Source organism: Inquilinus limosus, from assembly GCF_002195995.1.
Lineage (GTDB): Bacteria > Pseudomonadota > Alphaproteobacteria > DSM-16000 > Inquilinaceae > Inquilinus > Inquilinus limosus_C.
This window is the reverse complement of the sequence record NZ_NHON01000051.1, coordinates 1-45,705: the sequence shown is the minus strand read 5'-3', so window position 1 is coordinate 45,705 and position 45,705 is coordinate 1. Positions and strand designations below refer to the sequence as shown.

The following is a 45,705-nucleotide window of genomic DNA, read 5'->3' as shown; positions in this document are numbered from 1 at the left end:
CCCACGGCTGTCCGGTTTAGTTTCAGGCCCATTGGAGCATCAATTGGTCTGGATTGGAGAGAGGGATAGGGTCGGGCAGGAGCAGGCGGTCGATGCGCCTGCGCTGCATGAGGTTGGCGCGGACCAGGCGAGCGAAGGCGAGCGGTGATTTGACCGAGCTTTGCGCCGCCTGAGCCAGGCGGAGCAGCAGGAAAGCGATCAGGGCGACGGCGATGTGGATGCGCACGGCATTCTCCGAGCGCCCGACGAAGCGGGTGATCTTGAGGGCCTGCTTGACCCATCGGAAGAACAGCTCGATGGCCCAGCGGCGCTTGTAGAGATCGGCGATCTCCTGGGCCGGCGCGTCGAGGTCGTTGGACAGGATGCGCAGCAGCTTGCCGGTGTCGATGCGCAGGCGGATCTCGCGCACGGCATCGGCCATGGGGTTGCGGCGGCTGCCGGCCTGGCGGGCGGGGAGGAAGCCGATGCGGTCGGACAGGATGGAGCTGCCTTCCGGCACCGGCAGTTCTTCGATCCGCGTGAGCGTCGTGTGGGTCTTGAAGCGGGTGACGATGCGGCAGCCTGCGGCATCGAGTTCGGCCCACCAGCGATAGTCGTAGTAGCCGAGGTCGAAGACGTAGGTGGCGCCGGCTTCGATCGGCATCGCCTGGGCGGCGGTGATGTCGTTGACCTTGGCCGGGGTGATGGAGAGATAGACCGGGCAGTCGGCGTCCGGATCGTAGATCACATGAGCCTTCACTCCGCACACGCCGGCACTGAAGCGGGCCCAGCCGCTCAAGGTGCTCAGCCGCAGGCTGGTTGAGTCGATGAGATAGGTGGTGCCGTCGAGCTCGCGCCGGAGCCCGCGATGCGCCTGGTCGATCAGCAGGCCGAGCAGCCCGGTGAACACTTCGGGGGGCCGTATCGCATTGGCATCCGACAACGTCGAGCGCGCCACCGCTCCGGCGCCCAGGTGGTATAGCCGCGCCGCATGGCTCTGCAACGTATCGACGATCTCGCGCAGGCCCTGTGCCCCGGACAGCTGGCCGTACACCAGCGCGATCAGCTGTGTCTTGCTCGGCAAGCTCCGCACCCGAAAATCGGCGCCATGCTGCTCGACCAAATCCTCGAAGCCGCCCCACGGAACGTGCTTCAGAAGATCGTGGAACACGCTATTCTTGTGCTGCATGGCGTTGCCTTCTGCTGTCCCGAAACGTTGCCAGACGTTCGAGATCCAGCTGAATCAACGCCATGCGCCTTGTCCACAAAAACTCAACCGGACACTCGTGGGTCAAGCCCGAGGATNAGATCGTGGAACACGCTATTCTTGTGCTGCATGGCGTTGCCTTCTGCTGTCCCGAAACGTTGCCAGACGTTCGAGATCCAGCTGAATCAACGCCATGCGCCTTGTCCACAAAAACTCAACCGGACACTCGTGGGTCAAGCCCGAGGATCCAGGAGCTTTCAAGAGCCGCTCTCGGTGGCCCCTGGATTGCCGGGTCAAGCCCGGCAACGACAATTAGGGGAAGTGCACACAGGGAGTATCTATCCCGGCGCTATCCCGCCGGGTCGAGTTGTCGGCGCTGGCCGTGTTCGGCGAGGTGTCGGCGACCCCGGCCGAGATCCTGCGCTGGCGGCCGGGCGACACGATCCCGCTGCCGGCCGGCGACGCCGACCGCGCCCGGCTGGTGGCCGGCGGCCGCATCCTCGGCCACGGCACCATCGGCCACAGCCGCGGCGCCCGCGCCCTGAGGATCGAGCCGCCGGACCACCCGGCGCCGCTGGCCGGCCTCGAAGGCGGGGAGCGCTGATGCGCGCCGGGCGCCTCGCCGCGATCGTTGCCGTTGCCGCGGCTCTGGCCGTTCCGCTCGCGGCGGCGCGGGGTCAGGATGCATCGCCCCCGCCGGCTCCGGCGCCTGCGGCCGAGCCGGTCCCGTCCGAGCTGCTGGCGGCGATCGACGCCGAGCGCGGCGAGCTGGAGGCGCGCCGCGCCAGGCTGGACGAGCGCGAGGCGCTGCTGGCCGTGGCCGAGGCCCGGGTCCGGCACGAGGTCGACCGGCTGGCGGTGCTGAAACGCGAGATCGAGGGCCAGCTGGCGCAGCAATCGGGGCTGCTGGAGGCCGACCTGAAGCGGATGGGCGCGACCTATGCGGCGATGCGCGCCCGCGACGCCGCCCGGATCATGGACGAGATGGAGCCGGCCACGGTGGTCGCCATCTTCGACCGGATGCCGGAGCGGCGCTCGGCCCCGATCCTCGGCGCCATGACGCCGCTGAAGGCGCAGGAGGTGACGCGGATGATCCTGGAGCGCCACCAGGTGCCGCCGTCCTAGGGTCAGGATCGATGCACCGCGGCAGACGTCGTTGTTTCCGGGCAAACGGCATCGCCGGGCTCCCTGTCAAGGCGCCACGCGGGAATTCTCACGATCTGAAATAGTCGCCGACGGCCGGAGGCTCTCCCATGCCGGCGCGGCTGGGCGCTTGACATGGCGGAAGCCCTCCCCGAGTTTCAGAAGACGCTGAAATCGATGTGTCGAGAGAGGTTCGTTCTGCGTCAGTCCCGCCTCCATAGCGGCCTCGCGCAGGTCTTCCTGGTGCTGTTCGCGCTCGCGATCCTGGCGCCGACCTTCGATGTGCCGCTCACCGGCATGGAAGCTGAGGCGTATGTCTCGGCGCCTGACGATCCGCAGGGCGACGCGACGGTCCCCGTCGGCACCACGCTCAGCGTAGCCGAAGACCTCGAGGAAGAGCCGGACCAGGACGAAGTCAGCGTCCTCGCCGTTGCGTGGCTCCACTGCTCCTCGGATGCCGGTCATCAGGCGGCCGACGGCTGGCTTCCCTCCTTCCCTCGGCCCTTCGCGCAGTCCTGCACGGGACCTCCAACCCTCTGAAGCGACGATGGCCGGGCGCCTCAGGGCGCCGCGCCGACCCGGACGCGATCCCCCCGCGCCCCTGCGGCCATCAAGAGCCGCGCTGGCCGGGGCGTCGCGAATGCCGCCCATGCGGCACGCCTTCGGAAGGGGTTTCCATGGAAAGTCTCGGCCCCGAGCTTCTCAAGCTCGTGCAGATCATCTGGATCAACATCATTCTGTCCGGCGACAATGCCGTCGTCATCGCCATGGCCTGCCGCGGCCTGCCACCGGACAAGCAGCGTCCCGGCATGGTGCTGGGCGCGCTGGTCGCGGTCGGGCTGCGCATCGCCTTCACGGTCGTCATCGCGGCACTTCTGTCGACGCCGTTCCTGAAGATCGTCGGCGGCTGCCTGCTGCTGTGGATCTCGGTCAAGCTGGTGCTCGGCGAGGACGAGGACAGCGGCGGCGCGGTGCAGCAGACCGCGCGGCTCTGGCACGCGATCCGCACCGTCGCGATCGCCGATGCGGTGATGAGCCTCGACAACGTCCTGGCCATCGCCGCCGTGGCGAAGGATTCCACCACGCTGCTCATCCTCGGCCTCGTCATCTCGGTGCCGCTCATCGTCGCCGGCTCGGCAATCATCATGGCGCTGCTCGGCCGCCTGCCGATCCTGGTCTGGGCCGGGGCCGCGCTGCTCGGCTGGGTCGCCGGCGACATGCTGGTGTCCGACCCGTGGCTGCTCAGGACCTTCGGCGAAGGGCTCATCCATCGCATCGAGCTCCCCGCCGCCGCGATCGGCACGGTCTTCGTGGTGGCGCTCGGCTATGTCCTCAGCCGTCGCGCCGCCGCCAGGGAGAAAGACCGGGAACAGGAAGCCTGAGCATGCAGGCCCGCCAGGTGTTGCATGCCGGTCCGGCACGGCCTTAGCTGGCCGCATCGTCGCCCGATGAGGCGGCCCCGAGGGCGCAGGCCATGGACCAGAAGGATCATCCCGGACGGATCGTCGTCCTCAACGGCGCGCCGCGTTCCGGCAAGTCGAGCATCGCCGCGGCGATCCAGGGCTGGGACGACGGCCCCTGGATGAATCTCGGCGTCGACGTCCATGCCCGGCACGTGACCCCGCCGCGCCTCCAGCCCGGCATCGGGCTGCGGCCCGGCGGCGAGCGGCCGGAGCTCGAGCCCTGGGTGCCGGTGTTCTATGCCGCGCTCTACGAATCGATCGCCGCGCACAGCCGCCTGGGGCTGAACGTGGTGGCCGATCTCGGCCATCACGACGCCCATTCCGCCCCGACGGGCGTCCTGCACGACTGCGCCCGGCGCCTGGCCGGCCTGCCGGCGCTGCTGGTCGGGGTGCGCTGCCCGATCGACGAGATCATGCGCCGCCGCCGGGCCGGGCAGGAGGGGCGGGAGGGTGAATACGCGGTCGCTTCGGCCGATGAGCCGGTGCCGGAGCCGGTGCTGCGCTGGCAGCGCGAGGTGCATCGGCCCGGGATCTACGACCTCGAGCTCGACACCTCGGCGCTGGGCCCGGAGGAGTGCGCCGCCGCCATCCGCCGGCGCCTGGACGACCCGGCTCGATTCTCGGCCTTCCAGCGGCTGGTGAGGCAGGGCTGAGCTGTGCCCGCGCGAGTGGCAGCCATAGGAGGTTCAGAATAAGCGCGTGGCCGTCGCCGCCCGCGCCCGGCAGCTGCTGGCGGTGCATGAGGGCATGGCGGAGATGATCCGCATCGGCGCCTATGCCGCCGGCTCCGACCCCGATGTCGACGCCGCGATCCGCGTGCTGCCGGCGCTGGAGCGGTTCCTGGCCCAGGATCGGCAGCAGCGGACCCCGGCCGGGGAGGGAGCAGCGCTGCTGGAGCATGTGCTGGGCGCCGACGGCGTCGGGACGCCGCCGGCGTAGCGCAGCGCGTCAGAGCGCGAAATCGCCGGCAGCCAGGGCGATGCTGCCGGTCAGGGTGATGTGGAAGTCGGAGGTGCCGTCGCCATTGACGTCGCCGGCGATGGTGGTGACGCCGGCATTGATCGCGTAGCGCAGCTCGCCGGCATGGTGGGTGTACAGGCCGGTGCCGATGAAGGTGAAGGCCTGGTTGCCGGCCACGCCGGTGTTGGCATCGATGCCGGACAGGTCGATGCGGTCGCCCTGGGCATGGCTGAAATCGGTGATGCGGTCGGCATTGGCGCCGACCACGCTGTCGCCGATCGTGGCGTAGACGAAGCGGTCGGCCCCGGCGCCGCCCGTCAGCGTGTCCTTGCCGCCGGCCCCGGTGAGCATGTCGTTGCCGTTCCAGCCCTGCAGGGTGTTGGCGCCGGCATTGCCGGTGAGGCTGTCGTTGCCCTGGCTGCCGGAGAGGGTCTCGATCCCGGTCAGCGTGTCGCCCTGGGCGTCGCCGCCGCTGCCGGCGCCGGTGGCGAGGTTGACCGACACGCCCGCCGTCCCGGTGAAGTAGCTGGCGGTGTCGGTGCCGGCGCCACCGTCGAGCCGGTCGGCCCCGGCGCCGCCGCGAAGCACATCGTTGCCGTCGCCGCCGCTGAGGGCATTGGCCGCGGCCGAACCGGTGAGGGTGTCGTTGTAGAGCGAGCCGTCGATGTTCTCGACATCGGCGCCGATGGTATCGCCCTGGGCGTCGCCGCCCGTGCCGGTGCCGCCAAGGGTCACGGTCACGCCGCCATTGCTGTAGGTATAGTCGGCGGTGTCGATGCCGGCGCCGCCGCTCAGGCTGTCCGCCCCGGACCACCCCACGAGCACGTCATTCCCGTCGCCGCCCTGAAGGACGTCGTCACCGTAATGGCCATCGAGACGGTCGTTGCCGGCCAGCCCGGCCAGGCGATCGTCGCCATTGCCGCCCCGCAGATCGTTGGCGGCGGCGGATCCGGTCAGCACGTCGTTGAAGGCCGATCCGATGATGTTCTCGACGTCGGCGGCGACGGTGTCGCCCTGGGCGTAGCCGCCGGTGCCCGTGCCGCCGATCGCCACCGTCACCGCGGCCGGGCCGGAACTGTAGTCGATGGTGTCGAGACCGGCCCCGCCGGACAGGCTGTCGGCGCCGGCATAGCCGACCAGCAGGTCGTCGCCGTCGCCCCCACGCAGCGTGTCGTTGCCGTTGAAGCCCTTGAGGGTGTCGTCGCCGCCGCCGCCCGAGAGCGTGTCGTCGCCGTCGTCGCCGTCGAGCTCGTTGTCGCCGGCCGAGCCGGTGAGGATGTCGTTGAACCGCGACCCGTTCAGGGCCTCGACATCGGCGCCGATGGTGTCGCCCTGGGCGTCGCCGCCGCTGCCGGCGGCCCCGCCGATCGTCGCGGTCACGCCCGCGGCGCTGTCGACATAGCTGACCCGGTCGATGCCGTCGCCACCGGCCAGGCTGTCCGCCCCGGCGCCGCCGAAAAGCCAGTCATTGCCGCCGCCGCCGTGGATGATGTCGCCGCCGCCGAGGCCCCAGATCCAGTTGTCGCCGGCCGAGCCGGTCAGGGAATCATTGTGGGCCGAGCCCTCGATGTATTCGATGTCCGCGGCGATCACGTCGCCCTGCGCGTCGCCGCCCGTGGCCGTGCCGCCGAGCGTGACGGTCACCCCGGCTGTGCTGTCGAAGTAGCTGACTCCGTCAATGCCGTTGCCTCCGCGGAGAGTGTCGGCCCCGGCCTCGCCGATGAGCCAGTCGTCGCCGTCGCCTCCGCTCAGCACGTCGTTGCCGCCGGCGCCGTAGAGCGAATTGGCGCCGCCGTTCCCGGTCAGGGCATCGGCCAGATCCGAACCCTGCAGGCTCTCGACATCGGCGGCGATGGTGTCGCCGGTGGCATAGCCGCCCGAGACGGATCCGCCGAGGGTGACGGTGACGCCGTCGCCGCTGGTGATGTAGCTGGCACCGTCCTTGCCGGCGCCGCCATTCAAGGTATCGGCGCCCTGGCCGCTGATCAGCCAGTCGTCACCGTCCCCGCCATAGAGGACGTCGTCACCGGCCTCACCCCAGAGATAGTCGTTGCCGCCCAGGCCGTGGAGCACGTCGTTGCCGGCGAAGCCCTTGAGCGTGTTGGCCGCAGCGGAGCCGGTGAAGGTGTCGTCCCAGGCGGTGCCGGTGATGTTCTCGATATCGGCGCCGATGATGTCGCCCTGGGCATCGCCGCCGGAGCCGGTGCCGCCGATCGTGGCGGTGACGCCGTAGCTCTGCCAGAAGCGGTAATAGGCGATGGTGTCGATGCCGTCGCCGCCATGGAAGGTGTCGGCGCCCTGGCCGCCATTCAGGATATCGTCGCCGGCCCCGCCGTTGAGGGTGTCGTTGCCGTCATTGCCGGACAGGTAGTTGTTCGTGGCCGAGCCGGTCAGGGTGTCGTCATAGACCGTGCCGCCGATATTCTCGACATCGTCGCCGATCAGGTCGCCCGCGGCGTCGGCGAACAGGCCGCGGCCGCCGATGGTCACCCAGACCCCGCCGCCGCTGTAGAAATAGTCGACGGTGTCGATGCCGGCGCCGCCGTAGAGATTGTCCTGACCCGCCGCACCGGTCAGCGTGTCGTCGCCGTCGCCGCCATAGAGGGTGTCGTTCCCCGTGCCGCCGTGCAGCGTGTCGTTGAGGGCATCCCCGTGCAGCACATCGGCGCCGGGCCCACCGATGATGTCATCGGAGCCGTCGCCGCCGAACAGCTGGTCGTCGCCGTTGCCGCCATTGATGGTGTCGACCCCGGCCTCGCCGTAGAGCTGGTCGTTGCCGTCATCGCCGAAGATGTCGTCATTGCCGGGCGAGCCGTGGATGATGTCGTCGCCGGGCGTGCCGTTGTAGTCGGTCATGCTGTGTCCCCTTTCCTGTCGCGGCGGACCGCGAGGCGCCGGGGCAGGGCGGTGACTCCTTCTCCGCCGGCTGCAGCCGTTTCGCGCATCGCGGGTGGTGACGCTGGAGGGCAGCGTCGGCCCGAATGCAGCGGAAACGAGGGCGGCTTTGTGTCAGGGCTGGGGAGGTCGGCGGACTTTTTTCCGGTCAGCCGCGGCCGGTGTCGCGCTGGCGCAGGACGAGGCCGAGGATGGCCAGCTCGGCCGCTTCCGCCTGCTCGTCGGCCAGGCGGGCCTTGCGCTCCCGCTCCCGCGCCGCGGCGTCGACGGTCTCGAACTTCTCCGCCTCGCGATGGTGCAGCAGGATGCGCCGGCGCAGCACCTCCAACTCCGCCTGCAGGGCCAGCCGCTCCACCGTCCGGGCGGCCCGGCGGGCGCGCAGCCCGGCCAGGTAGGCCGGCATCTGCCGCAGCCCGTGCTGGTCGGCGACGGTGAACTGCCGGCCGCTCTCGGCGATGTCGTCGCGGTCCTGCCGGTCGAGCTCGGCCAGCAGCCGCTCGACCGCGCCGGCGGCACGCAGGACATCGTCGAGGCGCTGCCGTTCGCGCCGGGCGAGAAGTTGGGCGACAGCCATGACGTCCGATCGGCTCCAAACATCGGGATCCTGCCGTCGCGATGCTTAAATTCGCGTTTCGGCCGGTGCATGATGCCTCCGCACCGGAACCCTGTCTGGCGGCAAACGTTGGCGGGAACAAGGCGCAGCCTCGACGCTCTTCCGACCCGGATTCGTGCCGGGCCGCCCCCGCAACAGGCCTCGTGCGAAGGCCGATCCGGACCCGGAGTGGAGATCATGGCCCAGAAGCTCTGCGACATCTGCCAGGAGCGGCCCGCCACCGTGCGCGTCACGGTGCTGCAGAACGGCCAGCGCCGGCAGCTCGATGTCTGCGACTACCACTACCAGCAGCTCGCCCGCCACCAGCGCTACGTCTCGCCGCTGGAGGCGCTGGTCCGCGGTTCCGGGCTGGAGGACATGTTCAGCCAGGCCGTGCCGTCCTCCGGATCGCCGCGCCGCGGCCCGCCGGGGTCGGAACGCACGGCCCTGAACCTGCAGAGCCATTTCAGCGAGCAGGCGAAGGAGCTGCTGCAGCGCGCCGCCGAGAAGGCGGTGCAGTTCGGCAAGCGCGAGGTCGATACCGAGCACCTGCTGTACGAGCTGGCGGAGAGCGAGGTGATCCAGGCGATCCTGCGGCGCTTCAAGATCTCGCCGGAGGAGCTGCGCAGCTATATCGACCAGAATGCCAATCGCGGCACCGAGGAGGCGGGGCAGCGCACCGAGATCGGCGTGTCGCCCCGCATGAAGGCGGCGCTGGACCAGGCGTTCCTGATCTCGCGCCAGCTCGGCCATTCCTATGTCGGGCCGGAACACATGCTGCTCGGCCTCGCCCAGGTGCCGGAGAGCTTCGCCGGCAACCTGCTGCGGAAATACGGGCTGACGCCCCAGGCGCTGCGGCAGCAGACCGTGCGCACCGTCGGCACCGGGGCGGAGGAGGGGCGGGTCGAAGGGCCGTCGAACACGCCGCAGCTGGACAAGTACAGCCGCGACCTGACGGCGCTGGCGCGCGAGGGCAAGCTCGACCCCGTGATCGGCCGGTCGAAGGAGGTCGAGACCACGATCGAGATCCTGGCCCGGCGCAAGAAGAACAACCCGGTGCTGATCGGCGAGCCCGGCGTCGGCAAGACCGCGATCGTCGAGGGGCTGGCGCAGCGCATCGTCAACAACGAGGTGCCGGACACGCTGCGCGGCAAGCGGCTGGTCGAGCTCAGCGTCAACAGCCTGGTCGCCGGCTCCAAGTTCCGCGGCGAGTTCGAGGAGCGGGTCAAGCAGGTGATGGACGAGATCGCCGAGCACCGCGACGACCTGCTGCTGTTCATCGACGAGGTCCACACCATCGTCGGCGCCGGGCAGGGCGGCGGTGAGGGCGGGCTGGACGTCGCCAACACCTTCAAGCCGGCGATGGCGCGCGGCGAGTTGAACCTGATCGGCGCCACCACGCTGAACGAGTACCAGAAGCATATCGAGAAGGATGCGGCGCTGGAGCGGCGCTTCCAGCCGGTCTTCGTCGCCGAGCCGACGGTGGAGCAGACGGTCAACATCCTGCGCGGCCTGCGCGACCGGCTGGAGGGCCACCACAAGGTGACGATCCAGGACCAGGCCTTCCTCGCCGCGGCGGAGCTGTCGGACCGCTACATCTCGGGCCGCTTCCTGCCGGACAAGGCGATCGACCTGATCGACCAGGCGGCAGCCCGGGTGCACCTCTCGATCACCTCGCGCCCGGCCGACATCCAGGAGCTGGAATCGGAGGTGGCACAGCTGAAGCGCGAGCACGCCTACGCCAGCTCGCGCAAGCGCTTCGACCGGGCCAAGGCCTTCGAGGAGCAGGTCGCCGAGAAGGAGAAGGCGCTGTCGGACCTGACCGACGCGTGGAAGCACCGCATCGGGTCGAGCACCGCCGAGGTCACGGTCGAGCATATCGCCGAGATCGTGTCGAAGCTGACCGGCATCCCGGTCACCGAGCTGACCGCCGAGGAGAAGGCCAAGCTGCTGCAGATGGAGGAGCGGCTGCACCGCCGGGTGATCGGGCAGGAGGAGGCGATCCAGGCGGTCAGCGACGCCGTCCGCCTGTCGCGCGCCGGGCTGCAGCGCGGCCAGCGGCCGATCGCCAACTTCCTGTTCCTGGGCCCGACCGGCGTCGGCAAGACCGAGCTGGCCAAGGCCCTGGCCGAGGTGGTGTTCGGCGACGAGGACGCCATCATCCGCGTCGACATGAGCGAGTATATGGAGCGCCACGCCGTGTCGCGGCTGATCGGCGCCCCGCCCGGCTATGTCGGCTATGACGAGGGCGGGCAGCTGACCGAGCGGGTGCGCCGGCGGCCCTACAGCGTGATCCTGCTCGACGAGATCGAGAAGGCCCATCCGGACGTCTACAACGTGCTGCTGCAGGTGTTCGACGACGGCCGCCTGACCGACGGCAAGGGCCGGGTGGTCGATTTCAGCAACACGCTGATCATCGCCACGTCGAACCTCGCCTCCGACATCATCATGGGGCGGCAGGCCCGGATCGGCTTCAACGCCACCGGCAGCGGCGTCCAGGGCGACGTCATGGGCGTGCTGCGCCAGCATTTCCGGCCGGAGTTCCTGAACCGGATCGACGAGATCATCATCTTCCACGCGCTGACCAACGATCAGATCAAGCAGATCGTCCGGCTGCAGCTGGACGGCGTGATCACCACGGCGCGCGGGCAGGACATCGACCTGGTGGCGGATGAGACGCTGGTCGACCTGCTGGCCGCCGAGGGCTACCAGCCGGACTACGGCGCCCGCGAGCTGCGGCGCCAGATCCGGCAGCTGGTCGAGACCCGGCTGGCCAAGGGCATGCTGAAGGGCGAGGTGAAGGAGGGCGACCGCGTCGTCTTCCGCGCCGACAACGGCGAGGTGACCTGCACGGTCGGGCCCAAGCCGGCGGCCAAGGCGGAGAAGCCGGCGAAGGCCGCGAAGCCCGCCGCCAAGCCCAAGCGGGCGAAGGCGCAGCCGGCCGGCAACGGCAAGGCCGCGCCGGCGAAGCGGGCGGCCCCGGCGAAGCGCGCCGCCCCGGCGAAGGGCAAGGCGGCCGACGGCACCGGCAAGGGCCCGGCCAAGGGCGGCCGGTCACCGCGCGCCAGGGGCTAGGGTCTCGGCCTATCAACTCTTCGCCGTCATTGCGAGGAGGCGAAGCCGACGAAGCAATCCATGCCTCCGCTCTTGCGGATCGATGGATTGCTTCGCTGCGCTCGCAATGACGGTGTGGGGAGGCTGAGGCCGAAAACGAGGCATCTGCCTGTCTTTTCATCAGGCGCGGGGCGGGCAACGCACCGCACCCGCGCCTGACTCAACCGACGCATGCGTGCGGCCGGCCCTCGATCGCAACTTCCCGCTGGCACTCGGCCCCCGACCCGCCGATAACAGCGGCTCGATTTGGTCCGAGGGTTGGATACATGATCGCGCGCATCATCGCCGTGGAGCCATTCGACATCGTCGTGTTCGGCGCGACGGGAGACCTGTCCCAGCGCAAGCTGCTGCCGGCGCTCTACGAGCGCGACAAGGCCGGGCAGGTCCCGCCGGGTGCGAGGATCATCGGCACGTCGCGGCGGCCGATGTCGGATGCCGAGTTCCGCGACTTCGCCCGCAAGGCGATCCTGCAGCATGTGCCGTCGGCGGAGCAGAGCGGCACGGTTCTGGACGACTTCCTGGCCCGGCTGTCCTACGTCCCCGTCGATGTCGCGGCCAGCAAGGGCTGGGACGGGCTGGGCGAGGCGCTGGGCGACGATGCCGGGCGCATCCGCATCTTCTATCTCGCCACCTCGCCCGACCTGTTCGGCGAGATCTGCGACCAGCTCGGCGCGCACGGCCTGGTGACCGAGCGGGCCCGCGTCGTGGTCGAGAAGCCGATCGGCAAGGATCTGGACTCGGCCCGGGCCCTGAACGACGCCATCGGCCGCGTCTTCCCCGAGGAGTCGATCTACCGTATCGACCATTACCTCGGGAAGGAGACGGTGCAGAACCTGATGGCGCTGCGCTTCGCCAACGCCCTGTTCGAGCCGCTGTGGAACTCCTCCCATATCGACCATGTCCAGATCACCGTGGCCGAGAGCCTCGGGGTCGAGGGCCGCGCCGGCTACTATGACGGCGCCGGCGCGCTGCGCGACATGGTGCAGAACCACATCCTGCAGCTGCTCTGCCTCGTCGCCATGGAGCCGCCGACCTCGATGGAGGCCGCGGCGCTGAGCGACGAGAAGCTGAAGGTGCTGAAGGCGCTGAAGCCGATCACCGACGGCATGGTGAACACCACGACCGTGCGCGGCCAGTATCGCGCCGGCGCCTCGGCCGGCGGCGCCGTGCCGGGCTATCTCGAAGAGCTGGGCGACAACACCAGCCACACCGAGACCTTCGTCGCGCTGAAGGCGCAGATCGACAACTGGCGCTGGGCCAACGTCCCGTTCTACCTGCGCACCGGCAAGCGGCTGGCGGCGCGGATGTCGGAGATCGTGGTCACCTTCCGCGCCATCCCGCATTCGGTGTTCGACGAATCGGCCGGCGTGATCTCGCAGAACCACCTGGTGATCCGGCTGCAGCCCGACGAGGGCGTGAAGCTGTGGCTGATGATCAAGGATCCGGGGCCGGGCGGCATGCGGCTGCAGCATGTGCCGCTCGACATGAGCTTCGCCAAGGCCTTCAACGTCCGCAACCCGGACGCCTATGAGCGGCTGGTGATGGATGTCGTGCGCGGCAACCAGAGCCTGTTCATGCGCCGCGACGTGGTCGAGCAGGCCTGGACCTGGGTCGACCCGATCATCGAGGCCTGGAAGGCCTCGAAGGAGCCGCCGAAGCCCTACACCGCCGGCACCTGGGGCCCGTCCGCCGCGATCGCCCTGATCGAGCGCGACGGCCGCACCTGGCACGAGGACGAGGACTGAGCCATGCCGATCGCGCGTCACGACTTCCCGACCAAGGAGGCGCTCGCCGATGCCCTCGCCGGGCATGTCGCCGACGCGCTGACGGCGCGGCTCTCGCGCTCCGACCGGGCCGCGCTCGCCGTCTCCGGCGGGCGCACCCCGACCCGGTTCTTCGAGGCGCTGTCGCAGAAGCCGGTGGAGTGGTCGCGGGTCGACGTCACCCTGGTGGATGAGCGCTGGGTGGGCGAGGACTCCGACCGTTCCAACGCCGCCCTGGTCCGGCAGCACCTGCTGCAGGGCCCGGCCGCGGCCGCGCATTTCGTGCCGCTGCACATCGACGTGCCGACGCCCGAGGACGGGATGGCGCAGGTGACGGCGCGCATCGCCGCCCTGGCCCAGCCCTTCGCCGTGGCGATCCTGGGCATGGGCGATGACGGCCACACCGCCTCCTTCTTCCCCGGCGGCGACCGGCTGGCGCAGGCGCTGGACCCGGCCTCGGGGCAGCTCTTGGAGACCATGCGGGCGCCGGCGGCAGGCGAGCCGCGCATCACCCTGACGCTGCCGGTCTTGCTGGCGGCCGACACTCTGTGCCTTCATATCGAGGGGGCCGGGAAGCAGCGCGTGCTGGAGGCGGCCCTGGTCAGCGGCCCGGCGGAGGCGATGCCGATCCGCGCCGTGCTGACCCGCCGCCCGGTCGAGATCTTCTGGTGCCCGTGACGCGCGCGTCTGACGCACAGTGTCCAGGGTTAACAAGAAACTTCAAATAAGTTCGATAACGTATTGATCATGATGCATGATCGGGTCGGAGGATGCTGTCTGGCCCGGTCGGGGCGAGACAGTGAGCCAAGGAGCCAGCCCGATGGTGCAAGCCCGCATTGCCGAGGTGACCGAGCGGATCGCGCGGCGCAGCCATGACGCCCGGTCCGCCTATCTCGACCGCATCGCCAAGGCGGCGGAGCAGGGGCCGGCCCGCCGGCGCCTGGGCTGCGCCAACTTCGCCCATGGCTTCGCCGCCTGCGGCATCGACAAGGGCGCGCTGCGCGAGGGCGAGGGGCCGAACCTGGCCATCGTCACCTCCTACAACGACATGCTGTCGGCGCATCAGCCCTTCGAGCGCTATCCCGACCTGATCCGCCAGGCGGCGCGGGCTGTCGGCGGCACCGCCCAGGTGGCCGGCGGCGTGCCGGCGATGTGCGACGGCGTCACCCAGGGCGAGGCGGGGATGGAGCTGTCGCTGTTCTCGCGCGACGTCATCGCCCTCTCCACCGCGGTCGCCCTGTCGCACCAGATGTTCGACGCCGCCGTGTTCCTCGGCGTCTGCGACAAGATCGTGCCGGGGCTGGTGATCGGCGCCTTGTCCTTCGGCCACCTGCCGGCGGTGTTCATCCCGGCCGGGCCGATGCCGTCGGGCCTGCCGAATGACGAGAAGGCCAAGGCCCGGCAGCTCTATGCCGAGGGCAAGGTCGGCCGCGACGCGCTCTTGGAGGCCGAGGCCAAATCCTATCACGGGCCGGGCACCTGCACCTTCTATGGCACCGCCAACACCAACCAGATGCTGATGGAGGTGATGGGCCTGCACCTGCCGGGCTCCTCCTTCGTCAACCCGAACACGCCGCTGCGCGACGCGCTGACGCTGGAGGCGGCGAAGCGGGCGCTGGCGATTACCGCGCTGGGCAACGAATTCATGCCGGTCGGCCGGCTGATGGATGAGCGGGCGGTGGTCAACGGCGTGGTGGCGCTGCACGCCACCGGCGGGTCGACCAACCACACCATGCACCTGATCGCCATGGCCGCAGCCGCCGGCATCACCCTGACCTGGGACGATTTCTCCGACCTGGCCGAGGCCGTGCCGCTGCTGTGCCGCGTCTACCCGAACGGCAAGGCGGATGTGAACCATTTCCACGCCGCGGGCGGCACCGGCTACCTGATCCGCGAGCTGCTGGGCGCCGGGCTGCTGCATGGCGACGTCGCCACCATCTGGGGCGGCGGGCTGGACCGCTACCTGGTCGAGCCCGGCCTGGACGACAAGGGCGAGGTCGCGTGGCGCGATGCGGCCACGGCCAGCGGCGACACCGCGGTGCTGCGCGGCGCGGCCGAGCCGTTCCAGGCCACCGGCGGGCTACGGGTGCTGGACGGCGATCTGGGCCGGGCGGTGATCAAGACCTCGGCCGTGGCGCCGGAGCGGCATGTGATCGAGGCGCCGGCGAAGATCTTCCATTCGCAGGAGGAGCTGCAGGCGGCGTTCCGCGCCGGGGCGCTGGACCATGACTTCATCGCCGTGGTGCGGTTCCAGGGCCCGAAGGCCAACGGCATGCCGGAGCTGCACAAGCTGATGCCGCCGCTCGGCGCGCTGCAGGACCGCGGCCGCAAGGTGGCGCTGGTCACCGACGGCCGCCTGTCCGGCGCCTCGGGCAAGGTGCCGGCGGCGATCCATGTGACACCCGAGGCGGCGGTCGGCGGCCCGATCGCCAAGCTGCGCGACGGCGACATCCTGCGCATCGACGCGGTCACCGGCCGGCTCGAGATCCGCGACATCGACGCCGAGGAATGGGCCGCGCGCGAGGACGCCACGGCCGATCTCGCCCCGTCGCATGTCGGCGTCGGCCGCGAGCTGTTCGCCGCCTTCCGCCACGCCGCCGGCCGGGCGGATGCGGGGGCGTCGATCTTCTAAGACGACCCCTGGCGCCATCGGCATATGCGCATGATATCTTCTGTCCAGGTGCGGCACCCTATAGGCCGATCGTTCGATGGACGTCACATGAGCACAGCTGAAGCAACGGTGGGGCCGGGCGGCCGCGTCACCATTCCCAAGTCCGTGCGGGATCAACTCCATATTCGGCCGGGAACGAAGATGGAGTTCGTTCGGACGCGCGACGGGAATTGGACGGTGCGGCTGAAGGACGCCCGAGGCCGCGTTATCGGAGTGGTCGAGGAGAGGCGCCCGAGACGTCGGTTCGCCGAGTTTCTCGGGCATGCCGGGCCTGGCCCGACGACAGACGAGATCATGGCGCTTACGCGCGGCGATGAATGACGCTGGTCGATACCAACGTCCTGCTCGACATCGTGACCGGAGATCCCGCCTGGGCGAAGTGGTCGCTTGAGCAACTCGAGGCTGCGGCCGAGCGTGGGCCGCTTCTGATCAATGACGTCATCTATGCCGAATTAAGCATCCGCTACCCTCGGATCGATGAGCTCGACACTTTCGTCGATGGGGCGGGCTTGGATGTCTTGCCGATGACGCGCCCGGCGCTGTTCCGCGCCGGGAAGGCATTCGCGGAATACCGCAAGGCCGGCGGAAAGCGGGATCGGATTCTGCCCGATTTCTTCATCGGCAGCCAAGCGGAGGTCAGCCGGTTGCCGATCCTCACCCGCGATGTGGAGCGCTATCGGACCTACTTTCCGACTGTGATTCTGATCTCTCCGACCTCAGCGGTCGGGAGTTGACCATCACACGATCCCGAGCAGGTGGATCAGCCCGAAGCTGATCGCGCCCAGCACCAGCAGCGACAGGGTCACGGCGGCGGTCACCCGGCCGCCGGCCCTGGCGACGCTGCGCAGGTCGGTGCTGAGGCCCAGCGCGGCCATCGAGATCACGGTCAGCGCGGTCGCCATCGTGGCGGCCGGGGCCAGCACCGCCTCGGGCAGCAGCCCGAAGGAGCGCAGCACGGCCAGCAGCAGGAAGCCGTCGATGAACCAGGGCACCAGCTTGTGCCACGGCATCCGGCCCTTGGCGGGGGCGGCCGCGCCGTCCTCGTTGTGGCGGCGGGTCACCAGCGTCAGCACCAGGATCATCGGCCCCAGCATCAGCACGCGCACCAGCTTGACCAGGGTGCCGAGCTGCAGGGCGATCGCCCCGATCGGCGCCGTGGCGGCCAGCACCTGCGGCACGGCGTAGACGGTCAGCCCGGCCAGCACGCCGTACTGCACCTCGGTGATGTGCATCAGCGCCGGCAGGAAGGGCAGGCCCAGCACCACCAGCACGCCCAGCACGGCGGTGAAGGCGATCGAGGCCGCGACCTCCTTGCCGTCCGCCCCGATCACCGGGGCCACGGCGGCGATGGCGGAGTTGCCGCAGATCGAGTTGCCGCAGGCGACCAGCATCGCCATGCGGTGGGGCAGGCCCAGCAGCCGGCCCATGCCGTAGCTGGCGGCGATGGCGATCACCACCACTGCGGCGATGCCGACCAGCAGCAGCGGGCCGGCGGAGATGATGGCGCCGACGCTGACCGAGGCGCCGAGCAGCACCACGGCAATTTCCAGCAGCGTCTTGGCGCTGAAGGTGATGCCGGGCGTCCAGCGCTGGCTCGGGCTCCAGATCGTGCGCACCAGGGCGCCGACCAGGATCGCCAGCACCAGCGCCTCCAGCCAGGCATGGCCGAACAGCCCGGCCTCAATGCGCTCCAGCCCCAGCGCCGCCAGGGTCACGGCGCCGCACAGCAGCAGGCCGGGCACCAGCCGGGCGCCGGGGATCGACCCGAGGGCCGCCAGGCGGCTGGTGGAAGCAGCGTCGGAGAGGGAGGGCCGGAGCGGGTCGGTGATGGCCATGACAGTCTCGGTGCGGAACTGTCACAAACATGACCTCCGACGTTCAAACGATCCAACGCATTCATTTTTTGAAATCGATCGATTTTGTCGATCGGTCTGTATTTTGAAGGCGCCGGGGAGGCGGTGGCCGGGGTGCGGCGGACCGGCCTATGATCCCTCGATGCCGATTCAGACAGCCTCGGTGGTGCCGTGAAGATCCTCGCCATCTCCGGCAGCCTGCGTGCCGGGTCGTCCAACACAGCCCTGCTGCACGCCATGGCGGCCCTGGCGCCGGCCTGGGTCGAGGTCTCGGTTTATGGCGGCCTCGCCGGGCTGCCGCATTTCAACCCGGACCTGGATCCCGACGCCATCCCGGCGGTGGCCGATTTCCGGGCTCGTCTGGCGGCGGCCGACGGCGTGCTGATCTCCAGCCCGGAATACGCCCATGGCGTCGCCGGGGTGATGAAGAACGTCCTCGACTGGGTGGTGGCGACGGGCGAGTTCGTCGACAAGCCGGTGGCGCTGATCAACGCCTCGCCGCGGGCGCATCACGCCCAGGACGCGCTGACCGAGACGCTGGTGGTGATGACCGCGCGGATGGTGCCCGAGGCCTCGATCGCCGTGCCGCTGCTCGGCCGCACGCTGCCGGAGGGCGGGATGCTGGCCGATGCCGAGGTCGCCGACGCCCTGCGCGGCGCGATCGAGGATTTCGTGCGGGCGGTCGCAGGGCGCGCGACGGACTAGGGCCGTCGGTCACCGCTCTTCGCGCGTATGCCACAGACGCAGGACATGGATGCCGTCTGCATCGATCTCATAGCGGATCTCATAATGACCGACGATGATCCGGCGGACCTCACGCGGTGCAAATTCGTCGAGCTTCACGCCGATGCGGGGCTGCTGCGGTAGGCGGCCTGCGGCGCGCGTGAGGGCTCGGACGATATCCGCGGCGGCCCGGGCGTTCACCGGAGCCAGGAACTCGTGCAGCCGGACAAGGTCGGACGTGGCCTTCCGGGTCCAGCTCAACCGCATCATCGCGGCGCAGGCAGCGGCGTGTCCGTCTCCAGGCTGTCGGCCCAGGCCTGGATGGCCTGATGGTCGATCAGATGGCCGGCATCGACATCGGCCATGCCCTCAAGGGTCAGCCGTCTCCGCTCTTCCTCCTGCTCGACCCAGGCGGTCAGGGCCTGCTTCACCACCCAGCCGCGCGACCGCTCCAGCCGCGCCGCCAACTCGTCGACCTTATCGGCCAAAGGCGTTGGGACATGGGCGGTGAGGACCTTGGTGTCCATCGACGGTCATCTCCTTCAATCACTCTGAATCATGGTGATTCAGAGTGATTGGGTCAATCGGCCCTTACGCCGTCTGCTCCTTGGTCTTCAGGAAGCGCAGCGCCGGGTTCTCCTTGGTCACCGTGTCGAGGTGCCAGGCGTTGCGGGCCAGGAAGACCGGGGCGCCGTCATGGTCCTCGGCCATGGCGCTGCGCACGCCGTCCTGGAACGACTTCAAGGCAATCGCGTCGTCCGACTCGATCCAGCGGGCGGTGTAGTAGGGCGCCGGCTCGAAATGCACCGGGATGCCGTATTCCGTACGGATGCGGTCGGCCAGCACCTCGAACTGCAGCGCGCCGACCACGCCGACGATCCAGTTGGCGTCCAGCAGCGGCTTGAACACCCGGGCAGCACCTTCCTCGGCCAGCTGCTCCAGCGCCCGGCCGAGATGCTTGGCCTTCATCGGGTCGTCCGGCCGCACCCGCTGCAGCAGCTCCGGCGCGAAGCTGGGGATGCCGGTGAAGCGCAAATCCTCGCCCTCGGTCAGCGCGTCGCCGATGCGCAGGTTGCCGTGGTTGGGGATGCCGACGATGTCGCCGGCCCAGGCCTCCTCCGCCAGCTCGCGGTCCTGGGCCAGGAACAGCACCGGGTTGTGCATGTTCATCAGCTTGCCGGAGCGGACATGCTTCAGCTTCATGCCGCGCTTGAAATGGCCGGAGGCGAGGCGGACGAAGGCGATGCGGTCGCGGTGCTTCGGATCCATGTTGGCCTGGATCTTGAACACGAAGGCCGAGACGTTGTCCTCCTCCGGGTCGACCAGCCGGTCTGCCGTCGGCTGCGGCCGGGGCGAGGGGGCGAGGGCGCCGATGCCGTCCAGCAGCTCGCGCACGCCGAAATTGTTGACCGCGGAGCCGAAGAACACCGGGGTCAGATGGCCCTCGCGGAACATCTCCAGGTCGAAATCCGGGCACAGGCCGCGCGCCATCTCGACCTGCTCGCGCAGCGTGGCCACGGCGTCGGCGGGCAAGAGGCGGTCCAGCTTCGGGTCGTCCAGCCCGGTGCAGGTCTCGCCGAGCTCGGGCAGGGCGCCCTTGGCGCCCTTGGCCATCAGCACCAGCCGGTCGTGGAACAGGTCGTAGCAGCCCAGGAAGCCGCGGCCGCTGCCGATCGGCCAGGTCGCCGGGGTGACGTGCAGCTGCAGCTCCTGCTCGATCTGGTCGAGCAGGTCGAAGGGATCGCGGCTCTCACGGTCCATCTTGTTGATGAAGGTCGTGATCGGCACGTTCCGCATGCGGCAGACCTCGAACAGCTTCCGGGTCTGGTCCTCGATGCCCTTGGCCGCGTCGATCACCATCACCGCGCTGTCGACCGCCGTCAGGGTGCGGTAGGTGTCCTCCGAGAAGTCCTCGTGGCCCGGCGTGTCCAGCAGGTTGAAGGTGTGGCCGTCATAATCGTAGGTCATCACCGAGGCGGTGACCGAGATGCCGCGCTCGCGCTCCACCTTCATCCAGTCCGACCGGGCGCGGCGCTGCTCGCCGCGGGCCTTGACGGCGCCGGCCATCTGGATGGCGCCGCCGAACAGCAGCAGCTTCTCGGTCAGCGTGGTCTTGCCGGCGTCCGGGTGGGCGATGATCGCGAAGGTGCGGCGGCGGTCGATCGGGTCGATGTTCGAAGGCATGGTCGTGACAATGGCATTCTTGGTTGTCATTGCCGGGCGGGTCCTCGGGTCAAGCCCGAGGACGGCAATCCAGAGGATGTCGACAACTTCTGGATGCCCGGGTCAAGCCCGGGCATGACAGGGAGGGAGAAAGGGCGAACCGCTGTGTCAGCGAACCGCTACATCAGCCCGTCCCGCCGCAGCAGTGCGTCCGGGTCCGGCTCGCGGCCGCGGAAGCGCTTGTACAGCTCCATCGGATGCTCGGTGCCGCCGCGCTCCAGGACGTTCTCCTTGAAGCTCCTCGCGGTCTCCGGGTCGAACAGGCCCTTCTCGCGGAACAGCTCGAAGGCGTCGGCGTCCAGCACCTCGGCCCATTTGTAGCTGTAGTAGCCGGCCGAATAGCCGCCGCCGAAGATGTGGCTGAAGCCGGAGGACGTGTTGGCCTCCGGGATCGGCGGCAGCACCTGGGCGCGGGCGGTGGCGCTGCGCTCGAACTCCGGCACCGAGCCGATCGTGGTCGGGTCGCCGCCGTGCCAGGCCATGTCGAGCATGGCGAAGGAGGTCTGGCGCAGCGACTGCCAGCCGGCCATGAAGCGGGCGCTGTCGCGGATCTTCTGCACCAGGTCGGCCGGCATCGGCTCTCCCGTGCGATAATGCTTCGCGAACAGGTCCAGCCCATCCTTCTCCTGCACCCAGTTCTCGAAGATCTGCGACGGCAGCTCGACGAAGTCCCAGTACACGTTGGTGCCGCCGAGCGAGCGGTAGGTGCAGCGCGACAAGAGGCCGTGCAGGGCGTGGCCCATCTCGTGGAAGAAGGTCCGCACCTCGTCATAGGAGAGGAGCGAAGGCCGGTCCGCCGTCGGCTTGGTGAAGTTGCAGACGATGGCGACATGCGGCCGCTTGATGCCGTCGCGGTACAGGCCCTGGTCGCGATAGGTGGTCATCCAGGCGCCGTTGCGCTTCGAGGCGCGCGGGAAGAAGTCGGCGTAGAACAGGCCGACATAGCGGTCCTCGGCCTCGTCATAGACCTCGTACGCCTTCACGTCCGGATGCCAGACCGGATAGGCGTCGGACGGGCGGAACACCAGGCCGTACAGCCGCCGGCAATGCTCGAACACGCCGTCGATCACCCGCTCCAGCGGGAAGTACGGGCGCAGCGCCTCCTCGTCGAAGTCGAAGCGGTGCTGCTTCAGCTTCTCGGAATAATAGCCGACATCCCAGGGCTGCAGCGGCTCCGGCCCGCCGAGGCTCCTGGCGTGGGCCTGGATGTCGGCCAGGTCGCGCTCCGCCGCCGGCTTCGACGCGGCCAGCAGCCGGTCGAGGAAGGCGCCCACCGCGGCCGGCGTCTCCGCCATCCGCTTCTCCAGCACGAAGGCGGCATGGGTCGGATAGCCCAGCAGCTTCGCGCGCTGGAAACGCAGCGCCGCGATCTCCTTGACCAGCGGCTGGTTGTCGAACTCGCCGCCGAAGGCGCGGGCGTTGAAGGCACGCCACAGCTGCTCGCGCAGCTCGCGGCGGTCGGCATAGGTCATGAACGGGACGTAGCTCGGCGCGTCGAGCGTGAACACCCAGGCCTCGGCCCGGTCGCGCTCCTTCGCCGCCTGCTTCGCGGCCGTGACCGCGCCCTCCGGCAGGCCGGCCAGGTCGGCCTCGTCCTCGATCCACAGGGTGAAGGCGTTGGTCGCCTTCAGCACATTGTGCTGGAAGTCCGGCGTCAGCTTGGCCAGCCGCTCGTCGATCGACCGCAGCTCGCCCTTCTCATTGTCCGACAGCAGGGCGCCGTTGCGGACGAAGCCGGTGTAGGTGTCGTCCAGCAGCCGCGCCTTCTCGCCGGACAGGCCCAGGCCCTCCCGCTTGTCCCACACCGCCTTGACCCGGGCGAAGACGCGCGGGTCCAGCGAGACGTCGGAGGAGAAATTGGCGCTCCTGGCGCCGAAATCGGCGGCCAGCGCCTGCAGCTCGTCCGAGGTCTTGGCCGAGAGCTGGTTGTAGAAGACGGAGGAGACGTGGTCGACCTCCTGGCCCGCCTGCTCCAGCGCCACGATGGTGGTCTCGAAATCCGGCGCCGCCGGGTTCGCCAGGATCTCCTCGATCCGGCCCTTCGCCTCGGCGATCGCATGGTCCAGCGCCGGCAGGTAGTGCGCGACCTCGATGCGGTCGAACGGCACCGCCTGGTCCTGCAGCGGCGACGGCACGATCAGCGGATTGGCGCCGGTGTCGAGGGTGTCGTTGGCTTGCGAGTCCATGCGGCCGGGAGTGTCCATTGGCTAGCGGGCGGGGCAGGGCGGTGGGGCCCAGGCTTTCAGAGGACCTTGCCCTCGAAAGGATGCCGGCCCTCGCGGTCCTCGATCTCGACCACCCACAGGTCGGGATCGCGCTGGACCGCACGGGCAATATAGGCATCGGCCTCGGCCTCTGCCAGGACCTCGCCGCCCTTGGCGGGCAGCCATGCGAGGGCGCCGTCCAGGTCGCGCGACTGGCTCAGCACCCGGCAGCCCTCCGGGCCCAGGTTCAGCTTCAGGATCAGCAGGCCGGCGCGCGGGTCGCCCTTGCGGACGACATAGGCCGGGATGGCGTCCTGCCCCAGCCGGCGCAGATGGGCCTGGATCCAGATGTCGGTCGGAAGACGGTCGCTGCTCATGGGGCCGGGTATAGCAGAAATCCTCCGCCGCCCGGCCCCATCTCATCACAGCGAAGGCGCGGCTACAGGACGAACCTGTAGAGGCCGAGCGACTGAACGACCTGGAGGGCGCAGACCAGCCCGGCCAGGATCGCTAGGACGGTTCGCGGCCACCAGCGCGGCTGGCGGCCGTACGACCCGTCGTCGCGCAGCACCTTGAAGACGATGACGAGGCCGGCGATGGCCAGGATCACGCCCAGCACGTTCAGGCTCGAATCCTGCACCACCTGGCCGTTGACGGTCGTCGTCTGCGACATGCCCATGAACAGCCAGAGGGGCAGGATGCCCAGCAGGATGGCGATCAGCGGCTGCCGCAGCCTGTGCCACAGGCTTGGCTGTATCGAGTTCATGGTGATTTCCCCCATTGCTTGTGCTGCACGTCATCTGTCAGGGGAAACCGGCAGAAATCGGACCATCCTGCGGCAAAGACGCGGGGAGAGGGCTGATCCTAGCGGAACAGCCCCAGATCCACCGCATTCGCCATCGCCTCATAGCCGGCGGCGTTCGGGTGCAGATGGTCGCCGACGTCGAACTCGGCCCTCAGCTTCGACGGCTGCGCCGGGTCGCGGACCACGGAGTCGAAGTCGATCACCGCGTCGCAGCCCTTGCCGGTGCGGATCCACTGGTTCACCGCCTGGCGCTTGGCCTCGCCCTCGGCGCTGTAGTAGTGGGCGAAGACCGTGTCCTCATAGGGCGTCAGCGTGGCGCAATAGGCCTTCAGCCCGGCGGCATGGGCGCGTGTCACGATCTGGCGCAGCCCGCCGATGATCTGCTCGGCCGACACCGCCTGCTCGGGCAGGCCGGCGGAGCCCGGATGGCCGATATCGTTGATGCCCTCCATGATCACCACCCAGCGCACGCCGGGCACCGACAGCACGTCGCGGTCGAAGCGCGACAGCGCGCTGGGGCCGAAGATCTGCTCCGGCAGGTCGTGCAGCACGCGGTTGCCGCTGATGCCGGAATTGACGACGCCGATCGCGGGGCCGCCGGCTTTCGCCAGCCGTTCCGCCAGGATGTCCGGCCAGCGGCGGTTGGCGTCGGTGCCCGACCCGTAGCCGTCGGTGATCGAATCGCCGAGCGTTACCACCGTGCCGCCCTGGGCCGCGACCTCGACCCGCGACAGCATGAATCGCATGGTCGAGTCGGTCGCCTCGGGGAGGGTGGCCGCGGCGGTGCTGTCGCCGGCCAGCGAGACCCAGGCGGTCTGCACGCCCAGCGGATGCACGACCGACGGCCCGGTCCAGCGCGGCACGAACAGGCTGATGGCGAGGGTGTCGAGCGGCGAGACCGCGAGGTCGACGGGGTCGGAGATCGCGGGCGCGCCGGGCGGCACGGTGATCGTGGTGGCGCCGCCGAAGGTCAGCGGCTTGCTGCTGGCCGGATCGATCGAGCCGGCGGCGTTGCCGGGCCGGGCGATGGTGGCGGCGCCGATCACCAGCGGCTGGGTGCCGGTCTCGTTGGTGAAGCGCACCCGCACCTGGTTGCCGCCGGCGCTGATCCGCACCAGCTGGCGGACGGTGGCGTTGTTCAGCTCCGGCCCCACCGGGAAGGCCGGGCTGGCGCCCCAGCTGCCGATCCAGCCATCCTGCGCCGCGGCGGCGCCGGGAACGGCCAGGGCGGCCAGCAGGATGGCGGCCAGCCAAGGCCGGCCGGTGGCGTTGCGTCGGATCATTCGGCTTCCCTCCCGCTCCCGCCGGATCTGCGCCGGCGCTGGAAGTATGAGGACTGAAAGCCTGGCGGGACAAGGCCGGGCGGAAACGAACGCGGGCGTGGGAGAGGCCCCCACGCCCGGCGATCGATCCCCCAACGTCCTCCGATGGTCAGCGGAAGCGCCGCAGCGCCGCCACCTGGTGCGAGGCGTCCTCGCCGTCGGCCAGCTTCTCCAGCAGGCCGGAGAGGCGGTCCATCTCCTGCCGGGTCAGGGGCGTGGTGCCCATCGGCCCGGTATAGGTCTCGCGCCGCCGGTCGATCGGCAGGTTCATCGACTTCCAGCAGGCGATCGCGCCGGTGGCCGAATCACGGGCCAGGAAGTTGCAGCCGCTGCGGAAGTAGTCCGCCTCCCAGGGATCGAGCGGCTGGTCCAGGCGCTGCAGATAGCGTCGGGCCCAGTCGATGGTCATCCGGGCAGGCGGAGGTTGTTCGATACTGCGCATGATCAGTCCCCGAATTGATCGTTGGCATCGGTCGATATCGAGGAAAACGTTAGATCCTTGCGCGTTAATGAAACGTGATTGTGCGGATCACGAAGGTTCAGACCGTGATCACGATCTTGCCGATCTGCTGGTTGGATTCGAGATAGCGGGTCGCCTCGACGATCTGGTCGAGCGGGAAGGTGCGGTCGATCACCGGCTTCAGCGACCCGTCGGCCAACCCCTCGACGATGAAGCGCTTGGCGCGGTCCAGGCGGGCCGGGTCGGACACGATCTCCTTGTACTGATAGCCGCGGACGGCCAGGCCCTTGACCAGGGCCGGGAACAGCGGGAAGGGCGTCGGCTCGGGGCTCAGCGCGCCGTATTCGATCAGGATGCCGCCATGGCCCAGCGCCTCGGCCAGCGCGTCCACACCCGGGCCGGCGACCGGGTCGAACACGGCGCGGACCCCGGCACCGCCGGTGATGGCCCGGGCGCGGGCGGCCAGGTCCTCCTCCCCGGTGACGATGACATGGGCGGCGCCGGCATCGCGCAGCGCCGCGGCCTTGGCGGCGGTGCGGGTGGCGGCGATCGAGACGGCGCCGATCCGGTTGGCGATCTGGATCGCGGCCAGGCCGACGCTGCTGGAGGCGGCGTTGATCAGCACCGCATCGCCGTGGCCGAGCCCGGCCACCTCGACCAGCGCGCCATAGGCGGTGACGTACTGCATCCACACCGCCGCGGCCTCGGTCCAGGACAGGCTCGCCGGGTGCTTCACCGTCACCTCGGCCGGGACATTGGCGACCTCGCCATAGCTGCCCCAGCGGGTGATCGACAGCGGCGGCACGATGCTGACCGCGTCGCCGACGGCGAAGCCGGTGACGCCCGGGCCCAGCGCCTCGACCAGGCCGGCGGCCTCATAGCCCAGCCGGGCCGGGAACTCCGCCGATTCCGGATAGTTGCCGGTGCGGAACATCGATTCGGCGCGGTTCAGGCCCAGCGCCTTGACCCGCAGGCGGATCTCGCCGGGGCCGGGCGGCGGCACCTCGACCTCGTCGATGCGAAGGACCTCGGGGCCGCCGAGCTCGTGGATGCGGACGATGCGGGCCATGTCGGGCTCCTGTGATGGGGACGCCCTCCGATATGATTGCTTCCGGATTCGTGATAAATGCCGATTCCGTCGCGACAGTCGAAACCATGGGTTTTCAATCATGGACCGCCTGACCAGCATGGCCGTGTTCGTCCGGGCCGTCGAAGCGGGGTCCTTCGCCGCCGCGGCCGAGGCGCTGGGCCTGTCGGCGCCGATGGTGGGCAAGCATGTGCGCTTCCTGGAGGATCGCCTCGGCGCCCGGCTGCTGGCCCGCACCACGCGGCGGCAGAGCCTGACCGAGGTCGGCCGCGCCTTCTACGAGCGCTGCCGCAACGTCCTGGCCGAGGCCGAGGCGGCGGAGGCGCTGGCCGAGGATCTGCGCGCCGTGCCGCGCGGCCGGCTGCGGGTCAATGCGCCGGTCACCTTCGGCGCGCATGAGCTGATGCCGATGGTGGCGCGCTATCTCCGCGCCCATCCGGAGGTCGGCATCGAGCTGACGTTGAGCGACCGCATCGTCGACCTGGTGGAGGAGGGGTACGAGGCGGTGATCCGGATCGCGCCGCTGCCCGATTCCAGCCTGATCGCCCGCCGGCTGCGGCCCTACCGCCTGGTCGCCTGCGCCGCGCCCGCCTATCTGGCCGAGCGCGGCGCGCCGGCGCGGCCCCAGGATCTGGTGGCCCACGAGTGCCTCGGCTTCGCCCATTGGGAGCCGCGCGACCTGTGGCAGTTCACGGATGCCGAGGGGCGCGAGCACGCGGTCCGCGTCGCCGGCCGTGCCTCGGTCAACAGCGGCCAGGCGCTGCGCAGCGCGGCGCTGGAGGGGTTGGGCATCATCCTGCAGCCGGAAGGTCTGCTGCGTGACGACATCGCCGCCGGGCGGCTGGTGCGGGTGCTGCCGGGCTATGAGGCGCCGTCGCGGCCGATGCACATCCTGTTCGCGCCGGACCGCCGGCCGACGCCGAAGCTGCGCAGCTTCATCGACGCGGTGGTCGAGGCGTTCGGGTAGACTACGGCCGCTACGACGCGGTTCCCCACCGTCATTGCGAGCGCAGCGAAGCAATCCAGGGCCGTTTGGCGTGGCCCCTGGATTGCTTCGTCGGCTTCGCCTCCTCGCAATGACGGCAGGGGTGGTGTCTTCAAAGGTTCTGCAGCATGGAGGACATTCTTATGACCGGTGGCGATCGTCAGGCAGAAGGGCACGAGGCGAAGCTCCGAGCGCTGCAGGAAACACTCGACCGTTCGATTGCCGAGGGTGGCGAGGTCCGCGAGGCCGAGCTTGATAGGATTCTGGCGGCGAAGGCGGCGGAACTGGCCACGCGCAGATATTGATTGCTGTTAATTGTCATGCCCGGGCTTGGTGTCCGGCTGAGCTTTTCGGGTTGTAGATCAAGGCTCCAGGTTAAACTTCTCTTGTCATTGCCGGGCTTGACCCGGCAATCCAGGGGCCACCGAGAGCAGCCCTTGAAAGCCCCTGGATCCTCGGGTCAAGCCCGAGGATGACAATAAGGAGTGTGGGCGGGACTCACGCGAACCGTGGCATCCTGATGTTCGGCGACGGCTTGTAGCCCACCGGCCGCTCGGGCCAGGCCGTGAGCCGGTCGAGCAGGGCGTCGAGGCCGGCCGTGGCGATGGCGGCGGCGATGTCGGCGCCGGGGCAGGCGTGGCGGCCGTGGCCGAAGGTCAGCCGCCGGCGGTCGGTCCGGGCGGGATCGAAACGGTCCGGATCGCGGTTCAGCGCCGGGTCGCGGTTGGCGGCGGCGATGACGACCAGCACCGCGTCGCCCGCGTGCAGCGCCTGGCCGGCGACCTCGGTGTCCTCGGCGACGAAGCGGCGGGTGTTCTGGGCCGGCGGGTCGCAGCGCAGCACCTCCTGCACCAGCCCCGGCAGCAGTCCACGGTCGGCCGCCACGGCGCGGCGCAGCTCCGGCCGGGCGCCGAGGGCGGCGACGGCGTTGCCGAGCAGCCCGGCCCCGGCGTCGCGGGCCTGGAACAGGAAGCCTACGGCATTGGCGGTGACCACCGCCGGATCGATGCCGCCCTCCCGCTCCGCCGCGTCGCGCAGGCGCCGGGCCAGGCCGTCTCCGCCGGCTTCCAGCAGATCCTCGGTCAGGGAGACCATCCGGGCAGCCGCCTCGTGGCCCCGGCCGATCGCCTCGGGCGCGGCGCCGGGGGCGATGGCGGCGACGATGTCGCGCATCCGCTCCGCGACCTCGGGCAGCCGGTCCGGGGCGAAGCCGAGCAGGGCGCCGACGGCATGCATCGGCAGGGCCGGCATCAGGTCGTCGAGGCGGATGCCGCCGGCGGCCAGCGCCGTGGCCTGGCGCCGGGCCTCGGCCGCCACGATGTCAGCGGGAACATCCAGCGCGGCGGCCACCGCCCGCTTGGCCCGGGCCTGGGCGTCGCCGTCGGTCATCCGCACCAGCCGGCCGAACAGGTCGCCGACGGCGCCGCCCCGCAGCGGCGGCGGCACCGGCTCGGCCGGCGGCCGGACCCGGCAGGCGGGGCTGGTCAGCACTGCCACAGCGTCCTCGGCCTGGGCGGCGATCCAGAGGCCAAGGGCCCCGTCGCGGTGGAAGGGGCGCCGCAGCAGCGAGGCGTAGTAGGGGTAGGGATCGGGATGGGTGACGGCGGCGACGGGATCGCTCGGCGGCTGCATGATCGGCCCCTCGGCTGGAGTGGCCGCCATGATAGCGGCCTGGCTTCAGCCGAGGGGCGGAGTCGCTTCGGTCCCGGTCGAAGGATGGCGACCTTACCGGGCCCCCTGCGCCGCGATTCCGCCGGCGCCGCGCGGCTCGCGGATGAAGATCAGCGAGGCCAGGGCGCCCAGCACGGCCAAGCCGCCGGCCAGCACGAAGGCGCTGGTGTAGACGCCGCCGGTGGCCTGGATGATGAAGCCGGTCACCGAGGGGCCGATGATGCCGGCGAGATTGGCCAGGAAGTGGATGAAGCCGCCGACGCCGCCGACATTCTCGCCGCGCACCACGTCCTGGATCACCGCCCAATAGATCGCGCCAGTCAGGTACAGGCCGAAGATCGACACCGACATCAGCGCCACCGCGCTGACCACGTCGGACACGTCGCCGGCCAGGGCGACGCCGACCGCGGCGAGGCCCAGCCCGCCGATCAGCACCAGCTTGCGCGAGAACAGCGCCCGGCCGGTCATGCGGAACAGCCGGTCGGACAGGAAGCCGCCCAGCGCCAGGCCGACGAAGCCGAGCAGCCAGGGCACCACCGTCGCCAGGCTCATATCCTTGATGCTGAGCTTGTGCACCTCGGTCAGGTAGCTCGGGAACCAGGTCAGGAAGAAGAACAGCACGTAGTTGTAGGTGAAGAAGGCGAAGGCGGTGGCCAGCACGACCGGCTGGCGCAGGTAGAAGCCCAGGCCGTGGGCCGGCAGCTGTGCCGCGGTGTCGGCCTGGGTCTGGCCCTCCTCGATCAGCCGCAGCTCGGCGTCGGTGATGCGCGGGTGCTGGGCCGGCTTGTCGGCCGACATCCGCACCCAGAACACCAGCCAGACGAAGCCCAGCAGCATGATGATGACGAAGGCCAGGCGCCAGCCGAAGGCCAGCGCCAGGTAGCCGACGATCGGGCCGGCCACGGCGCCGCCCAGCGGCGTGCCGCAATTGACGATGCCGATCGCCGTCGCCGCCTCGCGCCGCGGGAACCAGTTGCTGACCGTCTTGCTCATGGTCGAGCTGAGCGGCCCTTCGCCGACGCCGAACAGCACGCGCAGCACGATCATCGAGACGAAGCCGGTGGCCGCCGCGGTCAGGCCGCAGAACAGCGACCACATCCCCATGGCGCCGGTGAACACCGTCTTCGGCCCGATCCGGTCTGACAGCCAGCCGCCGATGAAGTTGAAGATGGCGTAACCGGCGAAGAAGCTGCTGAAGATCACGCCCATCTGGGCGTGGTCCAGCTCCAGATCCTTCTGGATCAGCGGGGCGGCGATCGAGAGGGCCGACCGGTCGAGATAGTTGATCACGCCGGCGATGAAGAGCAGGCCGACGATCAGCCAGCGGATGCTTCTGAACATTACTTACTCCCGTTTGCGGGATGGGGGCAGCTTAGAGACCTTCTGGAATGCGCTGGCGTGAGTCGGCTGGCGGTGGTTTCGAGAACCGGAGCGCAGCGGACGTTAAGTCCGTGAGCACCGGAAGCGGAGAAACCGCCGTCAGACGGCCGCGCCAGTAGCATTCCGGAAGGTCTCTAAAGATCCAGCAGATGGACCTTCATGGACTGGTTGCGGTCGAGGGCGACCTGGAAGGCCTGGTCGGCGTCGCGGACCGGGAAGCGGTGGGTCATCAGCGGCGCCAGGTCGATCCGCTTCCCGGCGATCATCTCGACCGCCAGGGCGTATTCCTCGGCGAAGCGGAAGGAGCCGCGGTATTCCAGCTCCTTCGACATGACGAGATTGGCCGAGACCGGCGACTGCCCGGCCGGCAGGTTGCCGAGCTGGACGACGCGGCCGCGGGCGCGGGCGGCGCGCAGCGCGGTGTCGAGGCCGGCCGGGGCGCCCGACGCCTCGATCACCACGCCGAAGCGGCCGCGGTTTCGGCTCCAGGCCACGATCCGGTCCTCGTCCTTCGCATCGACCGCCTCGTCGGCGCCGAGGCCCAGCGCCATGGCCCGTGCCTTCTCGGCCAGGTCGACCACGGTGATGCGGCGGGCGCCGGCCTGGCGCGCCACCAGCAGCACCAGGGCACCGATCGGGCCGCAGCCGACGATCAGCACCTCTTCGCCCAGAAGCGGGCCGGCGCGGCGCACGGCGTGCAGCGACACCGCCAGCGGCTCCGCCATCGACGCCTCGGCGAAGCTGACATGCTCCGGCACCGGCACGCATTGCCGCGCCGGCACGGCGATGTACTCACGGAAGGCGCCCTGCATGTGCGGGAAGATCGAGGCGCTGCCCAGGAAGCGCATGTTCAGGCACTGGTTCTCCAGCCCCGCCATGCAGTACTCGCAGCGGCCGCAGGACCGGCTGGGATTGACCGCGACCGGCTGGCCGACCGCCAGGCCCTCGACATCCGGCGCCAGCTCGGCCACCTCGCCGGCCATCTCATGGCCCAGGATCAGCGGCTCGCGCAGGTGGAAGTCGCCGGTCTTGCCCTTGGAATAGTAGGCGAGGTCGGAGCCGCAGATGCCGCCGGCGCGGAAGCGGACCAGCACCTCTCCCGGCTGCAGGGAAGGGGCCTCGCGATCCTCGATCCGCAGATCCTTGGCCTGGTGCAGCACGGCGGCGAACATGGCGGTCTCCTAGGAATGGGCGGCGGCGGGCGCGCCGCCGATCAGGTCTTCGCGGCGGGACAGGCGCGGCGCCGTCTCGGGCAGCTTCGCGGCGCAGATCAGGGTGATGACGCAGCCCAGGGCGATATAGGCGCACAGATACCACGGCGTGCCGTCGCCGATCTCCAGCAGCCAGCCGGCCGCCAGCGTGCCGGCCGACCCGATCAGGGCGCCGATCTGCTGCACGAAGGACACGCCGCTGGCCCGCACCTTGGTCGGGAACAGCTCGGAGTAGAAGGCGGCCTGCGGCCCGTACATGGCGCTGTGGCCGAGCGCGAGGGCGGCGACCAGGCCGAGCCAGATCAGCCCGTCCATCCGGGCATAGACCAGGCCGAAGACCGGGAAGGTTGCGATCAGCACGCAGGCGGCGCCGAACAGATAGACCGGCTTGCGACCGATCCGGTCCGACAGCAGGCCGAACAGCGGCAGCGTCACCAGCTCGATCAGGATGGCGATCAGCATCGCCGTGGTCATGGTCGGCCGGTCGACGCCGCGGCTGGCGGCATAGGCGGCGATCAGCACGGCGAAGCTGGTGAAGGCGATGCTTTCGGCCAGCTTGCTGCCGCAGCCCAGCACCAGCTCCCGCTTCTGGGTGCGCACCACCTCGACCAGCGGGTGCGAATCCTCCGCCCGGCGCTTGCGCATCTCCAGGAACAGCGGCGATTCGGTCAGCTGCAGCCGGATGTAGAGGCCGATGCCGACCAAGAGGATGCTGAGCAGGAAGGGGATGCGCCAGCCCCAGCTCAGGAACGCCTCCTCCGACAGGGTCGAGGTCAGCAGCGCGAAGATGCCGAGCGGCAGCACGAAGCCGGCCGGTGCGCCGATCTGCACCCACGATCCGAAGAAGCCGCGGCGGGGCGACGGCGCGTGCTCGCACATGATCAGGATGGCGTTGCCCTGCTCGCCGCCGATGCCGAAGCCGTGCAGCAGGCGGATGAACAGCAGGGCCAGGGGTGCCCAGATGCCGATCTCGTTATAGGTCGGCATCAGCCCGATGACGAAGGTGGCGATGCCGACGATCAAGAGGGTGATGACCAGGGCCTGCTTGCGGCCATAGCGGTCGCCGATGGCGCCGAACAAGAGGCCGCCGACCGGCCGGGCGAAGAAGCCGGCCGCGTAAGTGCCGAGCGCGACCAGCGATCCCACCAGCGGGTCGCTGGTGGGGAAGAACAGCTTGTTGAACACCAGCGCCGAGGCGGTGGCGTAGATGAAGAAATCGTACCACTCGACCGTGGTGCCGATGCAGGACGCGATCGCGATCCGCCGCATCATCGCGGGCGTCGTGGTGCTCTGCTGCCCTTCCATCCTTTCCTCCCTTGGGCCGTCTCTTGGCCTCTTCGATCATCATCACCGTCATGGCGAGCCCCGCAGGGGCGTGGCCATCCAGGGGCCGGTGCGAGTGGCCTCTGGATGGCCACGTCGCTTCGCTCCTCGCCATGACGACGAGGGGTACGAGTGAGAACGGCCTTACCAGCTGGTCAGGGTGCCGTCCTCGAGCCGCGCCACCGGCAGGTAGGCCGGGTCGTAGGGGAAGCGGGCGGCCAGTTTCTCGTCGATGTCGACGCCGTGGCCGGGTGCCTCGCCGGGGTGCATGTAGCCGTCCGTGAACGACCAGGCGTGCGGGAACACCTCCAGCGCCGGCTCGGGGTAGCCCATGTACTCCTGGACGCCGAAATTCGGCACCCACAGGTCGAAATGCAGGGCCGCGCCCATGCACGCCGGCGACAGGTCGGACGGGCCGTGGCAGCCGGTGCGCACATGGTGCAGGGCGGCGAAATCGGCGATCCGGCGCAGATGGGTGATGCCGCCGGCATGGGTCAGCGTCGCCCGGATATAGTCGATCAGCTGCTCCTCGATCAGCAGCTTGCAGTCCCAGATGCTGTTGAACACCTCGCCGACCGCGATCGGGGTGGTGGTGTGCTGGCGGATCAGGCGGTAGGCCTCCTGGTTCTCGGCCGCGACCGGGTCCTCCATCCAGAACAGGGCATAGGGCTCGACCGCCTTGCCCAGCCGCGCCGCCTCGATCGGGGTCAGCCGGTGATGCACGTCGTGCAGCAGATGGCCGTCGAAGCCGTACTTCGCGCGCACCGCCTCGAACAGCTTGGGCACGTAATTCAGGTACTTCTCGGTCGACCAGCCCTGCTCCTCGGGCCAGCCCTTGGTCGCCGGCTCATAGGAATCGCCGCCCTTGCTGACGCCGTAGACCGACTCCATGCCGGGCACGCCGCATTGCACGCGGATGGCCTTGAAGCCCTTCTCCTGATAGGCGGCGTAGCGGTCCAGCGTCTCCGGGATGTCGCGGCCGGTGGCGTGGCTGTAGACCATCACGCCGTCGCGCGAGGCGCCGCCCAGCAGCTGGTACAGCGGCAGCCCGGCGACCTTGGCCTTGATGTCCCACAGCGCCATGTCGACGGCGGCGATCGCGCTCATCGTCACCGGGCCGCGGCGCCAATACGCGCCCTTGTAGAGATACTGCCAGATGTCCTCGATGCGGTGCGGGTCGCGCCCGACCAGCAGCGGGCAGACATGATCGCGGAGATAGCTGGCCACGGCCAGCTCGCGCCCGTTCAGCGTGGCGTCGCCGATGCCGTGGACACCGTCATCGGTGACCAGCTTCAGCGTGACGAAGTTGCGCCCGGGGCAGGTGACGATGACATCGGCGCGGACGATCTTCATGGCGCGTTCTCTCCCGGATTCGGCTTCTCCGTCGCCGCTTCGGGGCGGCGGGCAGCGGCAGATCCATAGCGCATCTAAAATCACCATACAAGTATGGCGAAGAATGATCGCCGGTGGTCTACACCACGCGGCGAAGCCCTGTATGCTGGGGCCGCAACGGGCCGGAACGGGAGGATGCATGGCCGGACGAAAGCGGGCGGACGCGCCCCGGACATTGCCGGATCACATCCCGCTGGGCGGGGAGGGGCCGATCGGCCGGCAGGTCTATGAGGGGCTGCGCCAGGCGATCATCACCGGCCTGCTGCCGCCCGGCACGGCGCTGTCGGAGAAGGACGGGTCGGGGATGTTCGGCGTGTCGCGCCAGCCGGTGCGCGAGGCCTTCATCAAGCTGGTCGAGGCCGGGCTGCTGCAGGTGCTGCCGCAGCGCGGCACCCGGGTGCGCAAGATCTCGCGCCGCCAGGTCGAGCAGGGCCGCTTCATCCGCGAGGCGGTGGAGGCGGCGGTGGTGCGCCTGGCGGCCGAAAGCATCGACGCGGCCGCCCTGCAGCGTCTCGATCGCAACCTCGAGGCCCAGCACGCCGCGGCGCGGCGGCACGACCATGCCGGCTTCCTGGCGCTGGACGAGGGCTTCCACCGGCTGATCATCGAGGCGATCGACTGCCTGCCGGCCTGGAGCACGATCGAGAACATGAAGGCGCAGATGGACCGGGTGCGCTATCTCAGCCTGCCCGACGTCTCGCCGCTGGAGATGCTGATCGCCCAGCATGAAGAGATCGTGGCCGGGCTGCGGGCGCGCGACGCCGACGCCGCCGAGGCGGCGATGCGCCGGCATCTGCGCGAGATCCTGTCCTCGCTCGGCCCGATCGCCGAAAGAAGGCCGGAGCTGTTCGAGCTGGAGGGGTGAGGATCCGTCAGTGCGTCTCGAATTCGGGCCGCAGCGAGACCAGGGTCTCGGCTACGCGTCTGGCGTCTTCCTTGCCCAGGGCGCTGTGCCCCAGCCCCATATAGTCGGAGGCAATGCCATAGAGATAGGCGGCGATGCTCTCCGCCGTCGCTCTCTCGTCCATGAGCATGACATAGGCCTTGTCGGCGTATCCGTCGTACTCATCGCTCGCCTCGGGGATGTCCCGAACGCCGATCGGGTCCCAATCCTGCAGCAGGATCCGGCGGACGCGGGCCCGGTTCTCCCGGGACTGGTACTTGTTCCGGCCGTTTGACATCGGATTCCCAGCGGTTTGGATGGCGGAAGGCGGCGGTCTCCAGCCCGATGGTAAGGGCTCAGGAAAGCGCCAATCAATTCCAAGCTGTCATTCTCGGGCTTGACCCGAGGATCCAGGGGCTTTCAGGAGCCGCTCTCGGTGGCCCCTGGATTGCCGGGTCAAGCCTGGCAATGACAATAGGGGAATGGTTCGAAGGCAGGGTCCCGCATTCCGCGGTTGCCGAAGACCGCCCAGCCCGCCGATGATCCCCGCCTTCCGAAGAGACAGGAGCATGCGGTGAGCGATCAACAGACCCTCGCCCTGATGCGGATCGTGGCCGAGGCGCTGGCCCGGGCGGGCGGGCAGCTGGCCCTGGCCCATCTGGCCGACCACAAGGCGCTGGAGGTCGAGGCCAAGGGACCGCAGGACTTCGTCACCGTGGTCGACAAGGCGGTGGAGACCCTGATCCGCAGCCGGTTGAAGGAGATCTTCCCGGACCACGCCGTGCTGGGCGAGGAGTTCGGGCTGGACCGGCAGGGCGCCCGCATCGTCTGGGGCCTCGACCCGATCGACGGCACCTCGAACTTCCTGCGCGACCGGCCGGTCTGGTGCGTCTCGATCGGCGCCACCATCGACGGCAAGCCGGCGCTGGGCGTGATCTACGAGCCGGTGCGGGACGAGCTGTACAGCGCCGCGGCCGGGCAGGGCGCCACCCGCAACGGCACGCCGATCGCGGTCAACGCCAAGGCCGGCCCGAATTCCGCGATCATCGGCGTCGGCTACTCCCCGGGCCGCAAGATCGAGGAGCATGTCGCGCAGGTCGGCCACATCCTGACCCACGGCGCGGAGTACCGGCGCCTCGGCTCATCGGCGATGTCGCTGGCCTATGTCGCCGACGGCCGCTTCGACGGCTACGCCGCCGCCCACACCAATGCCTGGGACGTGATGGCCGGGCTGGTGCTGGTGCGCGAGGCCGGCGGCGTCACCGACGATTTCATCGAGAGCGGGGCGCAGAGCGGCCCGGTCACCGCCGCGGCGCCGGGCGTCGCGGACCTGGCGCGCCAGCTCCGGGCGCTGGCCTGAGCAACTCGCCCAGGCTGTAGCGCTCGGGCGGCGTCCCGGCCGCCAGCCAGGCCGCGACCTCCGCCATCGTGGCGAAGGTCCGGCCGGCGCCGGCGGCCTTGAGGCGCTGGCCCAGCCCGTCATCGGCATGGCCGCCGCCGGTGAAGCCGACCACCCTCATCCCGGCCCGCCGGGCGGCGGTGACGCCATGGATCGAATCCTCGATCACCAGGCAGTCCGCCGGGTCGGCGCCCATCTGAGAGGCGGCGTAGAGAAAGACGTCCGGCGCCGGCTTGCCGCGCTTGACCTGGCTGGCCGAGAACACATGCGGGTCGACCGCCGCCAGCAGCCCGGCCGTCTCCAGGTTGCGGCGGAGGTTCGGCAGGCCGGTCGAGGAGGCGACGCAGGGCGGATAGCCCAGCTTGGCGGCCGCCGCGATCGCCTCGCCGGCGCCGGCGATGGCGCGCAGCTCGGTGACGAAGCGCCGGGCGCTCTCCGCCCGGATCTCCTCGATGATGCTGTCCTCGACGGTGAAGCCAAGCTCCGCCGCCAGCGTGGTCCAGGCCACATGGTGCGGCGTGCCGCAGAAGCGCCGGGCGATCTCGCTGGGCGCCACGCTGTGGCCGAGACGCGCCAGCGCCTCGGAATCGACAGCACAGAAGATCACTTCCGAATCGATCAGCACGCCGTCGCAGTCGAAGATCACCAGCATGGCAGGCCCAAGGGGGAAAGCGGGGAGAGACGGGGCGACAACATCACGCCGCTGCGCTATGTGCAAGCCGCAGAGCGTAAGGGGGAACCGATGGCGCCCAGGCGCATCCACATCACCGGCGCGGCCGGCTCCGGCACCACGACGCTGGGCCGGGCGTTGGCGGCCACGACCGGCGCGCTGCACCTGGACACGGATGATGTCTACTGGCTGCCGACCGATCCCCCGTTCCGGGAGAAACGGCCGATTCCCGACCGGCTGGCGATGCTGGACGAGGCGCTCGGCGGGGCGGACCGCTGGGTGCTGACCGGCTCGCTGATCCGCTGGGGCGACCCGCTGATTCCGCGATTCGATCTCGTCGTCTTCCTGCACATCCCGCCGGCGCTGCGGCTGGAGCGGCTGCGGGCCCGCGAGGCCGAGCGCTACGGCGCCGAAGCGCTGGCTCCCGGCGGGGCGATGCATGCCACGCACCACGCCTTCCTCGACTGGGCCGAGGCCTATGATGTCGGCGCCCGGGTCAGCCGCAATCTCGAGGCGCACAATGCCTGGCTGGCGCGGCTGCCCTGCCCGGTGCTGCGGATCGAGGGCGACACCGCGGTCGAGGACCGGGTGCGCCGCGTGCTCTCCTTCCGCCGGATCGAGGGGCGGGCGTGGCAGGGATGAGCGGCAGGGCTAGACTGCGCGAGACGGAAGAAGGGATGCACGACCATGACTGAACCCGATGCTCTGCCCCGGCTGGACGGGCAGGTGGCCCTGGTCACCGGGGCCAGCCGCGGCATCGGCGCCGCGGCGGCGCGGGTGCTGGCGGCGCAAGGTGCTTCGGTGGCGCTGACCGCCCGCTCGGCCGAGGCGATCGAGGCGATCGCCCGGGAGCTGACCGACGCCGGCGGCCGTGCCGTCGCCATCGCCGGCGACATCGGCGACATCGCCTGGGCCGAGGCGCTGGTGGAGGAGGCGGCCGAGGCGCTGGGCGCGCCGACCATCCTGGTCAACAACGCCGGCATGGTCGGGCCGATCGGCCGTCTGCTCGACTGCGACCCCGCCGACTGGGCCCGCAACGTCACGGTCAACCTGCTGGGCGCCCATGCCGTGCTGCGGGCGGCGCTGCCCGGCATGGTCGAGGCCGGCGGCGGCACCGTGATCAATGTCAGCTCCGGCGCCGCCGAGAACGTCTATGAGGGCTGGAGCGCCTATTGCGCCGGCAAGGCCGGCCTGGCGATGCTGACCCGGTCGCTGCATCTGGAATATGCCGGGCAGGGGATCCGCGCCTTCGGCTTCCGCCCCGGCACGGTCGACACCGAGATGCAGGGCGAGATCCGCGCCTCCGGCATCAACCCGGTCAGCCAGATGCCGCGCGAGGCGCATGCCCCGCCGGAGCATCCGGCCCGCGTCATCGCCTGGCTGTGCGGGGCCGAGGCGCAGGACCTGATCGGCGAGGAGCTGAGCATCCGCGACCCGGAGCTGCGCCGGCGGGCCGGCCTGCCGGTGCCGGGGCTGTCGGCATGAGCGCCGCGAAGGAATCGGGCTTCGCTCTCGACCCGCGGATCGCGGGCTCGACCCTGGAGTGGCGCGACTGGTCGCTGTCGCAGGTGCGGCTGATGAACGACCGCCGCTTCCCCTGGCTGCTGCTGGTGCCGCGCCGGGCCAAGGCGGTGGAGTGGCACGCCTTGGCGCCGGAGGACCAGGCGGCGCTGCACCAGGAGACGATGCTGGCGGCCTGCGCCCTGGCCGCGGTGTTCCCGGCGATGAAGATCAACATCGGCGCGCTGGGCAACGTCGTGCCGCAACTGCATGTCCACGTCCTGGCGCGGCAGGCGGGCGACGCCGCCTGGCCCGGCCCGGTCTGGGGGGCCGGCACGGCGGAGCCCTACGGCCCCGGCGAGGCCGAGGCGCTGCTGGCGAAGCTCGGGACCGTGCTCGAGGAGGCGACGTAAGCGCGCGACCTTGCAATTCACGGCCGGGTCGCGTATACGGCCCCCTCGTTTTGTGCGGAGCCGGCGGCCATGAAGACCGATATCCATCCTGAGTACCATGAAATCAACGTCGTGATGACCGACGGGACCGAGTTCAAGACTCGCAGCACCTATGGCAAGGCGGGCGATACCCTCCGTCTCGACATCGACCCGAAGTCGCACCCGGCCTGGACCGGCGTCCAGAAGCTGGTCGATCGCGGCGGCCAGGTGGCGAAGTTCAACAAGCGCTTCGAGGCCTTCGGCCTGAAGAAGTCCTGATCGCGCGGCGCCCTGAGGGGCGCCTGCCGATGCTGGTCTGTGAGCCGGCCCCCACTCGGGAGGCCGGCTTTTCGCGTTTGGGCCCCTCCGGCAAAACCGTCATTGCGAGGAGGCGAAGCCGACGAAGCAATCCATGCTTCCGCTCATCCGGCCCTGGATTGCTTCGCTGCGCTCGCAATGACGATCTTTTCCTGGGCTTGCCGGTTCAGCCCAACCGCCCCAGCGGGATGAAGTCCCGTGACCCCGGCGTCCAGGGGGCGCCGGTCCAGTCGCCCAGCCAGGTCTCCACAGTCAGCCCGGCCTCGGCGATCAGCCGCTCCAGCTGCTCCCGCGGCGGGAAGGCGATGCGCGAGCGCGAGGACAGCACTCGGCCGTCGGCGACGATCCGGTAGAAGGTGCCGTAGGTCACGATGCCGGTGGCGGGGTCATGCTCGACATCGTTCCAGGCCTCTGCCGCGCCGAAGCGGGGATGCCCGATCCGTCGGGCCGACTCCGCGGGCGTCCACTCCCGCCACTCCTCCCGCGCCGGGTTGCGGCTGTCGAAGATGAAGCGGCCGTCCGGGGCCAGATGCGCGGCGATGGTGCGCAGCGCCGCCAGCTGGTCCTCCGCCGTCAGGAACTCCTGGAAGGCGTGGCCGGTCAGCACGATCAGGTCGAAGCGGCGGCCCAGCCGCACGCTGCGGCCGTCGCCCTGGATCCAGGTCACCCGGTCGCCGCCGGGCCGGGCGCGGGCGATGTCCAGCATGGCCCCGGCCGGGTCGACGCCGAACACTGTCCGTCCGGGCTCGCGCGCCAGCTCCGCCGCCAGCGATCCCGTGCCGCAGCCGAGGTCGAGGACCGCGGCACGGCCGGCCGCCAGCAACCGGCAGTAATCCCGGTCCGCGGACCAGGCGTTCTCGACATCGTAGAAGCTGGCGAGATCCGGGTCGCCGTACAGCCGGTCCTGGGTCATCGGGCCTGAGTCTCCGGTGCCGCGCGGAGGGCAGGCGGCTTCGCGCCCATCATGGCACGGGAGCGTGACTGCCGTCCTATTTCTCCGCGGCGATCGTCTCGCCCGCCCAGCCGTCGGGCGGGGGCTCGCGCTCATGCTCGGCGATGCGCAGGGCATACAGGTGATACAGGGCCGACAGCGACGGCTCGAGCTCCCGGCATCGAGCGAAGCCCTCCCGCGCCTCGTCCCAGCGGCGGGCGCGATAGGCGGCCAGCGCCGTCTCGTGCTGGCGGGCCAGCTCCTGATAGAGGCCGTCCTCGACGCGGCGGTGGGCCAGCAGGGTGCAGACCGAAGCCGGCTCCCGCCGGCCCTTGACCACCAGCCGGTCCAGCTCGATCAGCGCGGCGCGGCCCTCCAGCGCTCGCGCCGTCTCCGGCCCGATCACCGTGCCGACGCCGTAGCGCTTGCAGGCGCCCTCCAGCCGCGAGGCGAGGTTGACGCTGTCGCCCAGCGCCGAATAGTCGAAGCGGCGGTCCGATCCCATGTTGCCGACCACGCAGGTGCCGGTGTTGATGCCGATGCCGATCGCGATCGGACCGGCCATGCCTTCCCGCTGCAGCGTCTCGTTCAGCGCCGCGATGTCCGCCAGCATCCGGCGGGCGGCCTCGACCGCGTGGGCGGCGTGGTCGGGGTCGTCCAGCGGCGCGTTCCAGAACGCCATGACGCAGTCGCCGATGTACTTGTCGATGGTGCCGCCGGTCGCCAGCACCGCCTCCGACAGCGGCGTCAGGATCCGGTTCAGCAGGCGGGTCAGCCCCTGCGGGTCCTGTTGCATCCGCTCCGACAGGGTGGTGAAGCCGCGGACATCGCAGAACAGCACCGTCAGCACCCGGGTCTCGCCGCCCAGCTGCAGCTGGCCCGGATCCTGCGCCAGGCGCGACACCATGGACGGGGCCAGGTAATGCTCGAAGGCCCGGGTGATGCGGCGGCGCTGGGCCTGCTCGCGGGCGAAGCCGTAGCTGCCCTGGATGACGATCGCCGCCGTCGTCCCCAGCGCCGGCAGCACCGGCGGCAGCCAGACCCGGCCGAAGCGCAGCAGGGCGTAGCTGCCGGCGGCGATGGCGATCGCCAGCAGCGCCAGGGCGGCCAGGGACGGCACCGGCCCCAGCCGCCGGGTGCCGGCCAGCGCCACCAGCAGCAGCACAGCCAGGGTGACCGGCGGCAGCCAGGGCGGCGCCGGGGCGATCCACAGCCCCTGTGCCAGGTTGTCGAGGATGGTGGCCTGCACCTCGGCCCCCGCGGTCAGGCGCCCGGTCTTCACCGTATAGGGGGTGACGAAGGCGTCGACGCCGCCGCTGGTGACGGTCGGCACGGTCTGCAGGCTGAAGCCGACGATGGCGGCCTTCCCGGCCAGCGCGCCGGGCGGCAGCATCGCCCCGGGCTCCAGCGCCTGGTAGTAGGACACGGTCGGGTAGCTGCGCGGCGGCCCGAAATACTGCAGCAGGGCGCCGGGCGGCGGCACCGAATCGTGCCCGGCCAGGCGGGCCAGCATCGCGGCGAAGGGGTCGGGCACGTTCGGCACGCGGCGCAGCACGCCGTCCGGGTCGAGGTCGACCGAGGCGACGCCGGACCGGGCGCCGCCGGCCAGCAGTGCGGCCATCGGCTCGGTCCGGATCCGCTGCTCGAAGCGCGGATCGGCGATGGCGGTGATGTCGGCGGCCAGCACCGTGTCGGCCGCCAGGGCCGCGGCCAGGGCGGCGTCCTCCGCCGGCTGCGACGGCTCGGCGAAGACGATGTCGAAGCCGATCGGGCGGGCGCCGGCGCGCCGCAGCGCCCCGGCCAGCCGGGCATGGACGCCGCGCGGCCACGGCCATTGCCGGCCGATCTCGGCGAAGGACGGCTCGTCGATGGCGACGACCACGGCGCCATGCGCGGCCGGCTGCGGCGGGTCGGTGGTCGAGAACAGGTCGAAGGCGCGGTTCTCCACCACCTGCCAGTCGGTCGTGGCTCCGAGCGGCAGCAGGGCGGCGAACAGCAGCGCCGCCAGCAGCAGCGGCGGCCACAGGCTGTCCCGGATCCGGCCCCGTGCCATCTAGGTCGAGCGTCCCGAGACGATTGGTGCACCCGTCCTCTGACAGAGCGGGTTGCCTCTCCCGCTTGCGCTGCGACGTTCACACGTCGCCTGTTTTGAGTCCCCCCTCCCCTTGCGGGAGGGGGGTAGGGGGAGGGGGTTCTCCCGGCGCGAGCCGGCCCGGATTGTCGCACGCTGGCATGGATGGCGGGTTCGGTGTCCTGTCCATTCGCGCGCGGACGCGCGCAGACCCCTCCCCCTRCCCCCCTCCCGCAAGGGGAGGGGGGACCTAAAAACGCTCATTTCAAAGGTCGTGTCGGTCAATCGCAGACCCCGACGCTAGAACCGGATCGAGGCGGTGGCCGCGACCAGGCGGCCCGGCGCCTCGACCCCGAAGGCGGAATCGTAGTCCTCGTCGAACAGGTTGCGGATGACGAAGCCCAGCGCGATGCGCTTGTCCAGCGGCTCCCAGCTGATCGCGATGTTGGTGCTGCCGAAGCCGTCGATCTCCGGCACCCCCGGCCCGCTGGATTGCGGCCCGGCCCAGACCCGCTCGATCTGCGCCCGGATCTGCAGCGGGTGGACCCAGACGGCGCCGACCCGTGCCGTCCAATCCGGCACGAAGGGGATCCGCTTGCCCTCGTCGATGCCCTCGGTGATCTCGGACCGGATCAGCGAGGCCGAGCCGTAGACGCCGATGCCGCCGGTGAACCAGATGTTGCCGGCGGCGGTGACCCGGTCGGTGCGGCCGCGCTCGACATCGACCGAGACCAGCTGGGCCGAGGGATAGGCGAAGGACAGGTTCTCCAGCTCCTGATGCTGGCCCTCCAGGCTGGTGAAGATGTGCGGCGTCCACTCCGCCTCCCATCGCGCGGTATAGCTGGTGGCGACGCCGCCCGCGCCCAGGGGCAGCGTGTCGGCCAGGATGCCCACCGTGTCGGTCGGAGCCAGGGTCAGGTTGCCCGGCGTCTCGGCGTTGCGCTGGATCGCGGCGCGCAGCCAGTGCCCCTCGGCGGGAGACCAGGCGATGCCCAGCCGCGGCTCCAGCACCACCTCCGGCACCGGCCCGCCCTTCTCGGCGCGGACGATGCCGGTGCCGAAATCGATGCGCAGGTCGGGCGAGGGCGTCCAGCGGCCGAAGGCGAAGACGCGGCCCAGAATCTGGTCGATCTCGGTGCGGCTCTCGCCATGGGTCCGCTCCGACTGCACCTCCTCGCCCAGGAACTTCAGCGTCGTCCATGCGGTCTGGTCGGCGGACAGGACCGCCCGCGTCGACTGCACCTCGAAGCCGTACTGGACGGTGATGTCGCCCGCGCCCCAGATATGGGCCAGGCCGCCCATCGTGGCGTCGCTGCGCTGCTTGAGAATGTCGTCTTCCCGCAGGTCGTAGCTGATGAAATCGGGGAAGACCGGGTCCGGGATGTCGAACAGCAGGGTGCGGTTGAAGTCGCGGCGCTCGACATGGCTGTGCTGGACCACGGCCATCAGCCGGCTGCGCTCGGCCAGCCGGTAGCCGAAGGCCAGGCCGCCGGACACCACCCGGCTGCGCTCGCTGGCAAAGGGCGTCGGGGCGAACACCGTCCCGGCGAACTCGTTGCCGGCCTCGCCGCCATCGATCCAGGCGGCGAAGCTGCCGCCGAGGCCGAGGCGACCGGCCAAGCGGGCGGAGCCGGTCCAGCTGTCGCTGTCGTCGCCGGGGTCGTCGCCGTTGGTGTCGACGCGGGCGAAGCTGGCCCGGAACGCCAGCGGGATCGGGGCGACGGTGTAGGCGTCGATGTCGAACCCCTCGGTGTGGCCGATGGTGTCGCCGACGGTGATGACGCCGCCGGTCAGCTGCGCGTCCAGGAACGGCCGCGGCAGCAGGTCGGTGCGGCGCTGGCGCGACGACGCCAGGGTCGGGTCCAGCAGCAGGGCCTGGATCTCGGCCGACAGGGCCACGCCCTCCGGCACGGCGGGGTCGGCGCCGAAGGCGGTCGGCTGGCTGATCACCGACCGGCCGAGATAGGTGGCGGCGCTGAACGGGTCGTCGGTGCGGTCGTTGTAGTAGCGGCCCCAGTCGACCAGGCCGAGATTGGCATAGGCGCCCAGCAGCGGCGGCCCCAGCCGGTTGCCGAGATTGGCGGTGCTCAGCGCCAGGGTGCCCTGGCCGCTGCGGGCCGCGATCTCGCGCGCATTGCGGATCGCCTCGTCGGCCTCGGCATTGTCGATGGCGATGATGGTCCGCAGGTTGGGCACCATCGGGTCGTTCGGGTCCAGCCGGTCGGCATTGCCCAGCGTCTGCTCCGCCTGCCTGGTCTGGCCCAGCGCGTATTGCGCCGCGGCCAGGCCCTGCAGGTTCTCCGACGACGCCGGATTGGCGGCCGAGGCGGCCAGGAACTTTGCCAGCGCGCCGTCGATATCGCCGGTCTCGAAGGCCAGGATGCCCTCGCCGACCAGGGTGATGCCGGAATCGGGATCGATCGCACGGGCCTCGGCCAGCAGCGCGCGGGCCCGGTCGACCATGCCGGCCTCGAGATACAGGACGGCCCGGTTGATCCGGATATTGGCGGCGTCGGGATCCAGCGCCATCGCCGTCTCCAGGGCGTCGTCGGCCTCGACCAGCCCGCCGCGGATGTCGTGCAGCATGGCCAGGTCGTTCCAGGACTCGGCGTCGCCGGGCGCCTCGGCCGTGGCGCGGCGCAGCAGGGCCAGGGCGCCGTCCGGGTCGTTGGCGAAGGCGACCTTGTAATTGGCCGCCATGCGCAAGGCTTCGGGATCGTCCGGGTCGATCGCCAAGGCGCGGTCGACCGCATGCCGCATGCCGTCGCGGTCGCCCAGCACCTGCGCCGCCGTGGCCTCGCTGACGGCGATGTCGAGATCGCCGGGGAAGCGGCGGGCGCCGGCCTGCAGCGTGGCATAGGCGGCCGGCAGGTCGCCGCGGATCGCCTGCAGCCAGGCCAGCCCGTCGACCGCGAGCGGATCGTCGCCGGCCGAGAGCTCGCGCTCCATCGCCGCCGGATCGGCGGACTCGCCGGCGGCCGAGCCGGCGAAGAACCGGCCGAGGCGGGCGCGCAGCCGCAGCCGGCCGGTGCTGCCGGTCTCGGCGGCGGCGAAGGCGCGGGCGGCATCCTCGCTC

The 45,705-nt window shown here is 70.3% G+C and carries 44 protein-coding genes; 21 read left to right on the top strand and 23 right to left on the bottom strand.

What is annotated here, in order from left to right; all coding sequences use genetic code 11:
* Positions 1–22 precede the first annotated feature (22 nt).
* Complete coding sequence (locus BWR60_RS23375; RefSeq protein WP_088153440.1) at positions 23–1,168, bottom strand: IS4 family transposase; 1,146 nt, start codon at positions 1,166–1,168, stop codon at positions 23–25.
* A 385-nt stretch (positions 1,169–1,553) separates the two neighbouring features.
* Here BWR60_RS23375 and BWR60_RS23370 point away from each other — a divergent pair, with 385 nt between their 5' ends.
* The 6 genes from BWR60_RS23370 to BWR60_RS23345 all read left to right on the top strand — a co-directional run bounded on the left by BWR60_RS23370 (position 1,554) and on the right by BWR60_RS23345 (position 4,731).
* Positions 1,554–1,790: a FliM/FliN family flagellar motor C-terminal domain-containing protein gene (locus tag BWR60_RS23370; RefSeq protein WP_179221915.1), complete on the top strand. Its 237-nt coding sequence runs from the start codon at positions 1,554–1,556 to the stop codon at positions 1,788–1,790.
* Entirely contained in the window at positions 1,790–2,311 is a 522-nt protein-coding gene (locus tag BWR60_RS23365; RefSeq protein ID WP_088153436.1) for a MotE family protein, read from the top strand. Before BWR60_RS23370 ends, BWR60_RS23365 begins: the two co-directional genes overlap by 1 nt.
* 153 nt (positions 2,312–2,464) lie before the next feature.
* A complete protein-coding gene (locus tag BWR60_RS23360; RefSeq protein WP_088153434.1) occupies positions 2,465–2,869 on the top strand; it encodes a hypothetical protein in 405 nt (134 codons plus the stop codon).
* Between the two features lie 137 nt (positions 2,870–3,006).
* Positions 3,007–3,711 (top strand): TerC family protein, encoded by a 705-nt coding sequence (locus tag BWR60_RS23355; RefSeq protein WP_088153432.1) that lies wholly within the window; start codon positions 3,007–3,009, stop codon positions 3,709–3,711.
* A gap of 92 nt (positions 3,712–3,803) precedes the next feature.
* Complete coding sequence (locus tag BWR60_RS23350) at positions 3,804–4,445, top strand: chloramphenicol phosphotransferase CPT family protein (RefSeq protein ID WP_088153430.1); 642 nt, start codon at positions 3,804–3,806, stop codon at positions 4,443–4,445.
* A 46-nt stretch (positions 4,446–4,491) separates the two neighbouring features.
* A complete protein-coding gene (locus BWR60_RS23345) occupies positions 4,492–4,731 on the top strand; it encodes a hypothetical protein (RefSeq protein ID WP_088153428.1) in 240 nt (79 codons plus the stop codon).
* Between the two features lie 9 nt (positions 4,732–4,740).
* Here BWR60_RS23345 and BWR60_RS38725 read toward each other — a convergent pair whose 3' ends face one another.
* Positions 4,741–7,608 carry a beta strand repeat-containing protein gene (locus BWR60_RS38725; protein WP_088153426.1) on the bottom strand — a complete coding sequence of 956 codons (2,868 nt, stop codon included), beginning with the start codon at positions 7,606–7,608 and terminating at the stop codon, positions 4,741–4,743.
* 187 nt (positions 7,609–7,795) lie between these two features.
* On the bottom strand, positions 7,796–8,221 hold the full coding sequence (locus tag BWR60_RS23335; protein WP_088153425.1) for a hypothetical protein: 426 nt from the start codon (positions 8,219–8,221) through the stop codon (positions 7,796–7,798).
* A gap of 216 nt (positions 8,222–8,437) precedes the next feature.
* Between BWR60_RS23335 and BWR60_RS23330 the strand changes: the two genes are divergently transcribed.
* The 6 genes from BWR60_RS23330 (at position 8,438) to BWR60_RS23305 (ending at position 16,521) form a co-directional block, all read left to right on the top strand.
* Complete coding sequence (locus BWR60_RS23330) at positions 8,438–11,314, top strand: ATP-dependent Clp protease ATP-binding subunit (RefSeq protein WP_088153448.1); 2,877 nt, start codon at positions 8,438–8,440, stop codon at positions 11,312–11,314.
* A gap of 305 nt (positions 11,315–11,619) precedes the next feature.
* On the top strand, positions 11,620–13,098 hold the full coding sequence (gene zwf / locus BWR60_RS23325) for a glucose-6-phosphate dehydrogenase (protein WP_088153424.1): 1,479 nt from the start codon (positions 11,620–11,622) through the stop codon (positions 13,096–13,098).
* 3 nt (positions 13,099–13,101) lie between these two features.
* The gene (gene pgl, locus BWR60_RS23320) at positions 13,102–13,794 is read left to right on the top strand and encodes a 6-phosphogluconolactonase (protein WP_088153423.1); all 693 of its coding nucleotides are present in this window, start codon (positions 13,102–13,104) and stop codon (positions 13,792–13,794) included.
* A gap of 142 nt (positions 13,795–13,936) precedes the next feature.
* A complete protein-coding gene (gene edd / locus BWR60_RS23315) occupies positions 13,937–15,748 on the top strand; it encodes a phosphogluconate dehydratase (protein WP_088153422.1) in 1,812 nt (603 codons plus the stop codon).
* A gap of 24 nt (positions 15,749–15,772) precedes the next feature.
* The gene (locus BWR60_RS39035) at positions 15,773–16,108 is read left to right on the top strand and encodes an AbrB/MazE/SpoVT family DNA-binding domain-containing protein (protein ID WP_429913038.1); all 336 of its coding nucleotides are present in this window, start codon (positions 15,773–15,775) and stop codon (positions 16,106–16,108) included.
* Entirely contained in the window at positions 16,105–16,521 is a 417-nt protein-coding gene (locus tag BWR60_RS23305; protein WP_088153421.1) for a type II toxin-antitoxin system VapC family toxin, read from the top strand. Before BWR60_RS39035 ends, BWR60_RS23305 begins: the two co-directional genes overlap by 4 nt.
* A 3-nt stretch (positions 16,522–16,524) precedes the next feature.
* Here the strand turns inward: BWR60_RS23305 and BWR60_RS23300 are convergent, their stop codons facing one another.
* On the bottom strand, positions 16,525–17,622 hold the full coding sequence (locus BWR60_RS23300; protein WP_088153420.1) for a YeiH family protein: 1,098 nt from the start codon (positions 17,620–17,622) through the stop codon (positions 16,525–16,527).
* 189 nt (positions 17,623–17,811) lie between these two features.
* Here BWR60_RS23300 and BWR60_RS23295 point away from each other — a divergent pair, with 189 nt between their 5' ends.
* The gene (locus BWR60_RS23295) at positions 17,812–18,345 is read left to right on the top strand and encodes an NADPH-dependent FMN reductase (protein ID WP_088153419.1); all 534 of its coding nucleotides are present in this window, start codon (positions 17,812–17,814) and stop codon (positions 18,343–18,345) included.
* A gap of 9 nt (positions 18,346–18,354) precedes the next feature.
* On the opposite strand, the gene BWR60_RS23290 is transcribed toward BWR60_RS23295, so the two are convergent.
* The 9 genes from BWR60_RS23290 to BWR60_RS23250 form a co-directional block, all read right to left on the bottom strand.
* Positions 18,355–18,624 carry a type II toxin-antitoxin system RelE/ParE family toxin gene (locus tag BWR60_RS23290; protein WP_429913037.1) on the bottom strand — a complete coding sequence of 90 codons (270 nt, stop codon included), beginning with the start codon at positions 18,622–18,624 and terminating at the stop codon, positions 18,355–18,357.
* A 5-nt stretch (positions 18,625–18,629) separates the two neighbouring features.
* A complete protein-coding gene (locus BWR60_RS23285; protein ID WP_088153417.1) occupies positions 18,630–18,890 on the bottom strand; it encodes a CopG family ribbon-helix-helix protein in 261 nt (86 codons plus the stop codon).
* Between the two features lie 64 nt (positions 18,891–18,954).
* Entirely contained in the window at positions 18,955–20,547 is a 1,593-nt protein-coding gene (locus BWR60_RS23280) for a peptide chain release factor 3 (RefSeq protein ID WP_088153446.1), read from the bottom strand.
* Positions 20,548–20,705: 158 nt separating this feature from the next.
* Complete coding sequence (locus tag BWR60_RS23275) at positions 20,706–22,772, bottom strand: M3 family metallopeptidase (protein ID WP_088153416.1); 2,067 nt, start codon at positions 22,770–22,772, stop codon at positions 20,706–20,708.
* A 56-nt stretch (positions 22,773–22,828) separates the two neighbouring features.
* The gene (locus BWR60_RS23270; RefSeq protein ID WP_034832900.1) at positions 22,829–23,167 is read right to left on the bottom strand and encodes a DUF1491 family protein; all 339 of its coding nucleotides are present in this window, start codon (positions 23,165–23,167) and stop codon (positions 22,829–22,831) included.
* Positions 23,168–23,229: 62 nt separating this feature from the next.
* Positions 23,230–23,556 (bottom strand): hypothetical protein, encoded by a 327-nt coding sequence (locus BWR60_RS23265; protein WP_088153415.1) that lies wholly within the window; start codon positions 23,554–23,556, stop codon positions 23,230–23,232.
* Positions 23,557–23,654: 98 nt separating this feature from the next.
* Positions 23,655–24,878 (bottom strand): SGNH/GDSL hydrolase family protein, encoded by a 1,224-nt coding sequence (locus BWR60_RS23260; protein WP_088153414.1) that lies wholly within the window; start codon positions 24,876–24,878, stop codon positions 23,655–23,657.
* Positions 24,879–25,026: 148 nt separating this feature from the next.
* Positions 25,027–25,326 carry a hypothetical protein gene (locus BWR60_RS23255; RefSeq protein ID WP_088153413.1) on the bottom strand — a complete coding sequence of 100 codons (300 nt, stop codon included), beginning with the start codon at positions 25,324–25,326 and terminating at the stop codon, positions 25,027–25,029.
* A gap of 130 nt (positions 25,327–25,456) precedes the next feature.
* Positions 25,457–26,446, bottom strand: coding sequence for a zinc-dependent alcohol dehydrogenase family protein (locus BWR60_RS23250; protein WP_088153412.1), 990 nt, complete (start codon positions 26,444–26,446; stop codon positions 25,457–25,459).
* A 100-nt stretch (positions 26,447–26,546) separates the two neighbouring features.
* Between BWR60_RS23250 and BWR60_RS23245 the strand changes: the two genes are divergently transcribed.
* Both BWR60_RS23245 and BWR60_RS37225 read left to right on the top strand, forming a co-directional pair.
* Entirely contained in the window at positions 26,547–27,431 is an 885-nt protein-coding gene (locus BWR60_RS23245) for a LysR family transcriptional regulator (RefSeq protein WP_088153411.1), read from the top strand.
* A gap of 146 nt (positions 27,432–27,577) precedes the next feature.
* Positions 27,578–27,754, top strand: coding sequence for a hypothetical protein (locus tag BWR60_RS37225; RefSeq protein WP_179221914.1), 177 nt, complete (start codon positions 27,578–27,580; stop codon positions 27,752–27,754).
* 193 nt (positions 27,755–27,947) lie between these two features.
* Here BWR60_RS37225 and BWR60_RS23240 read toward each other — a convergent pair whose 3' ends face one another.
* The 5 genes from BWR60_RS23240 to manD form a co-directional block, all read right to left on the bottom strand.
* On the bottom strand, positions 27,948–29,111 hold the full coding sequence (locus BWR60_RS23240; RefSeq protein ID WP_088153410.1) for a cytochrome P450: 1,164 nt from the start codon (positions 29,109–29,111) through the stop codon (positions 27,948–27,950).
* 63 nt (positions 29,112–29,174) lie between these two features.
* Complete coding sequence (locus tag BWR60_RS23235; RefSeq protein WP_088153409.1) at positions 29,175–30,461, bottom strand: MFS transporter; 1,287 nt, start codon at positions 30,459–30,461, stop codon at positions 29,175–29,177.
* 173 nt (positions 30,462–30,634) lie between these two features.
* The gene (locus BWR60_RS23230; protein ID WP_088153408.1) at positions 30,635–31,672 is read right to left on the bottom strand and encodes an L-idonate 5-dehydrogenase; all 1,038 of its coding nucleotides are present in this window, start codon (positions 31,670–31,672) and stop codon (positions 30,635–30,637) included.
* 9 nt (positions 31,673–31,681) lie between these two features.
* Positions 31,682–33,016: an MFS transporter gene (locus BWR60_RS23225; RefSeq protein ID WP_230983154.1), complete on the bottom strand. Its 1,335-nt coding sequence runs from the start codon at positions 33,014–33,016 to the stop codon at positions 31,682–31,684.
* 162 nt (positions 33,017–33,178) lie between these two features.
* Entirely contained in the window at positions 33,179–34,387 is a 1,209-nt protein-coding gene (gene manD / locus BWR60_RS23220; RefSeq protein WP_088153407.1) for a D-mannonate dehydratase ManD, read from the bottom strand.
* 178 nt (positions 34,388–34,565) lie between these two features.
* On the opposite strand from manD, the gene BWR60_RS23215 reads away from it, so the two are divergent.
* Positions 34,566–35,291, top strand: coding sequence for a GntR family transcriptional regulator (locus BWR60_RS23215; RefSeq protein ID WP_088153406.1), 726 nt, complete (start codon positions 34,566–34,568; stop codon positions 35,289–35,291).
* 7 nt (positions 35,292–35,298) lie between these two features.
* Here the strand turns inward: BWR60_RS23215 and BWR60_RS23210 are convergent, their stop codons facing one another.
* Positions 35,299–35,607 carry a hypothetical protein gene (locus BWR60_RS23210; protein WP_088153405.1) on the bottom strand — a complete coding sequence of 103 codons (309 nt, stop codon included), beginning with the start codon at positions 35,605–35,607 and terminating at the stop codon, positions 35,299–35,301.
* A 276-nt stretch (positions 35,608–35,883) separates the two neighbouring features.
* On the opposite strand from BWR60_RS23210, the gene BWR60_RS23205 reads away from it, so the two are divergent.
* Positions 35,884–36,669, top strand: coding sequence for an inositol monophosphatase family protein (locus BWR60_RS23205; RefSeq protein ID WP_088153404.1), 786 nt, complete (start codon positions 35,884–35,886; stop codon positions 36,667–36,669).
* On the opposite strand, the gene BWR60_RS23200 is transcribed toward BWR60_RS23205, so the two are convergent.
* The gene (locus tag BWR60_RS23200) at positions 36,611–37,360 is read right to left on the bottom strand and encodes an HAD family hydrolase (RefSeq protein ID WP_088153403.1); all 750 of its coding nucleotides are present in this window, start codon (positions 37,358–37,360) and stop codon (positions 36,611–36,613) included. The genes BWR60_RS23205 and BWR60_RS23200 overlap by 59 nt on opposite strands.
* 90 nt (positions 37,361–37,450) lie before the next feature.
* Between BWR60_RS23200 and BWR60_RS23195 the strand changes: the two genes are divergently transcribed.
* The 4 genes from BWR60_RS23195 (at position 37,451) to rpmE (ending at position 39,588) form a co-directional block, all read left to right on the top strand.
* The gene (locus BWR60_RS23195; protein WP_088153402.1) at positions 37,451–38,020 is read left to right on the top strand and encodes an AAA family ATPase; all 570 of its coding nucleotides are present in this window, start codon (positions 37,451–37,453) and stop codon (positions 38,018–38,020) included.
* A 45-nt stretch (positions 38,021–38,065) separates the two neighbouring features.
* Positions 38,066–38,863, top strand: a complete 798-nt coding sequence (locus tag BWR60_RS23190) for an SDR family oxidoreductase (RefSeq protein ID WP_088153401.1) — start codon at positions 38,066–38,068, stop codon at positions 38,861–38,863.
* Positions 38,860–39,291 carry an HIT domain-containing protein gene (locus BWR60_RS23185; RefSeq protein WP_088153400.1) on the top strand — a complete coding sequence of 144 codons (432 nt, stop codon included), beginning with the start codon at positions 38,860–38,862 and terminating at the stop codon, positions 39,289–39,291. Before BWR60_RS23190 ends, BWR60_RS23185 begins: the two co-directional genes overlap by 4 nt.
* A 69-nt stretch (positions 39,292–39,360) precedes the next feature.
* Positions 39,361–39,588: a 50S ribosomal protein L31 gene (gene rpmE / locus BWR60_RS23180; RefSeq protein WP_088153399.1), complete on the top strand. Its 228-nt coding sequence runs from the start codon at positions 39,361–39,363 to the stop codon at positions 39,586–39,588.
* 205 nt (positions 39,589–39,793) lie between these two features.
* On the opposite strand, the gene BWR60_RS23175 is transcribed toward rpmE, so the two are convergent.
* The 3 genes from BWR60_RS23175 to BWR60_RS23165 all read right to left on the bottom strand — a co-directional run.
* On the bottom strand, positions 39,794–40,540 hold the full coding sequence (locus BWR60_RS23175) for a class I SAM-dependent methyltransferase (RefSeq protein WP_088153398.1): 747 nt from the start codon (positions 40,538–40,540) through the stop codon (positions 39,794–39,796).
* Between the two features lie 76 nt (positions 40,541–40,616).
* Entirely contained in the window at positions 40,617–42,611 is a 1,995-nt protein-coding gene (locus BWR60_RS23170; RefSeq protein WP_218823638.1) for an adenylate/guanylate cyclase domain-containing protein, read from the bottom strand.
* Positions 42,612–42,929: 318 nt separating this feature from the next.
* The coding region (locus BWR60_RS23165) for a TonB-dependent receptor domain-containing protein (RefSeq protein WP_144445722.1) at positions 42,930–45,705 on the bottom strand (2,776 nt) is incomplete at its 5' end.

Excerpts from the sequence above, each read along its gene's own strand:
- BWR60_RS23215 (WP_088153406.1), top strand. The coding sequence starts at position 34,566 with ATGGCCGGACGAAAGCGGGCGGACGCGCCCCGGACATTGCCGGATCAC.
- BWR60_RS23365 (WP_088153436.1), top strand. The coding sequence starts at position 1,790 with ATGCGCGCCGGGCGCCTCGCCGCGATCGTTGCCGTTGCCGCGGCTCTG.
- manD (WP_088153407.1), bottom strand. The coding sequence starts at position 34,387 with ATGAAGATCGTCCGCGCCGATGTCATCGTCACCTGCCCCGGGCGCAAC.
- zwf (WP_088153424.1), top strand. The coding sequence starts at position 11,620 with ATGATCGCGCGCATCATCGCCGTGGAGCCATTCGACATCGTCGTGTTC.
- BWR60_RS23330 (WP_088153448.1), top strand. The coding sequence starts at position 8,438 with ATGGCCCAGAAGCTCTGCGACATCTGCCAGGAGCGGCCCGCCACCGTG.
- BWR60_RS23250 (WP_088153412.1), bottom strand. The coding sequence starts at position 26,446 with ATGGCCCGCATCGTCCGCATCCACGAGCTCGGCGGCCCCGAGGTCCTT.
- BWR60_RS23245 (WP_088153411.1), top strand. The coding sequence starts at position 26,547 with ATGGACCGCCTGACCAGCATGGCCGTGTTCGTCCGGGCCGTCGAAGCG.
- BWR60_RS23275 (WP_088153416.1), bottom strand. The coding sequence starts at position 22,772 with ATGGACTCGCAAGCCAACGACACCCTCGACACCGGCGCCAATCCGCTG.
- rpmE (WP_088153399.1), top strand. The coding sequence starts at position 39,361 with ATGAAGACCGATATCCATCCTGAGTACCATGAAATCAACGTCGTGATG.
- BWR60_RS23195 (WP_088153402.1), top strand. The coding sequence starts at position 37,451 with ATGGCGCCCAGGCGCATCCACATCACCGGCGCGGCCGGCTCCGGCACC.
- BWR60_RS23300 (WP_088153420.1), bottom strand. The coding sequence starts at position 17,622 with ATGGCCATCACCGACCCGCTCCGGCCCTCCCTCTCCGACGCTGCTTCC.
- BWR60_RS23360 (WP_088153434.1), top strand. The coding sequence starts at position 2,465 with ATGGCGGAAGCCCTCCCCGAGTTTCAGAAGACGCTGAAATCGATGTGT.
- BWR60_RS23175 (WP_088153398.1), bottom strand. The coding sequence starts at position 40,540 with ATGACCCAGGACCGGCTGTACGGCGACCCGGATCTCGCCAGCTTCTAC.
- BWR60_RS39035 (WP_429913038.1), top strand. The coding sequence starts at position 15,773 with ATGCGCATGATATCTTCTGTCCAGGTGCGGCACCCTATAGGCCGATCG.
- BWR60_RS23240 (WP_088153410.1), bottom strand. The coding sequence starts at position 29,111 with ATGGCGGCCACTCCAGCCGAGGGGCCGATCATGCAGCCGCCGAGCGAT.
- BWR60_RS23170 (WP_218823638.1), bottom strand. The coding sequence starts at position 42,611 with ATGGCACGGGGCCGGATCCGGGACAGCCTGTGGCCGCCGCTGCTGCTG.
- BWR60_RS23230 (WP_088153408.1), bottom strand. The coding sequence starts at position 31,672 with ATGTTCGCCGCCGTGCTGCACCAGGCCAAGGATCTGCGGATCGAGGAT.
- edd (WP_088153422.1), top strand. The coding sequence starts at position 13,937 with ATGGTGCAAGCCCGCATTGCCGAGGTGACCGAGCGGATCGCGCGGCGC.
- BWR60_RS23355 (WP_088153432.1), top strand. The coding sequence starts at position 3,007 with ATGGAAAGTCTCGGCCCCGAGCTTCTCAAGCTCGTGCAGATCATCTGG.
- BWR60_RS23200 (WP_088153403.1), bottom strand. The coding sequence starts at position 37,360 with ATGCTGGTGATCTTCGACTGCGACGGCGTGCTGATCGATTCGGAAGTG.
- BWR60_RS23350 (WP_088153430.1), top strand. The coding sequence starts at position 3,804 with ATGGACCAGAAGGATCATCCCGGACGGATCGTCGTCCTCAACGGCGCG.
- BWR60_RS23190 (WP_088153401.1), top strand. The coding sequence starts at position 38,066 with ATGACTGAACCCGATGCTCTGCCCCGGCTGGACGGGCAGGTGGCCCTG.
- BWR60_RS37225 (WP_179221914.1), top strand. The coding sequence starts at position 27,578 with ATGGAGGACATTCTTATGACCGGTGGCGATCGTCAGGCAGAAGGGCAC.
- BWR60_RS23270 (WP_034832900.1), bottom strand. The coding sequence starts at position 23,167 with ATGAGCAGCGACCGTCTTCCGACCGACATCTGGATCCAGGCCCATCTG.
- BWR60_RS23285 (WP_088153417.1), bottom strand. The coding sequence starts at position 18,890 with ATGGACACCAAGGTCCTCACCGCCCATGTCCCAACGCCTTTGGCCGAT.
- pgl (WP_088153423.1), top strand. The coding sequence starts at position 13,102 with ATGCCGATCGCGCGTCACGACTTCCCGACCAAGGAGGCGCTCGCCGAT.
- BWR60_RS23305 (WP_088153421.1), top strand. The coding sequence starts at position 16,105 with ATGACGCTGGTCGATACCAACGTCCTGCTCGACATCGTGACCGGAGAT.
- BWR60_RS23255 (WP_088153413.1), bottom strand. The coding sequence starts at position 25,326 with ATGACCATCGACTGGGCCCGACGCTATCTGCAGCGCCTGGACCAGCCG.
- BWR60_RS23235 (WP_088153409.1), bottom strand. The coding sequence starts at position 30,461 with ATGTTCAGAAGCATCCGCTGGCTGATCGTCGGCCTGCTCTTCATCGCC.
- BWR60_RS23280 (WP_088153446.1), bottom strand. The coding sequence starts at position 20,547 with ATGCCTTCGAACATCGACCCGATCGACCGCCGCCGCACCTTCGCGATC.
- BWR60_RS23185 (WP_088153400.1), top strand. The coding sequence starts at position 38,860 with ATGAGCGCCGCGAAGGAATCGGGCTTCGCTCTCGACCCGCGGATCGCG.
- BWR60_RS23265 (WP_088153415.1), bottom strand. The coding sequence starts at position 23,556 with ATGAACTCGATACAGCCAAGCCTGTGGCACAGGCTGCGGCAGCCGCTG.
- BWR60_RS23375 (WP_088153440.1), bottom strand. The coding sequence starts at position 1,168 with ATGCAGCACAAGAATAGCGTGTTCCACGATCTTCTGAAGCACGTTCCG.
- BWR60_RS38725 (WP_088153426.1), bottom strand. The coding sequence starts at position 7,608 with ATGACCGACTACAACGGCACGCCCGGCGACGACATCATCCACGGCTCG.
- BWR60_RS23225 (WP_230983154.1), bottom strand. The coding sequence starts at position 33,016 with ATGGAAGGGCAGCAGAGCACCACGACGCCCGCGATGATGCGGCGGATC.
- BWR60_RS23260 (WP_088153414.1), bottom strand. The coding sequence starts at position 24,878 with ATGATCCGACGCAACGCCACCGGCCGGCCTTGGCTGGCCGCCATCCTG.
- BWR60_RS23335 (WP_088153425.1), bottom strand. The coding sequence starts at position 8,221 with ATGGCTGTCGCCCAACTTCTCGCCCGGCGCGAACGGCAGCGCCTCGAC.
- BWR60_RS23210 (WP_088153405.1), bottom strand. The coding sequence starts at position 35,607 with ATGTCAAACGGCCGGAACAAGTACCAGTCCCGGGAGAACCGGGCCCGC.